Genomic DNA, 55,008 nt, shown 5'->3' with positions numbered 1-55,008 from the left:
ATGACCTTCCGGTGCGGAAAGTGCGCGGGCGACCAGCGAAAGCGGGCGATGGATGAACCCCGCGATCACGGATCGTCGCGCCCCGTCGTCGACGATGGAACCGCCGGCGCCGGTTGCGCGCAGCGACGAACACGTCGATGCCACGCCAGCCAGGCGATACGCAGCCGGCGCAACCGGTTGGCCGGAGCGATTGCTGCAAATGGCCTCACGCATGCGGCGAACCTGCCCGGAAGAAACCGATATCCTCTTGTGGGCGAACGAACTGGAGTCGCTGGCCGGGCATGCCGAAGACGAGGCCCGCAAGATCCATCGGCTGGAAAACGAGCTCACGTCAGCCCGCCTCGATCTGCGACTTGCCGAGCACCATCTGTTGGCCAGCGAAGCCCGCGGACAGGACGCGCGCCACACGGCGCTGCACGATCCGCTGACCGGACTTCCCAATCGCCATTCGTTCGAGGAGATCTCGGCCGAGGTGCTGGCAGGGCATGCAACCCGCACCCGTGAGTTCGGCCTCCTGTACATCGACCTGGACGGGTTCAAGGCGATAAACGACACCCATGGTCATTCGATCGGCGACGAGTTGCTCAAGGTGGTCGGTTCGCGGCTGTCGCACGGCGTCCGTTCGCAGGACTCGGTCTGCCGCCACGGTGGCGACGAGTTCGTGTGTCTCCTGCTCGACATACAGGACACTGAGCAAGTCGCGGCCATCGCCGACAAGCTGTTCGCAGCCGTATCCGCACCCTGCCAGATCGGGCCGCTCGCAGTGAGCGTTGCGCCCAGCATCGGGATCGCCCTTTATCCCGGCGACGGAGCCACCCTCGTCGATTTGCTCAGGAACGCCGACTGCGCGATGTTCAGAGCGAAGCTTCTGCGCCTGCGCCACGTCTTTTTCGGCGATTCTTCCGTGTAACACCATGGTCTCCCGCTCCGGCGGCGGTGACCGGTTGCGCAGCGAAGCCCATGATCATGTGGACCCGCGCATCTCCGCCCGCGGTGGCGACACGCGCATCCGATCGATCAATGCAACGACGCCGCCCCGCGCAAGTTCGATTACCCGCTCGAAGTCCGCCGCCGTGCCGTAGTAGGGATCCGGCAGTTCCCTGTCTCCGAGGAACAGCGCAGGCTCGACTCCGGTGCCGGGACGGCGGAACCGCTGCAACGCACGCAGGTTGACACGATCCATCGCCAGCACGAGATCGAAATGCTCGAAGTCCGCCGGCACGACCTGACGTGCGCGCAGCGCTCGCAGGTCGTAGCCATGCGCCGCGCCGGCGCGGATCGAGCGCGGGTCGGGCGGCTCGCCGACGTGGTAGTCCTCGGTGCCGGCGGAATCGAAATGGGCATCGAGGCCCGCTCGCGCGAACTCCGCGCGCGCGACCGCCTCGACGGTCGGCGATCGACAGATGTTTCCCATGCAGACAAACAGGATGCGCGGTATCGACTGGATCACGGGTTTTACGCCTGCAACTGCATGAGCGCGCGTTCGACGCGGGCCAGGTCTTCTGCGGTGTCGACGCCGGCCGGGAATGGCTCCGGCGCGATGCGCACCGCGATCGCGTGGCCGTGTTCGAGCGCGCGCAACTGCTCGAGCGATTCGAGTTTCTCCAGCGGCGTCGGCGCAAGCGCGGCGAAGCGGCGCAGGAAACCGGCGCGGTAGGCGTAGATGCCGATGTGGCGCAGGAAGGGCGAGTCGGGTGGCAACGCATTGCGATTGCGTGCAAACGCATCACGCGGCCACGGCAGCGGCGCGCGGCTGAAGTACAGCGCGCGGCCATCCGCCCGGCGCACGACCTTCACGCAATTCGGATCGAACAGTTCATCGACACCGGCCAGCGCCGTCGCCAGTGTCGACATCGGCGCATCGTCCGCGGCCAGCGCCGCGGCGACCGCCTGGATGCCGCTCGGTGGGGCGAGCGGTTCGTCTCCCTGGAGGTTGACGACGATCGCATCGTCGGCCCAACCAAGCGTGGTCGCGACCTCCGCGAGCCGGTCGCTGCCCGACGCGTGATCGGAGCGAGTCATCACCACCCGCACGTCGCTACCCGCAAGGGCGGCCTCGATGCGCGCATCGTCTGTCGCGACCACGACATCGCGGGCACCGGCGGCGCGCGCCCGGCGCGCGACGTGCACGATCATCGGCGTGCCGGCGATCGGCAGCAACGGTTTGCCGGGCAGGCGCGTCGAGCCGTGGCGCGCGGGAATCGCGACGACGAATGGCGTGGTCGAGTCGGTCATCGGCTTTCGCGCGGCGGAGAGTCGCCGGAAGCCTACCGGAGCCATCGGTGCCGCGTCGACAGGGCCGTCGCGTGGAAGTGGCCCCATGCGAAGCGTCGATCCGCTGCTAGACTGCAGGCGCCGCCCCTCGCAATCTGCATCCTTGAGCATTCCTGCCGTGGCCCGCGCGGCCGAACCGACCTCGCTGCCGCTGCGCGCCGTCGCGCTGATGATCGGCAGCGCCTGCAGCTTCGGCGTGATGGCGATCCTGATCCGCCACGCGTCGCATTCGCTGCACGCGTTCGAGATCGCGTTCTTCCGCAGCCTGTTTGGCGCGCTCGCGACCGCGCCGCTGCTGCTGCGCAGCGGCCTGCGCAGTCTCCACACGGATCGCCTGTGGTTCTACGTGATGCGTTGCGCGATCGGCACCGTCGGCATGCTCGCGGGCTTCTGGGCGATCGCCCACCTGCCGCTCGCGCAGGCAATCGCATTGTCGTACTCGTCGCCGTTGTTCGTCACGATCGGCGCGGTGATCTTCCTCGGGGAAGTCGTGCGGGCGCGACGCTGGAGCGCAGTGGTCGCCGGGTTCGTCGGCGTGCTCGTGATCGTGCGCCCGGGCACAGACGGTTTCACCGCGGCCAGCCTGGTTGCGCTGCTCGCTGCGGCGTCGACGGGCACGGTCACGATCAGCATCAAGTTCCTGTCGCGCAGCGATCCGCCCGACACGATCGTGCTGCTGACGACCTGGCTGTGGGTGCCGCTGTCGCTGCCGTTCGCACTGGCGGTGTGGCAGATGCCCGCGTCCACGCAATGGCCGGTGCTGGTGGTGATCGGCGTGCTCGGCACCCTCGGCCAGTATTTCTGGACGCACGCGCTGCGCCTCGCGGACGCATCGACGCTGGCGCCGTTCAGCTACCTGCAACTGGTCATCGTGTCGGTCCTCGCCTGGCTGGTGTTCGACGAGACGCTGGACCGCTACACCGTGCTCGGCGCAACGATCGTGATCGGCGCGAGCCTGTACATCGCGCGGCGCGAGGCACGCGTCGCGCGCGAACGCCGCATCGAAGCCCTGTCGGCGAAGGCCGAGCCACAGATCTGAGGAGCGTGCCCGCAACCGCGCGCTCGCAGCGCTTGCGCACTCAACCCTGCACTTTCCCCGGCCGGGAGAGTGCGTTCAAGCAAGGTCGCACCCCGCCGCGGAACACCAGCGCATAGATCGCGTACGCCCATGCGATCGCCGCCGCCCAGCCGGCAAGGATATCCGACGGATAGTGCACGCCAAGGTAGATCCGCGACAGGCCGACCAGCACGACGAATACGCTCATCGCGATCGCGACCGGCCAGCGCAGGCGCGTGTGCCAGCACAATAGCACCAGCACGCAGGCCAGCGTCATCGAGCCCATCGCATGCCCGCTCGGGAAGCTGTAGTTGCCTTCCGGCGCGATCGATTCCCACAGGCTCGGTCGGTCGCGCGCGAACAGCGGCTTGGCGCCGAGGTTGAGCAGCGCGGAACCGATGATCGCGAATCCGGCGAAGAGTCCTTCGCGCAGACGACGTTTCCAGCCGAGGACCACGACCAGCAGGATATCGAGCGGCACCACGCCGTACTGGTATCCCAGCGCGGCGACGACGACGAACAAGCGGTCGAAACCGGCGCGCTGCATGCCATGCGCGAACTCGAGCAGGGGAACGTCGAAGAAGAATCCCTCGCCCTCGCGCAGCTCATGCGCGAGCGCGCCGAAACCGGCCAGCGGCAGCAGGATGCCGACGAACACCAACAGGACCAGCAGGCCGTGCCGGCGCAGGAACGCGGCGCCGAAGCGCGCTTCGGCACGGACGACATGCCCGACCTCAGTCGGCATGCGCGCGTGCAGGGTAGCGACGCGCGACATAGTCCTCGACGATGCCGACGAACTCATGCGCGATGTTGTCGCCGCGCAGGGTCATCGCCTTGGCGCCATCGATGAACACCGGCGCCGCCGGCGCCTCGCCCGTACCCGGCAGCGAAATGCCGATGTCGGCATGCTTGGATTCGCCCGGTCCGTTGACCACGCAACCCATCACGGCGAGGGTCAGGTTCTCTACGCCGTCATACTTGATGCGCCACTCCGGCATTTTCGCGCGCACGTGCTCCTGCACGGTCTTGGCCAACTCCTGGAACAGCGTGCTCGTGGTGCGCCCGCAGCCGGGACACGCGGTGACCAGCGGCGTGAACGCGCGCAGGCCCATCGTCTGCAGCAGCTCCTGCGCGACGATCACCTCGCGCGTACGCGATTCGCCCGGCTCCGGCGTCAGCGAGATGCGGATCGTGTCGCCGATGCCTTCCTGCAGCAGCACGCCGAGCGCGGCGGTCGACGCGACGATGCCTTTCGAGCCCATGCCGGCTTCGGTCAGGCCGAGATGCAGCGCGTAGTCGCAGCGCGCGGCGAGATCGCGGTAGACCGCGATCAGTTCCTGCACGCCGGACACCTTGCACGACAGGATGATGCGATCGCGCGCGAGCCCGAGTTCCTCGGCGCGCGCAGCGGAGTCGAGCGCGGAGCGGATCAGCGCCTCGCGACCGACACGGGCAGCCTCCCAAGGCTCGGCCCGCGCATGGTTCTCGTCCATCAGCGCGGCGACCATCGACTGGTCGAGCGAACCCCAGTTCGCGCCGATGCGCACCGGCTTTTCGTACCTGAGCGCCGCCTCGATGATCGAGGCGAACTGGATGTCCTTCTTGCGGCCGAAACCGACATTGCCCGGATTGATGCGGTACTTGGCCAAGGCTTCGGCGCAGGCGGGTTCGCGATCGAGCAACTGGTGGCCGTTGTAGTGGAAGTCGCCGATCAGCGGCACGCCGACGCCCATCATGTCGAGTCGTTCGCGGATGCGCGGCACCGCGGCGGCAGCCTCCGGCTTGTCGACCGTGATGCGCACCAGCTCCGAGCCTGCGCGGGCGAGTTCGGCGACCTGCTTCGTGGTTGCCGCGACGTCGGCCGTGTCGGTGTTCGTCATCGACTGCACCACCACGGCGGCGGCGCCGCCGACGGTCACCCCACGGACCATGACGGGAACGCTGGCGCGGCGCGCGGCGGCGTGCGGACTGGCGGAAGAACTCATCGGAACGGCTGACTCCACTCGGCGCGCGGGCCCTGCCCTGCGCGCCGGACTGCGCGATCAGTGCTGGGTCAACGCAAAATGCTGGTAAATGCCGGTCATATCAAGCGCGCGCAGGTTTTCCAGCCGCTCGCTGCGCGCGGGCTTCGGCGGGCCGTACAGGTCCGCGGGAGCCGTCAGCTCAACCTCGCGCACGCTGCGGTCGATCTCCGTCGATGCCAGCAGCGCATCGTAGTCGATTCCGGGGTCAAGGTTCATCGATGCGAGCAGCAGGCCGCGAACGGGCGCACGGCGGTCGTCGTCGAGTACGCGCACCCCGACCGGAAGCGCGTGTCGCGCCAGCAGCTCGATGCCGGCGTCGACGCGCCCGTCCTCGTCGATGCGGATCCAGCGGATCACCCCAACCATCCATTCAGGCCGCCCGCCGTCTCCCGCGAGCGCGAGTCCGACCACCTCGGCAACGCGCGCGCGCACGGCCTCGCCCGCATTGCCACGTTCCCACAGCACCCGGTAGCCACCGAGGCCCTGGTCGATCACGCGCGCCTGGTATTTCATCGTGCGAGGGCGGTCGGCAGATCCGTTGCGCCACGACGCGCCGCAATCGACCTCGCTGAGGTTGATGACCTGGCCATGAACGTGACGCATGAACGTATCGAAGTCGTCGCCACCGGCCAGTGCGGCATGCAGATCATGCAGGCCGATCACGGTATCGAGCACATGCCCACCGCCGAGGCGTGTGTGGCTGCGCTCGCCATGGGCGCTCCAGTCGGACTGGAAGCGGCGCGCAAGCGCAACATCGAGCGTCTGCGCCTGTGCGCCGCGTGCGCGGATGGTGACGCTGCGCGCATCGTCGCGCACTGCGGCCATCTGTTCGTCGAATGCGGCCAGCAGGCGTTCCAGATGCAGGGACAGCGCATCGCGTCGACCGTTCTTGCTTTCCTCGGGTATGTAGCCGGGCCCGCGGTCCAGGTCGGTGTGGACGATCAGGTCGTCGCGGGTGCCGTTGCGTTCGCGCAGTTCCGCCAGCGGCGCCAGCACGCGCGCGAGGCCAACCAGGTCCAGTTGCTCGCGCTGTGTGTGCCGATACGGATTGGCGAGCGCGACCAGCAACGCCTGCACGTAGGCAGTCGTCGCCTTCAGCGGTTGCCCGCGCAGCGGGTCGTCGACATCGCGGTCGGCGAGGCGCAGCGAAGCGATGAAGCGATAGGTGTCGTGCAGCGCCTGCCACGCGCCGGGCGGCGGCGCACGATACAGCAGGCTGGCCTTGTCGAGATGCTCGCTGCCGTGCTGCAACGCGCGCACCGCTGCGAGCGCAACCTGCTTGCCGCGCAGGAACGGCACCGCACCCGCAGGGCCGCACAGTTCGGCCAGTGCCATGCGATAGCCGAGCGCAAGTTCGGCCTGGAAACCGAGCGCGAGCTGTCCGAGTTCCGCCTTCTGCGCAGGCAACGGAAAACTCGATCCGACGATCTGCTTGTCGGTGACGATCGCCAGTTGTGCGACCGAGCCACGCAACATCTCGAGCGCATCGAGCCGGCGCGCGCCGTCGCTGCGCGACCGGTTCAGCGCCTGCAGGCCTTCGAGCAGCCGCCGCGTGGCGACCTGGAAATTCGCCATCGGCAATTGCTCGATCCACGCACGCAACGTGCGCGCGTCGTGCACGAACGGCGCGCCGGGCGGTGCGTCACGCCACGGCAGGTTGCCGGTCAGTCTCCGGTAGGCCTCGTTCATCGCCAGGCATCCGTTCAGGGGGTCGTTAACAACAACGATGCAAGGAGCGGGCCGCCCGCCTACACTGCGCTGCATGGAACCCTCCGGCACCACGCCCTCGACCACCCTTCGCCTGCTCGCGGAGCAGGCGTTCAGCCGCGCAGCAGGCGCGCCGCTGCTGGCGGGCAATCGGGTCGACCTGCTGATCGACGCCGAGGCCGCGTTCGACGCGTGGCTGGCCGCGATCGCCGGCGCAACCGACACGATCCTGTTCGAGAATTACATTTTCCGCAGCGACGCGCTCGGCCGGCGCTTCCTCGACGCGCTGATCGAGCGCGCCCGCGCCGGCGTGCAGGTGTGCGTCGTGCGCGACTGGCTCGGCTGCCTCGGCCAATCGTCGGCCGGGTTCTGGGCGCCGCTGGTCGCGGCCGGAGGCGAGGTGCGCGCCTACAATCCGCCACGCTTCGCCAGTCCGTTCGGCTGGATGTCGCGCGACCACCGCAAGCTGCTCGTCGTCGACGCGACCGTCGGTTTCGTCGGCGGCATCTGCGTCAGCGGCACCTGGCTCGGCGATCCGGCGAAGCGGATCGAGCCGTGGCGCGACACCGCGATCGCGGTGCGCGGCCCGGCGCTCGGCGAACTGGTGCAAGCGTTCGCCGATGTGTGGGGCCAGCTCGGCGAGCCCCTCGCGCCCGATGTCGGCGAGCGCGCGGCACGCGCCCTGCCGTGCGGCAACACCGACCTGCGCGTGGTCGCGACCGTGCCGAACACGGCAGGCCTGTACCGGCTGGACCAGCTCATCGCCGGCATGGCGCGCACCAACCTGTGGTTGACCGATGCCTACTTCGTCGGAGTCGCACCGTACGTGCAGGCGTTGATCGCAGCATCGCGCGATGGCGTCGACGTGCGCCTGCTCGTGCCGGGCAGCAGCGACATCCCGGCCGTCGGCTCGCTCTCGCGCGCCGGCTATCGGCCGCTGCTCGAAGCCGGCATCCGGGTGTTCGAGTGGAACGGCTCGATGCTGCATGCGAAGACCGCGGTCGCCGACGGCCGCTGGGCGCGCGTCGGATCGAGCAACCTCAACCTCGCGAGCTGGATGGGCAACTGCGAGATCGACATCGCGATCGAGGACCAGGCGTTCGCGCATCGAATGGAGGCTCAGTATGAACAGGACATCGCGCGCGCGACCGAAATCGTATTGAAGATGCCGCGCAGGCGGCGCAGCACCCGCACCTCGATCCCGCGCGGCGCACAGGGCGGCAGCTCCGGACGCGCTGCGGCCGGCGCGCTGCGCCTTGCGAATTCGATCGGCGCCGCGATCACCAATCGGCGCGTGCTCGGTCCGGCCGAAGGCGCTCCGTTACTGGTCGCCGGCGTGATCCTGTCCATTGCGGCCGTGCTCGCCGCGCTGTGGCCCCGCCTCGTCGCGTGGCCGCTCGCCGCGCTTGCGCTGTGGATCGGCGCAACCCTGATCGCGCGCTACGCCGAATTGCGGCGCAAGGCCCCGCCAGCGCGCGACCCCGACATCGGGTAACCTGAGCGGCCGCACGCGCTCCCCGTCATGCCCGATCCGCTTGCCAGCTCCGCCGCTCCGCGCGAGGTCTACACGCCGTCCTCGCTGACACGCTTCGTGCGCGACCTGCTCGAGGACACCTTGCCGCTGATCTGGGTCGAGGGCGAAATCTCGAACTTCTCGCGACCCGCGTCCGGGCACCTCTACTTCACCCTCAAGGACGGCGGCGCGCAGGTGCGCTGCGCGATGTTCAAGCCGCGCAGCACGTGGCTGCGCTTCAAGCCGGCCGACGGCATGCACGTGCTCGCCCGCGTGCGCGTGAGCCTGTACGAGGCGCGCGGCGAGTTCCAGCTCATCGTCGATTCACTCGAGCAGGCCGGCGAAGGCGCGTTGCAGCGCGCATTCGAGCAACTCAAGGCAAGGCTCGCCGCGGAAGGATTGTTCGACGCGGGACTCAAGCGCGCCCTGCCACGATTCCCACGCCGCATCGGCGTGATCACCTCGCCGACCGGCGCCGCGATCCGCGACGTGCTGAGCGTGTTGCAACGCCGCTATCCACTCGCCGAGATCGAGATCCTTCCGGTACCCGTGCAAGGCCGCGAGGCACCGCCCGCGATCGTTGCGGCCTTGCAGGATGCTTCCAACGCGCATCGACACGACGTGATTCTGCTGACGCGCGGCGGTGGCTCGCTGGAAGACCTGTGGGCGTTCAACGACGAAGCCGTAGCGCGCGCGATCCGCGCCAGCACGATCCCGGTCGTGTCCGCGATCGGCCACGAGATCGATTTCACCATCGCGGATTTCGTTGCCGACCTGCGCGCGCCGACGCCGTCGGCAGCGGCCGAGCTGCTGGTGCCGGACGCGCTCGATCTCGCTCGCACGCTCGCACGCCAGCGCCAGCGCCTTGCGCAGCGCCTGCAGCGCGGTCTCGAATCACGTGCGCAGCACCTCGACCACCTGCTGGCGCGACTGAACGCGCAACGCCCGCAGGCGCGCCTCGCGCGAGCGGACGAACGCCTGCAGATGCTGCGGCAACGCCTGCAGCGCCGCCTCGACGAATCACGCGAACGCGGAACCGCCCGACTCGGCCACGCCCGCACGCGCCTGCTCGCGCAGCATCCGCTCGCCCTGCTCGCGCGCGCCGGCGAGCGCGCCGACGCGGCCCGCGAGCGACTTCGCCGCGGCGTGCAGGTCGGCGTCGAGCGCCGCAATGCACGCCTCGGCGAACTTGCCCGAACCCTGCACGCGGTGAGTCCACTGGCGACGCTCGACCGCGGCTATGCGATCCTGCTCGAGCGCGAATCCGCTACCGTCGTGCGCTCGATTGCACAGGCGCCCGCCGGCACCGCACTGCGCGCGCGCCTCGCGGATGGCGAACTCGCGCTCACTGTCAAGGACAATTAACCTTATGCTGCAGCGCTTGCCGATACTAACGCATCTCGTTAGTATCGGCACATGATCCGGAATTTCGCTGACAAGGAAAGTCGGGCCCTGTTCGAGGGCAAGCGCGTCCGGCGCTGGCAAGCGATCGAAGCCAGCGCAATGCGAAAGCTCGCCATGCTGAACCGCGCAGCGAAGCTCGAAGATCTGAAGATTCCGCCAGCGAACCGACTGGAAGCATTGCGAGGCAATCGCACTGGCAAATACAGCATCCGCATCAACGACCAGTACCGCATCTGTTTCGTGTGGAAACAGGGCGATGCATTCGATGTGGAGATCGTCGACTATCACTGAACCCGTGGACCCCATGCGCACCGTTCCCTACCCCACTCCCGGCGAAATCCTGCTCGAGGAATTCCTCAAGCCGATGGCGATCACGCAGTACCGTCTCGCCAAGGAAATCGGCGTCCCGCAGCGGCGCATCGGCGAAATCGTCGCCGGCAAGCGCGCCGTGACGGCGGATACCGGCCTGCGCCTGTCGCGCTTTTTCGGAACCTCCGAAGGATTCTGGACAGGCCTGCAGGATGATCACGATCGTGCGATCGCGAAGGATGTTCTCGCCGGCACGCTCGCCGGAATTCAGCCGCTGAAGGGCAGACGTGCCGCCTGAGAGGCCGGAGGAACGCAGTGCAACAATCACGCCTCGAAGTGTGGAATGAGATTCAAAGTGCCCAACGAGGCGCGCGCGTCGGCCTCATCTCAGAAGACGAGTTCACGGAGTTTCACGATTTCGTACGTCGACTCGAACAAACAATCATTGATACGAGGTCGGAAGCGAAACTGCATCTTGCCCAGATCATTGGCAGTCGGAAGCCGGGGAGTGCTTTTACCATCGCACGCCTTTCACGATCTGGCAGATGGGAAGTTCGACATTACGCCAGCCAGCGAGAGGCTGATAAGCCCGGCACCTGGCTGCTCGTAGCTGCCGAGCACGAATCCGGAGCTCGGATATCCATCGTGCCGCACACGGTTACGGCGCGTGATTTGGACGATTTGTTGGAGAAGTCCCTTGTTCAGCCTCAGCACCTGGTGGAGGCAACGGGGCCTGGCTATCACCGCCAGATTCAGCCATCAGGCAAGAAGTCGCGCTTGATTGACGTCATGTGTACACACCCACCAACTGAACACGCTTCAGCAACCCCGACCGCGACTCTTGCCAAGCGATTTGCGCTCTATGTAGCTGGTGAAGCTTTGCAGCCGAACGAAGCGCTTGACGTCGTCGACAAGTATTCCGGTGACGTCGCGGCACGCGTAGCGCTGGCCGACGCAGCGATGATCGAACGCGCGATCGCGGCAGCGATCGATGCCGAAGCGCCGATGCGCGCGTTCCCGCCTTATTCGCGCCAAGCCGTGCTTGAACACTGCGTCGCGCGTTTCCGCGAACGCTTCGACGAACTTGCGCTCGCGCTGTGCATCGAGGCGGGCAAGCCGATCAAGGATTCCGAGGGCGAGGTCGCGCGCCTGATCGACACGTTCCGCGTCGCCGCCGAGGAAGCGGTACGCATCGACGGCGAGGTGCTGAACCTCGAGATCTCGAAACGCGCGCACGGTTATCGCGGCTTCGTGCAGCGCGTGCCGATCGGCGCCTGCTCGTTCATCACGCCATTCAACTTCCCGCTGAACCTGGTCGCGCACAAGGTGGCGCCGGCGATCGCCGCGGGTTGTCCGTTCGTGCTGAAGCCGTCGGAGAAAACACCGATCGGCGCGCTGATCATCGGCGAGGTGCTGGCCGAAACCGACCTGCCGAAGGGCGCATTTTCGATCCTGCCCTGCCGCATCGAGGACGCCGCGCCGTTCGTCGGCGACGAGCGCCTGAAGCTGCTCTCGTTCACTGGCGGCCAGGTCGGCTGGGACCTGAAGGCGAAGGCCGGGCGCAAGAAGGTCGTGCTCGAACTCGGCGGCAATGCCGCCTGCATCGTCGACGCCGACCAGCGCGGAAAGCTCGACCACGTGCTCGAGCGGCTGATCTTCGGTGCGTACTACCAGTCGGGCCAGAGCTGCATCAAGGTCCAGCGCGTGTACGTGCATGCGTCGCTGTACGCCGGATTGCGCGACCGCTTCGTCGCGGCGACGAAGGCACTGAAGGCGGGCGACCCGCGCGAGCGCGACACCTTCCTCGGCCCGCTCATCGACGAGTCCTCGGCGAAGCGCCTCGAAGCCTGGATCGCCGAGGCGGTCGCCGGCGGCGCACGCGTGCTCTGCGGCGGCGGGCGCGAACGCAACCGGCTCGAGGCCACCGTGCTCGAGAACGTGCCGCGCGAGGCGAAGATCAACCGCCTCGAAGCGTTCGGACCGGTCACCCTGCTCGCGCCGTTCGACGACTTCGAGAACGCCCTGGCCAATGTCAACGATTCCGACTACGGCCTGCAGGCCGGCGTGTTCACGGATTCGCTGGTCCACGCGACGCGCGCGTGGGACGCGCTCGAAGTCGGCGGTGTCGTCGTCAACGACATCCCGAGTTTCCGCGTCGACAACATGCCGTACGGCGGCGTGAAACGCTCCGGACTCGGTCGCGAAGGCATCCGCTACGCGATCGAGGACATGACCGAACGCCGCCTGCTCGTGTTGCACGACGGCTGATCATCGCGGCGTCAGGTCGCGTCCATGCAGACGGCCTCGACATTGTTGCCGTCGGGATCGATCAGGAACGCGGCGTAGTAGGTCGGCGCGTAGTCGAGGCGCAGGCCGGGCGCACCGTTGTCGCGACCTCCGTTCGCGAGTCCCTCGGCATGGAAGCGATCGACCGCAGCGCGATTCCCCGCGCGGAATGCGACGTGGGTGCCGCCGACGACGCCTGCGTGTTCGTACAGCCACAGCGACGGGGCATCCGCAGGACCGAAGCCACTGCCGGATGCGTCCGGCTGGTGTCCAAGCGGCGCGAGTACTGCGCGGTAGAAACGCGAACTCGTGGCGAGGTTGCGGGTCTTCAAGCCGATATGGTCGTACATGCGCGGTCTCCGATGAGGGAGCGCGCAGGTTACGTAGCCGCGGCGAGACGTTCTTGGAAAATCTTGCGGTCCCCGCGTGCGGCGCGCCGGAACGCGCGCGGCGACATGCCGGCAGCGCGTCCGAACGTGCGCACGAAGTTCGATACATCGCCGAAGCCGACGTCGAATGCGACCTCGGTGATCGGGCGCTCCGCATCGGCGAGCAGGCGCGCGGCGCGGCGCAGGCGCACCCGAACGAGATACTGGTGCGGTGTCACGCCAAGCACAGCGCCGAACACGCGCAGGAAATGGTACGGGCTGAGCGCCGCCTCGCGCGCGGCGGCGTCGAGGTCGATCGCCTGGTGCGCATGCGCATCGAGCCAAAGCGCAGTCGCGACGGCGCGGCGGCGGTCACGCGCGGACAGCGCAAGCGAGCGACGCGGACCGCCTTCACGCAGGGCGAGAAACCGCCGCGCCAGCAGCACGCCGACTTCGTCGAGGCCAAGTTCGCTGTCACCCCGCGCCACAGCCTGTGCCAGTTCGCCGAGCACCACGAGCTCGGCCGCCGGTGGCACGGCACCGGCGCGCCAGCCGCGCCGCGAGTCGCCGATGGCGTCGACGAGCGACGCGTCATAGTGGAACGACAGGCAGGTGTCGCCCCCCGCATGATGGTCGTGCGTGCATACGTATTCGTCGCCGGGATGACCGATCAGGAACGCGCCGGCGACGAGTTCGTGCGCATGACCAAGTGCGTGGCAACCGAAGCTGCCTTCGCGCACGTACGAGATCGAATGTTCGCTGAAGCACTCGACCACCGAGCGGTCAGCCGGACCGGCCTCGCAGTGGTAGTCGCGCACCGCAAGCGTGGCTCCCTCGAACAGGCTGACGATCCGCATGCACGCGCCTCACCGCATTCCGACCACTGCTGCCGCGCGCGAGCCGTCGCGGATCGCGCGGAACGCGCTGTCCGCATGCCAGTTCGGCCACTCGTGGCCGTTGGCGAGCTTCCAGCCGACGGCACAGGATACCTCGATGTCCTGCACGATGCCGCGCAGGTCCCAGTGCGGATCGAACTCGTCCGCGGGCGTGTGGTAGCGCTTGCCATACGCGTTCCACAGCGCGGGCGGATCGGCGGCGCCGCGCGTCCGCGTACCGCCGCGCATGAACAGCACCGGCGCGCCGGCGCGCGCGAAGCTCAAGTGGTCGGAGCGGAAGAACGAATCCTTCTCGCTGCGCGATTCCGCCTCGAGCGTCCGATGCCGGCCCAGCACGAACGGCTTCACGACATCGTCGAGATCGGACATGCCGAGGCCGACCACGACGAAGTCGCTGGCGGGGCCGACCGGAACGAGCGCGTCGAAGTTGATGTCGACGACGGTCTTGGCGATCGGCACCGCCGGATGCAGGGTGTAGTACTTCGATCCGAGCAGGCCCGACTCCTCCAGCGTCGGCAACACGAACACGACGCTGCGCTCCGGTTTCGTCGCCGCACCGGCGAATTGCGCCGCGACTTCGAGCAGCGCGGCGACGCCGGTCGCATTGTCGATCGCGCCGTTGTAGATGTTGTCGCCGCTCTCGCCCGGGTGGGTACCGAGGTGGTCCCAGTGCGCGGAGTAGACGATCGCCTCGTCCGGATGGCGCGTGCCGCGCAGTTTCGCCACGATATTGCGCGAGCGCCCGCCGACGACGGTGCTGTCGATCACCACGCTCATGCGCGCGTCGCCGACCGGAGTGGCATGGAAACCGCGCTTGCGCGCCGCGTCCTGCAGCCCGCGCAAGGACATGCCGGCCGCCGCGAACAGCGCATCGGCGGCCGGCGCGGAAATCCACGCGCGCACCGGCGTCGGCGGTTGTGGATCGGCGTCGATCGGCAGGTCGAACTGCGGCATGCTCGCGCGCGTGCTCACGTACTCCCACGAATAGCCGGCGTCGCCCTCGTCGTGCACGACCAGCGTCGCGGCCGCGCCCTGGCGCGCGGCTTCCTCGAGCTTGTAGCCGTAGCGGCTGTACCAGGTCGTGCCGCGGATCACATCCGGCACGCCGGCCAGCACCACGACGGTCTTGCCGACGACATCCACGCCCGCGTAGTCGTGCCAGTCCTGCTCCGGCGCATCGATGCCGTAGCCCGCGAACACCAGCGCGCTGTTGCTGAGGCGCAGCTCCTGCTGGCCGGTATTCGTCGCGAACACGGCGTCCTTGCCGAATTTCAACGAATGCGTTTTGCCCGCGACCGCGATCTGCATGTGACTGCGACCGGTATCGACGGTGCTGGCGATCACCGGCACGTCCTGGAACCAGCGGTCGCCGATACCGGGCTGCAGTCCCATGCGCTCGAACTGTTCGTGCAGGTAGGCGGTCGTGCGGTCCTCGCTGTCGGTATCCGGGGCGCGGCCAGCGAATACATCCGAGGCGAGCGTTCGCACATGCGCGGCGAAATCCTCTGCGCGGACCTCCGGCGAGAACGCGCTGGCATTCCCCTTTTCGATCGCTTGATCCGCCGCACGAGCCGGATGCGCGAGCACGATCGCGAGCGCGAACGGAAGCGTTATCAAGACCTTCAACGGCGCACCCTCCTGCAGACACCCTCATCTTAGCGACGACGGCGAAGCACTCGCGCGCGGGCGATTGGCTGGGGAGGGCGCTTGGTGTTGCCAGGATTGCGCATCGGCAATTCCGCACTCAGCCCGGCGTGGCGAGCTTCAGGCCGACGATGCCGGCGACGATCAGCGCCAGGCTGAACAGGCGCCCGGCATTCGCGGGCTCACCGAGCAGGACGATGCCGAGGATCGCCGTGCCGACCGCGCCGACGCCGACCCACACCGCGTACGCACTGCCGACCGGCAGCGTCTTCATCGCGATGCCGAGCAGGACGAGACTGATCGCCATCGCGGCAACCGTGGCGAGCGTCGGCCACGGGCGCGTGAAGCCATCCGTGTACTTGAGCCCTATCGCCCAGCCGATCTCGAACAACCCTGCGAGGACAAGGATCAGCCAACTCATATCCAGAACCGTTCGTGTTGAGCGTAGCGGAACGAAGTTCCGCGAAGTCGAAACACCTCGTCATCCCGGCGAAAGGCGGGATCCAGTTCTCGCTGGAAGGTTTGGAAACTTCCGGCTTACGCCGGAATGACGAGCCTTCAGTGGTTCGGACCTTCCCAAGGGTCTACTTGCGCTCGCCCGCACTCGCGTCACGCGTGCTGCGGAACTCGGAGCCCTTCGCCCAGTTCGGCCAGCGCGTCGAATTGGCGAGGTCGTTGCCGAGTTTGTACAGCAGCGGCAGGTCGTGCGCGAGGCCGTCGAAGTCCTTGATCGCGGCCCATTCGTCGGCGGGCTGGTGGTAACGGTTCTTCGTGTAGTCCTTGCCGGCCGCCTCGCCGGCGGCGACGCCACCGACGACGAGGTCGTTGCCCGAGCCATAGGACAGCGCCGGCACGCCGCGCTTGGCGAACGGGAAATGATCGGAGCGGAAGAAGTGGCCGGCTTCCGGGTGCGGATCGGGCGCATAGGCGAGTCCGAAGGCCTTGCCGTCCGCGATCAACGCGTCGAGCAACTCGGATTCCGCACTGCCCGAGGTCGTGAAGTTGCGCGCGATGCCTTCGCTGCCCAACGCATCGCTGTTGATGACGGCGACCGTCTTCGCCAGCGGGTACAGCGGCTTCGACGCGTAGTACTCCGAACCGAGCAGGCCCTTCTCCTCCGCAGTCACGTTGAGGAACACGACCGAACGCTGCGGCCGCGGCGCCTGCGCGAACGCGCGGCCCAGCTCGATCAGCGCCGCCGTGCCGGTCGCATTGTCGACCGCGCCGTTGTAGATGCGGTCGCCCTTCGCATCCGGCGCACCGATGCCGAGATGGTCCCAGTGCGCGCTGTAGATGACCGTTTCGTCCGGGCGCTCGCTGCCTTCGACCAGACCGGCGATGTTCTGCGAAGTGATCACCTGGCTGTCGACCGCATACTCCGCCGACAGCGTCGCACCCTTCAGCGCAACCGGCTTGAAGCCGCGCGTCTGCGCCTGCTTCTTCAGCGCGGCGAAGTCGAGGCCGCTGCGCTTGAACAGGTCGAGCGCGAACTCGTGGGTGATCCAGCCCTCGAGCGGAACGTGTTCCGTCTGCGGATGATCGCGCACGATGTCGAACATCGTGTTGGTGTTCGAGTTCTTCACGGTCGCCCAGCCGTAGGAGGCCGGCGCCGTCTCGTGCACGATCAGCAGGCCGGCGGCACCACGACGCGCGGCTTCCTCGTACTTGTAGGTCCAGCGGCCGTAGTAGGTCATTGCCTTGCCGCCGAAGTCGCCCTTGCCGGTCTCGAAGTCGGGGTCGTTGATCAACACGACCGCGATCTTGCCGTGCAGGTCGACTCCCTTGAAATCGTCCCACTTGCGTTCCGGCGCGCTCACGCCGTAGCCGGCGAACACCAGCGGCGCATCCTTGATCGACACCGCCTTCGAGCCATCGAGCGCGGCGCGCACGGCAATCTCGGTTCCCTGGGTCAACGCCTGCGTCCTGCCCGCCGAGGCGAGCGCGAACTTCGGCGTACCGACGATCTCCGCGCGCAGCAAGGGGACCGCCTGGGTCCAGCCACGCTGGCCGTCCTTGAGGTCACCGCCCGGCTTCAGCCCGGCCGCCTTCATCTGCTCGATCACGTAGGCGATCGTTTTCACTTCGCCCGGGGTGGCCGGTCCGCGCCCTTCGAACGCATCGGACGACAGCGTCTTTACTTCGTCGGAGAGGCGCTTGGCGTCGAACGTCGGCGCATCGGCCGCAGAGGCCAGCAGTGGCAGGGCCAGCGCGATCGCGCAGACGAGGGTGTGCTTGGACATGGACGGACTCCTGCAGGTCAATCGCCCGATCCTAGCAGGCCTGCGTCGACCACCTCCATGCCATTGGTCCGGGTCGGCGCATTCAGGCCTGCGCGGCGGGGTGCCGCACGAACCAGGCAGCGAGGTCGGTTTCGTAGCGTTCGAGCGCGACGTCGTACAAGTCGAAGACGCAGCGCACGCAGCCGCCGCCACAGCAATCGGCGGGGTCGGGCGCCATCGGCTTCTCGGGCTTCGGATCGGAATCGGACATCGAACGCTGCCCTGCGGCACGGTCGGGTCATGGTAACGTCGCACGCTTCATCCCATGGAGTCTTGCGATGCGGATCGAGTTCCACGGCGCGGCCGGCGGCGAAGTCACGGGCTCCTGCCACCTGGTCGAAGTCGCCGGCAAGCGCATCCTGCTCGACTGCGGGATGATCCAGGGCGGCCGCGAAGCCGAGGCGCGCAATCTCGAACCGTTCGGATTCGACCCGGCGATGATCGACGTGCTCGTGCTCAGCCACGCGCACATCGATCATGTCGGGCGCGTGCCGTTGCTGGTCAAGCGCGGCTTCCGCGGGCCGATCTTCGCGCACGCGGCAACCTGCGATCTGCTGCCGATCATGCTGCTCGACGCCGCCTCGCTCGCGGAGCAGGCCGCCGAGCGCAGCAACCGCGATCGCGCCGACCACGAGCCGGACGTCGAACCGCTCTACACGCGCGAGGATGTCGAGGCGACGCGCAAGCGCTTGCGCCCGCTGTCGTACAACGAGGCGCACACGCTCCTGCCCGGCGTCAGCGTGCGCCTGCATGATGCCGGGCACATCCTCGGCTCGTGCATGGTCGAACTGCGCGAAGACGGCGCGTCGCCACGCACGCTCCTGTTCTCCGGCGATATCGGCATGCGCGGCACGCCGATCCTGCGCGATCCGTCACCGCCACCGCGAGCCGACCTGATCCTGATGGAATCGACCTACGGCGACCGCAACCACAAGGAGCGCCAGGCAACGGTGGCCGAGCTCGGCTCGATCTTCGAGCAGGCGAAGGCCGACGGCGGCAACGTGATCATCCCCGCGTTCGCGGTTGGACGCAGCCAGGAATTGCTGTACTGGTGCGCCGCGCACTTCGATACCTGGCAGCTTGCGTCGTGGCGGATCTTCCTCGACAGCCCGATGGCAGCCAAGGTGATGGGTGTCTACGACCGCCACACGGAATTGTTCGACGCCGAAGCGGCGCGCGTCTGGCGCGGACGCGTCAAGCCATTCGAGCTGCCGAACCTGCACATCAGCGAAAGCGTGGAGGAAAGCAAGGCGATCAACCGCCTGCACGGCGGCGCGATCATCATCGCCGGCTCGGGCATGGCGAACGGCGGTCGCGTGCGCCACCACCTCGCCAACAACCTCGCCAACCAACGCTGCCATGTGGTCTTCGTCGGCTACCAGGCGCAGGGAACGCTCGGCCGACTGCTCGTGAATCGTGTGCCGCGCGTGCGCATGTTGGGCCAGGAGATTCCTGTCCGCGCGCAGATCCACACGGTCGGCGGGCTCTCCGCCCATGCGGACCAGCAGGGATTGCTCGACTGGTATGGCGCAGGTCCCGCGCATCCACCCGTCGTGCTCGTGCACGGGGAAGAACCTGCGCGCGCGACACTCGCCGACGAGTTGCGCCGACGCTACCGGTGCGAGGTGACGCTATCGCAGGCGGGCATGGTGCGAGAGGTTTGAGGGCTGTCGGCCGAGGGCTCCGCCTCAGGCGCCGACGCGCGCTCGCACCTTGGCGAAATCGCGCACCGGGCGCAGTTCGAGACAACCGTACTTCGCCCATGGAAACTCGGCCGCGATGCGTAGTGCCTCGTCCATGTCGGCCGCTTCGATCAGGTTGAAGCCGCCGAGCATTTCCTTGGTCTCGGCGAACGGACCGTCGACGACGCTTGCCCGACCGTTGCGGATGCGCAGCGACTTCGCGGTAGAGGCGGCTTCGAGTTGCTGCGACTCGATCAGCTTGCCCTCGTCCTTGAGCTCGTCGGCGTGGCTGATGCACCCGTGCATAAGGCGATCGAACTCGCCGTCGGGCAGTGCTTCGAGCAGGGCATCGTCGGTGTACACGAGCATCAGGAACTTCACGGCGCCGCCTCCTGCCCATCGAACAGGAACGGCACCACTTCGCCTTTCAGCTTGATCGTGATCGGATCGCCGCGGCGATCACGCGCACGCCCGGCCGGCACGCGGATCCAGCCTTCACTGACGCAGTATTCCTCGACGTCGGTGCGCTGCTTGCCGTTGAAGCGGATGCCGACGCCGCGCGTGAGCAGCGCTTCGTCGTAGTGGGGACTCTTCGGGTTGACGCAGAGGCGATCAGGCAGGGTATCGGTCATCGTCGGGGTCACAGGGGCGGCTGCACGAAGCGCAAGGATAGCGTTCCCGCCCGCGGGCAGCGACCCTTGACCATGGACTTGCCTACAATCGGGACAGACCCGCAGCGACCACACCATGCCGACGACTACCCTGCCCGCCAATCGCGACTTCCTGCTTGCGCACGCCGCGCCCGCGCGCATCGGGCTCGCGGGCGGCAGTCATCCGATCGACCGCTCGATCCGCAAGGCGCAACGCGCGCTCACCGCGGATGCCGCCGGCAGCGCATGGTCGCACGCGTTCCTGATCGGCGAGCAACGCAGTGACGGCCATTGGTGGGTGCTCGAGTCGGATCTCGACGTGCGCCACAAGCAGGTCCGCCTCGGCGCACAGGAAAATCGCCTCGCCAAGTATTTCGACGAGGCGGCTTGGCCGAACCTCGCGGTACTCGACTTCGGCCTCGATGCGAGCCAATCGGCGCGCGTGCTGGCGACGGCTCTCGACCTGCTGGCGGATGCAACGCGCTATTCCCTGCGCGAGATCGTCGGCACGCTGTTGGCGCTCGCGCGCCCGGACCTGCGCACGCGCGAGAACCTGCTCGCGCGCGAAGGGTCGTTGTACTGCTCGGCCTTCGTGCAACATTGCTATGCGAGCATCGGCATCGAGTTCGCGCCGGGCGTCAGCACCAAGAACACGACACCGCACGACATCGCGGCGACCGCGCGGCCGCACCGCGTCGAACGCCTGCTGCGCCAGGCTGGCGCGAGCGCCTAATGCGTTGTGCCACGAGCACCCTCAAGCCATTCCGGGGATTCAGGGCCGCTCGCGAAGCTGTTGGTGCCAAGCGCCGCGGAACGAAGTTCCGCGAAGTTGCAAGACCGCATGGCGTGCTGTCAGCCTAGATTTCGGCGCCGCAGGCGCGGTCGCGCCCCTGCGCTTTCGCGCGACGCGGCCAGGGGCGTCAGTCGCTTCCGGGGTGGGCCGCCTCGGCCGCTGGCGGACCGGCAGATCCCGACGGCGACGGCACCACGCGTGCAACGACGCGATTGCGTCCACGCGCCTTTGCCGCATACAGGGCGCGATCCGCGGTGTCGATCAACGACTCCGGGGTTTGCGCCGCCTGCGGGCGCAGCGCACTCGCGCCGACACTGACCGTGACGTGCGGGCCAACACTCGAAGCCGGATGCGCCATCGCCAGCGCCTCGACGCGCCGACGCAGGCGCTCGCCGAGGCGACGCGCCGCACGCAGATCGCCATCGACCAGCAGCAGGGCGATCTCTTCGCCGCCGTACCGCGCAACCAGTTCGCAATGGCCCTCCGCAACACGCGTGCACAGGCGCGCGAGTTCGCGCAGGCATTCGTCGCCGTGCAGGTGGCCGCGCGCATCGTTGAGCGCCTTGAAACAATCGACGTCCACCAGCAGCAGCGCGAGCGAACGGCCGTCGCGAACATGCCGCTGCCATTCCTCGACCATGCGCAGGTCGAAGCAGCGCCGGTTGGCGATGCCGGTGAGGCCGTCGCTCATCGACAACTGTTCGAGCTTGCGATTGGCGACTTCCAGTTCACGCACGACGCGCGCGAGGTGGATCGTGCCGGCGATCTGCAACGCGACCGCGTCAAACATCGCGCGCACTTCCGGCGTGAAGAAATCGGCGTGCGTGCTCTCCAGGTTCAGTACGCCATGCAGGCGCGTGCGATGGCGGATCGGCACGATGTACTCGGACTGCACGGTTTCATTGCCCGGCACGTAGTCCGGGTCGTGCGCGACATCGGCGATCAACTGCACCTCGCCGGTGCGCACGCAGCGCCCGGCGGCTCCGACTTCGATCGGCCACGGCATGCCGAACGGCAGTTGCAGGTCGAGCTTGCCGGACCAGACTTCCTGCACGAAGTGGGTGCCTTCCTCGTTCAGCAGGATGATGCTCGCGATCGCCACCGGCAAACGGCGCGCGACGCAATCGACGATGCGCTGCAGGACTTCTTCCAGCGTTTCCCCCTGCAACGCGTCGGCCGAGACCTGGGCGAGGATCTCGGTCAGCATCACGCGCCTGCCGGCAGGTGCTTGTTCGCACATGTCAGTCCCCGGTCGATGCCGCGAAGCGCTCGGCCAGGAAATCGAGCAGCGCCCGCACCGACGGCAACAGCCCGCGGCGCGAGGCGAACACGACATGCACGATTTCCGCCCGCGGCGTCCATTCCTCGATCACGCGCACGAGCGCGCCGCGCGCGAACTCCTCGCGCAGCAGCATGGATGGCAGCTGCACGACACCGACGCCGGCTTCCGCCGCCGTTCGCAACGCGCTCATGCTGCGCGTGACCAGGCGCGGGCGATGATGGATCGCCGCCTGCGCACCGTCGGGCCCCTGCAGGTTCCACACGTGCTCGCTCTGCGGAACGCCCAGATCCATGCTTGGCAGATGCAGCAGGTCAGCCGGCACGACCGGTTTGCCGTGGCGCGCAAGCAGGTCCGCGCTGGCGACCAGGCACTGGCTGCGCTCGCCGAGCACGCGCATGACGAGATCGGTGTCCTGCAGCGGCGGCGGTCGCACGCGCACCGCAAGGTCGATGCCTTCGCCGACGACATCGACGCGCCGGTTGGTCGACTCCAGATGCACCTCGACGCGCGGGTAGGCAATCATGAAGTCCGCGACCATGCGACCGACCTGCATGTCGAGCAAGGCAACCGGGCAGGTCATGCGCACGACGCCGCGCGGCTCCGAGCGGGTGAGTTCGATCGCTTCCTCGGCCGCTTCCGCCTCGACCAGCATCGCCTTGCAGTGCGCGTGGAATGTCTGGCCGATCTCGGTAACCGAGAAATAGCGCGTAGAGCGCTGGATCAGGCGGACGCCGAGTCGATCCTCGAGCGCGGCGATGCGCCGGCTGAGCTTGGACTTGGGAATGCCGAGCGCTCGCCCAGCCGGCGCGAAGCCGCCGCGATCGACCACCTGGGCGAAGTAGTAGAGGTCGTTCAGGTCCTGCATTTGCCGGCCATTGTCCTGCCAACAGGACACTGAGGATAGATTGCGCGGTCTAGCGGCGCCATCGTCCCGAAGATATCTTGATTGCCAGTCCGACGGGGCGATCCGCCCGGTCACGAGGGAAAGCACTCATGAAGAAGATTCTCGGCGTCCACAGCGCACCACGCCCGCACTGGGTCGGTGACGGTTTCCCGGTGCGCTCGCTGTTTTCCTACGACAGCCTCGGCAAGCATCTCAGCCCGTTCCTGCTGCTCGACTACGCCGCACCGGCCCGCTTCGAACCAGCCAGCCACAAGCGCGGCGTCGGCGTCCACCCGCATCGCGGATTCGAGACGGTCACGATCGTCTACCAGGGCGAAGTCGATCATCGCGACTCGACCGGCGCCGGTGGTCACATCGGTCCGGGCGACGTGCAATGGATGACCGCGGCCTCCGGAATCCTGCACGAGGAATTCCATTCCGAGGCGTTCACGCGCAACGGCGGCACGCTCGAGATGGTGCAGTTGTGGGTGAATCTGCCGGCGAAGGACAAGATGGCCGACGCGGCCTACCAGACCCTGCGCGATGCGCAGATCCCTTCGGTGCCACTCGAGGATGGCGCAGGGCGGTTGCGCGTCATCGCCGGCGAGTACGCCGGCCGGAGTGGTCCTGCCCGCACGTTTACCCCGATCGACGTGTGGGACCTGCGCCTGAACCAGGGTGGCAGCACGCGATTCGCGTTGCCCGAAGGACATACGGCCGCCCTCGTCGTGTTGCATGGCACGCTGCTGGTCAACGGCGAAACCGTTGCGCGCGAAGCGCAGCTGGTGCAGTTCGACCGCGACGGCAGCGACATCGCGATCGAGGCGAACACCGACGCGACCCTGCTCGTGCTGGCCGGCGAACCGATTGATGAGCCGATCGTCGGCTACGGCCCATTCGTAATGAACAGCGATGCGCAGATCCGCCAGGCCATCGCGGATTTCAACGATGGCCGGTTCGGCACCATGGCGGCGTGAAACACGCGGCGGCTTCGCCCCACGAGGAAGCCGCCGTGCAGGAGGGATGTCCGATCCACTCGACCCGCGGGAGGCAGCATGGTCACGTCGCATCCGATCACCGGCACCCACCACCACACGCTCATCGCCGATGCGGTGACGCGCGCAGTCGGACACGTATCAGGGCATGCGGAAGACGCGCTCGAATCGCAGGCGTTCGCCGCTGCGTTCGGCACGATCTTCGCCGACCATCAGGCGCTGATCGAGAATTACATGATGGGCGCGGATATCGCGCACAAGCATGAAGGGCCGGACTGAGCGTGCAAGGGCGGACAAGGCGGCAATGCGGACCTGATCCACCAACCGTTCGCGTCGAGCGCAGCCCGCATCGGCGAGCGAAGGCGAAACGCCCTCTCGACGAACACTTCGACTCCGGCCTGCGGCCTGCGCTCGGTGCGAACGGAACCGGGGTTGGTTGATGCGGCAGCGACGGATCCACCAACCATTCGCCTCCCGCGTCACTCGTCGCGCAAGGCCTCGACCTGGATGCGCAGCGCGACCGACATGTCGAAGCCGTAGTCCTTGCCCGCATCGAGTCCGAACTTCGCGCGGTCGAACGTGCCGACCGCATCGGCACCGCACAGCTCGCGCTTGTACAGCGGGTGCGGGATGCACTTGAAGCGGTCGATCGTCAGCGTCAGAGGCTGCGTCACGCCGTGCAGGTCCAACTCGCCGACGAGTTTTGCCGGCACGCCGTTCGCGAACTGCTCCAGACGCCCCTTGTAGGTCGCCTTCGGGTACTTCGTCGTGTCGAACAAATCCTTGCCGCGCGCCCATTCGTTGAGCTTGTCCTGACCGAAGTCGATGCTGGCGAGATTGATCGTCACCTCGACGCTCCCCTTGCCGGCAACCTTGTCGAGCACGACCTTGCCCTCGCTCGCATTGAGCTTGCCGCGCCAGTACGAGATGCCCATGTGATCCGCCTCGAAGCTCGGATAGGTGTGGGACGGATCGATCGTGTAGCTCACCGGCGCTGCACTGGCGGCGCCGGAAAGCAGCGCCATGCACAGCGCGGACGGTACGGAAATACGGGTCATGCTCGGCTCCTCGTTGGTGGCGGCGATGCGATCTTCGCATCGACAACGATGGCGACGAACGCGAACGAGTGAAATCGACCTCCGTTGCGTCAAGGGTCCTTTTCCATGCGCAACGTGTAGTCGCCGCTTTTCGCGGACGGAACCAGCGTCCATCCATGCGCGAGGTCCAGTTGCCAGCCGTCGCCCTGCGGGTGGGCCGATGCACCACCATGCGCCGGCGCCGGCACCTGCACACCTGACCAGTTGTCATCGATGAGCGCGCCATCCACGACGCTGAGCGTGCCCCAGCGGTCGCTGATGCGGAGCGTCGGGTAGACGGTGCCATGCGGCGGCAACGCGACGAGGTTGCGTGGATCGAAACCGATGTGCATGTCGGAAAACGGCAGCAGCAGCACCGGTCCATCGACCAGCTTGGCTTGCCATTGCGCACGCAGCGCGCGTTGCGCGCGGTCACGCGCCTGTTCCTGCGCCCGCAGATCGCCACCCGAATAGCGCGCCAACACCTTCTGCGCAGCGGCCTCCAGATCCGCTGGCATGACGATCGACTCCGCCTCGCCGAGCAATGTTCCGAGGTCGGTGGAGGCAGCGAGCCTGCTGCGCCAATGCGCATCGGCCTCATCCAGCAGCAACCCGAGCGCGGGTCCGGAGTGATACGCGAACGAGCGGACGAACGACGCTCCCTGCTCTGCCGCGCGCAGGTCGGCGCGCACGCGCGCGTACGCGTCGGCGCCGGCCAGCCGATAGCCGGTGTATTCGGCGAGCCCTTCATTGAGTTCGAGCGCGCGCTCATCGGCTGCAGCCGTGCCGCCCAACTGCCTTCGCCACGCGCGAATGGTCAGCGCATCGGCAATTGCCTGCTGCCGAAGCGCCTTGCCGCGAGGAGACAGCGCAGCCGCCAGTGCGCGCCATTCGAGTCGCATGCGGATGCGACCGTCGAGGCTGTCCAGATGCGCAGGTGTCGGACTCGCCTGCGGCAATCCGAGCGCGCCCTGGATGCGATGCCAGGACTCGTGCATCAGCAGTCGGGCGCGTGCCTCCGGCTCGCGCGGCAGTGGCCAGCTGAGGGCGACCCACTGCACGCCGTTCCAGTCGAGCGCGGTATTCGCGACCTGCACCGCGTCGGGCAATCGCCCGACGTACACGCCATGCTCGGCGCGCAGCTCACCGTGGGCATCCGCAGCGCTGGCGACCACGCGATGCGTCGCCGGATCGGCGAGCAGCAACGGACCGCACAGGCTTACGCCCCACAGGTGGCCATCATCGAGACGGCACAACCGCTCCGCCTGCGCGATCGCGGCGCGGGCTTCTTCGACATCGATGGAGGGCGCCTCGCCGCCAAATGCAGGGGCCACGGCGAGCAGGGACAGGCAGATGGGCGCGAGCAGGCGCAGGCGTGGTGGATGGTGCATGGGCGGGCATTCCCTATGTGGACTGCCCGTTCAGATGTCCCGACGATGCAAACAGTCGCACCGACGCGCCGCGATCCCGCTCAGCGCAACTGGCTGTCCTTGCTGCCGCGGCGGTTGTAGCCGGCGGCGGCGGACTGCTCGCGATCGTGCGCGTCCTGGCAGATGACGCACAGGCGCACCCCGGGCACGGCGTCGCGTCGCGCCTTGGGGATCGGCGCATCGCATTCCTCGCACTGACTCAGGCTCGGACCCTTGCGCATGCGGCTGCGCGCACGCTTGACCGCGTCCTCGACGGTCGCGTCGATCTGGTCCTGCACCGCGCCATCGCCGGCCCAGCCGGTGGCCATCGCCCTGCTCCAAAGCCTTGCCGATCCGCCGCCATTCTATCAGGCGCGGCGCAACGCGCGCTGCGCGAACAGCATGCAGATCGTGCCGAACAGCATGTGCGCGACCACGCTCAGCGCAATCGTGTCGAGATGCTTGAACGATGGCGAAGCGCCCACGCGCGACAGCGGCATCACCACGAAGTTCATGATGAGGTAGAGCAGGACGCCGTACGGCGGCCCGTACACGAACGGTTTGCGCAGCAGCGCCGGCGCGCGCCGCGCGACAAGCGTGCAGGCGACCACGAACATGGTCGCCATGAACAGATGCAGCGCCGCGCCGAGCACAGCGGTCGGCACGCCGCCCTCAAAGCTCGCCTTGCCGAGCACGCCGACCGCGATCGACTGGAACACGCGGGTGATTCCCGCTGCGTCCCACGTGAACCACACCGTAGTCGCGAAAGCGATGTCGCCGGCGGCGATCAGCAGGCCGCCAAGGAACACCTGGGACCAATCGATCGGACGCGGCGGTTGCGCAAGACTGGCAGACATGGGAGGTCCTTCCGGGATGGTCGGTGCGTTCATGCCGCACAGTGTGCAGCATGCGGCGTGACATCGGTTGCGCGATCGGGGTCTCTGCGCGGTCGATCCGGCGTCACGCCGGATGGCTGCGCAGGGTGCGCTCGAACAAGGCGAGCATGCGCCGCCAGGCTTCGGTCGCCGCTGGCTTGTCGTAGCGAGGTGTGGTGTCGTTGTTGAAGCCGTGCTCGGTTCCGGCCGGCTGGTACAGCGCGTAGTGCACTGCTGCCATCTTGAGTGCCGCCTCGTAGGCGGGCCAGGTGTCGTTTACGCGCTCGTCGTTCGCGGCGAGCACGACCAGCAGCTCGGCCTTGATGCCGGCAACGTCCGCACTTGGCGGTGCGGGACCGTAGAACGGGACCGCCGCGGCGAGCTGCGGCAACTTCGTCGCGAGGAAATTCACGATGGCGCCGCCGTAGCAGAAGCCGACGGCACCCATGCGTCCGTTGCCGCCGTCGACGCGGCCCAGCCAGTCAGCGGCAGCTAGAAAATCCGCGCGTATCCTGTCCTGGTCGAGTTGCTTGAAGCGCGCGCGCGCCGCATCCTCGTCGCCCGGATAGCCACCGAGGGGAAACAGCGCATCCGGCGCGAACGCGATGAAGTTCTCCAACGCAAGGCGTCGAGCGATGTCCTCGATGTGCGGGTTGAGGCCACGGTTCTCGTGTGCGACCAGCACCACCGGCAACGGTCCGCTCGCCTGCGCCGGCCGCGCGAGATAGCCGCTCGCCTTGCCGTAACCGGACGGCGAAGCGAACGACATGTGCTTCGCCGACACGCGCGGGTCATTCGGCTTCACCTGCTGCGCCTGCGCGAACCTCGGACTCAGCGCGGCAAGCAGGCCCGCGGCGCCGGCGGCGCCGGCAGCGAAACGTGCGGCGCTGGCGAGGAAGCCGCGACGATCGATCAACCCGTGCACGTATTGATCGAACAACCGCAGTACCTCGGGATCGAAATCGCCGGCATTCAGGTTCCGATCCGACATGACGCCCTCCAGTCCTGCGTGGCTGCCAGCTTAACGCGCCTCGATCGGCGCCGCACGATCGTGCGCGGGCGGATGTAAGATGGCCGCGCGGCACGTCGTGCTGCGCGTCCCGCCGACCGTATGCGGTCCCCGCTTCGCTCCCATCCACGCGTCATCACTCCGCGCCGCGAAGTGACGCAAGCCGGGAGCGCCCATGCAGGGCTACGCAACTCGCAATCTGACTCTCAGCATCGGCGGACACGACTACCAGGTCCGTTCGCTGAGCGATCGACAGCAGTTTGCCGATCCGCAAGGCGACGCGGAACGCGCGGGTATTTCAAGCGCGCAATGGGCGCTGTTCGGACAACCCTGGCCTTCAGGCCATGCACTGGCCGAAACGATGAGCGCGTTCGCGATCGACGGCAAGCGCATTCTGGAACTCGGTTGCGGCCTCGGCCTGTCGAGCCTGGTGTTGCAGCGGCGCGAAGCCGACATCACGGCAAGCGACCATCATCCTCTCGCCGAGTCGTTCCTCGAGCACAATGCCGCGTTGAACGACCTGACATCGATCCGCTACCGCGACCTGCCCTGGAACGAACCCGACGCGACCCTCGGCCGTTTCGACGTGATCATCGCCAGTGACGTGCTCTACGAACGAGGCCACGCCGCGCAGCTGGCGGGAATGATGCAGCGGCACGCGCAAGCGGATGCCGAAATCGTCCTTTCCGATCCGGGCCGCGGCAACAGCGCATCGTTCACGCGCGCGATGAAGGCACAGGGCTACGCGGTCGATGAACGGCGCCAGCGCTTCGAGGACACCGACATCGAACCGTTTCGCGGACGCGTGATCCACTATCGGCGCGACGACGCGTCGCGCGATGCGCAGCGCCGGTCATGAGCCATCGACGACCGCCCGCAGCGCACATCGACCGCAGCGTTTCCTGCTCGAACTGCGCGGCGGTCTGCTGTCGCCTCACCGTCGTGCTGATGCCGGACGACCATGTTCCTGCCGAATTGATCGAACGCGGCGTGCAGGGCGTGGATATGCTCAAGCGCGGCGAGGACGGTTGGTGCGTCGCGGTCGATCGCAAACACATGCGCTGCACCATCTACGAGCAGCGCCCCGCCGCGTGCCGACGCTTCGTCATGGGCGGCGATTATTGCTGCGCCGTGCGCGAGGCACATGACCGACGCGCGATTCCGTCCATCCTGGTCGACTGAAATCCGGGCGTTTCAATCCTGGCAGGGATCGCTCGCGATCGCGCCGATTTCCGATGCCGCGTCGTCGCCGTCACCAACGAGCAAAAGCCCGGTTGTTCAGGGGTCTTCTGGGATCCGATACGCTCCCGCAACGAAGCGCGGGCGGCGCGACGGACACGGAAACACCGATACCCCGCTACCATCGCCGCGATGAATGCCTTGCCACGCCTTGCCGCTCCTGCCGCTGCACACATCCGCCGCTGGGTCCTCGGCGCATTTCCGCGTGGACACGACGGCATCGACTACACCCAGCCGCCAGGCGATGCGGGCCTGTTCGGACCGGACAGCGCGACCTGGCGCGTGCATGCCGATTTTCCCGGCATGCTGTCCGGCGGACTGTGCGCACTGATGCTGCAGGTGCTGCATCCGCTCGCGCTCGCCGGCGTGTGGGACCATTCGAACTTCCGCGACGACCTCGTCGGTCGCCTGCGTCGCACCACCGCGTTTGTCGCCGGTACGACGTACGCCTCGCGAGGTGATGCCGAACAACTGCTCGCGCGCGTCGCGCGCATCCATGCGCAGGTACGCGGCAGCGCCGCGGACGGACGTGCCTACGCCGCCGACGATCCGCAGCTGCTGACCTGGGTGCACGTCACCGAAGCGTTCGGCTTCCTGCAGGGCTACCGCCGCTATGCGCGCATCGCGATGCCCGCCGATGCCGCCGATCGCTACTACGGCGAAGTGAAACGCATCGCCGAACGACTCGGCGCACGCGACGTGCCGGCGTCGGAACACGAGGTCCTCGCCTACTTCGCGCGCGTGCGCAACGACCTCGTGTTCGACCAGCGCTCGCGCGAAGTGCTCGCCGTGCTCGCACGCATCCGCCTGCCGGTGCCGGCGGCGGGACTGTCGCGCAACCTGTTCCTCGATGCCGGGGCCGCGTTGTTGCCGGACTGGGCGACGACGCTGCTCTCCCGCACGCCACTGCAGCGCGCCCGGGCGAAATTCGCCGCGAGCGTGCTGCACGCGCTGTCGCCGATGTTCCGCGCGGCCCTGCCGGACGGCGTCGCGCCTCGTGCCTGCGCGCGCGTCGGTGTGCCACCGCAGATCCTCACCCGCTGGTCCTGACAGGCCGGACTACGGCCGCGTGATGACCTCGCGGTGCATCGGCGCGAGCTTCGCGAGCAATTTGTTCTGCGCGCGGAACGGGATCTTGTGCTTGTCCATCGCACGCTGCAGGTCCTCGACCAGGGCGTTGAATGCCGCCTCGTCGATCGCGAGCTTGCGATGTGATTCCTTCATCGACTTGCCGGTGTACTGGCAAGGCCCGCCGAGGATCACGCAGAACTGGTCGACCAGTTCGGCCTTGATGTGCTTCTGGTCCGCATCGGCGAAGAACGGGCGCGTGCGCGGATCGTCGACCAGGTTGATCATGAGGTCGTTCATGAGGGCAACCAGGCCTTCCTTTCCGCCGAACTCCTTGTACACGGAGACCAGCGATGGATCGGCCGGCGCAGGATTTTCGTCGGCGAGGACGAAGGCGCAGGGCGCCGTGGCGATCAGCGCGCAGAGCAAGGCGGCAGGAATCGAAAAGGTACGGCAATTCATGGGTGTCTCCGCGTGGATTCAGAAGCCGAGCTGCAGCGACAGGTAGAGTCCGCGCTGATTGTCGTGGATGACGACGTTGCCGAGGTCCGCATAGGCGAGCGTCACCGACACGTTCTTCATCGGCGCCCAGGCGACGAACACGTCGTACCAGTCGTCCTCGTGGGCGATGCCGAGGTTGTCCGGCTTCATCCGGTACTCGGCACCGACCGCCAGCGTTCGGCTCAGCAGATACGCTGCCGACGCTTCCAGTTGCGGCCGATAACTGTCGCGACGATCGCCGCCGAAGCCGAGGATGCCGGCCTGGTTCGCCTTGGTCAGGCGCAACGTTCCGTTGAGCAACAGGCTCTGTGAAAGGTAGAGCTTGGTCGCACTGACGTAGAAATCGGTGCCGGAGTCGTGTCGCGCGCCGATCGCGTGCAGGACCGCGCCCTGGTCGTTGGTCTTGTATTGCAACCCGACCGCCACCTGCGGCACCCAGCTGTCCTGCTCGAGGACGGCGTCGCCGAGGACTTTCACCTTCAGGCCGAACACCTTCTGCCCGAACGTGAAGCCCCTGCCGAGGCCGAGCTCCGCACCGACCTGCTCGGTATCGAAACGCTGGCGCGCGAACGACAATTCGACCCGGTCGTACAATCCGATCAATACGCCGACATCGTCGAGATGGTAGTCCTGCACGTTCAGGCGCGTGTAGAACGCATTCGCGCCGATCTGGTCGCGCGTGCCGTAACCGCCGATCACCGCCCATGGCGTGAGGCCACCTCCGGCGGCGCCTTCGATCTGCGACACGCCGCCGGTCAGCAGCAGCTTGTCGCTGCCCATCACGTGGTATTCGCCGGAGACGGGTGCTGTCGCGACCGCCTGTTGCTCCGTTGCCGGCGCTTCTTCGGCGGCGAATGCACTGCCGTGGATGGCAGCGGCAACCCCGCAGAACAGCAGCGTGCCCTTCAACGCGAAATGGTTCATAGAGACGATCTCCCCCTGCATGGTGTTGCGTGATCGAGCCACGGCATCCGTCACTTCAGGTCCGTGGTGCGGCGTCGCGGCGCGCCCGGGGCCGGGCGGTGGCGTCCGAGTTGGGCCTGTGCGCGATTCAATGCATTGCCGATGTGCTGCACGGCTTCGGCGCCGCGCGGCGCGAACGCCACCGAGTAGTCACCGACCGCCGAGTGGTCTGCGACCCGAGCCAGCGCCAGCAAGGGACCAACCCAGTAGCTCCAGATCCACCACAGCGCCGCACCCAATGCGAGCAATACGCCCGACAGGGCGAACATCAACGGCAGCGTCACGGCGCACGCGAGCGCACCGACGTGTGCGGCCGGCGCGATGGTCAGCCATGAAACTCCGGCGTCGGCGAGGACGTGGAAGCGCACGCGCGGCGCGAATGCGCCGTCCAGCGCGGGTGGAGCGCCGACTGCGGCATGCGTGGCTTCCGTCATCCATTCCGGATGCGCGCGCAGCGCCTTCGCCAGGTTATCGGCCGCCTCCGGATCGAGACTCGTCGCAGCGGGCATCGGTCCCGCGTCGGCGGCCAGCAGCAGCGCATAGTCGGCGCGGCTGGTGCCGGCGATTTCTCTCGCGACGCGTGCGTCATGACGGCGACCGGTCAGCAGCACGGCCACTTCATTGCCCCCCTGGATCATGGGCGTGAAGGCCACCTGCCAGACCTGTCCATTCAGCGACCACATTCCCGACGTGACTGCAGCCGTTCGCATCGCCTCGATGAAGCGGTTGTCCCTGCCGAATTCGTAGGTCTCCGGCATGCCCTTGCCCGCGCTCGCGACGAGACGTCCGGACGGCAACAGGATCGCGATGATGTCCAGGCCGAGCAGGTCGCGACGTTGGTCGAGCTGGTCCTGGATGGAATGCAGATCGGCAACCGCCGCGCCCTCGGAACCACCCAGCGCTCGATTGACATAGGCGACGAAGCCGGCGTTGTCCGCGATCGCCTTCGAAACCTGTTGCAGGCCTTCGCTGCGCAAGCGAAGCAGTTCGCCCTGGACCGCCTGCGCAGCATCCAGCGCGCTGTCGTCGACGCTGCGCTCCACGCCGCGGACCTGGCAATAGCCGGTCACGACGACGATCGCGACGACCGCGAGCAGCAACGCGCCAGCCACGGCGAAGAACGTACGTTGCATGGTTCAGTCCTTCGGCTGCAGGCTTGCTCGATACTGCTTGCGTTCCTTGTTGAGGTGCGCGCTGACCGCAGGCCGTGTCAGTGCCAGTTGCAGCGTCAGCAGATCCAGCGAAGGCACGTTGATGGCTTGTGTCTGCGCCTGCGCGCGCGGGTGCCACAGCGTCAGCTTGCCGGGTCCGGCAGGCAGGTTGGCCAGGCGGAAGTCTCCGTTGGCATCGGCGTTGGCGAAATACGGTGTCGCCACCACCAGCACGTTCGCCTGCATGTCCTGGTGCACGTTGCAATTGATCGTGACGACACCGGCTTTCTTGAAGGTGTACGACGCGCGCTCGTCCTCTGCGTAGGTGCCGAGGTCGAACTCGGATCCCGGTGTCGCCGAGAACACGTTGTGCAGGATGTCGTCCTGGTTGGGGAAGATGATGCGGCTGCCCAGCGGGATGACCAGCGAAGGTGGATCGAACGCGCGCAGGTGGGTGTAGATGCGATAGTCGCCGGGCCTGGGTTTCGGCGCACCGGCATCAGGAACGAAGTAGACGACGGCCTGGCCGATGTCGCCCGCTCCGGCGCCGGCCGTGATGTCGACGTGGCCGCTCAGTGCAAATGAGGCGTTCGATGCGGATGCGGGTTGCGGTGCCGCGCCTTTCGTTGCCAAGTCCTTCTGCGCCGATGTGAGGTGTGCCGGCTTTTCGGCCGCAGCCTTCCGCACGGGCGCTTGAGGTTGCGGTGGCGGTGGCGGAACAGCAGGTGGCGGGGGCGGCGGCGACGATGGCAGGGGCGGCGGAGCTTCCACCGGTGCTGCTGTCGATGCCGATGACATGCCGGGCATGGCGTTGGCCGAAGTTCGCGAATCCGGGGCCGTCGGCGAATTCGCGCACGAAGCCAGAGCAGCCGATGCAAGCAGGACCAGCAGGTGTTTCGAACTCATGTTGCCCTCCATAACGCGATGCGATCGAGCGCGGAGAGCCTCTGGAGTCAATCTCCAGGCCTTGCTTCCGAGACGCGTTCGATTGCGTGCCCAGGCCGTATCACGGACCTGGCCCCTGTAATGCACTCCCGTCGGGCGAGCCGCGCCATGCGGCCCGTCCGGGTTCCAGGATCATTACGGGGAATCGGGCGATGCGGATGCAGCGGCATCCGGGCGGTACCTGGCGGGCCGGCCTCACCGCCCGGCACGCACCGGCGCACCGGGCTAGTACGCGCCCATGAAATCCTTCTTGCCGATTTCGATGCCGTTGTGGCGCAGCAGCGCGTACGCCGTCGTGACGTGGAAGAAGAACTGCGGCAGGCCGTAGGCGAGCAGGTAGGCCTTGCCACCGAGCCGCTTCTCTTTCGGCGTGCCCGGACGCAGCACGATCTCGCGCGCCTCGCTGCCGTCGAACTTCGCTGCGTCGAGCGTGCCGATGAAGGCGAGCGTCTTCGCGATGCGCGCACGCAGGTCGGCGAACGTCGCCTCGTTGTCGTCGTACGACGGCACATCCACACCGGCAAGGCGCGCGGGCACGCTCTTGGCGAAGTCGCAGGCGATCTGCACCTGGCGCACGAAGTCGAACATGTCCGGGAACAGCCGCGCGCGCAGCAGCGCATCCGGTTCGATCTTCTTCTCGGCCACGTGCACGGCGGCTTTGGCGAGATTGCCGTCCAGTGCAGTCAACAACTGGGTGAATACCGGCACGGATGCTTCGTACATCGACAGGCTCATGGTCTTCTCGTGGAGGATGGAACCGGCGATGGTACAGCCTCGCCTCATCCATCGTAGCCGTCGACGAAGATGAATCCGCTCTGGTAGATCACCTGCACGAGGCCGGCGCCGCTGCCGGTCGCGTCGCTTCCCGGCACGCCGATCGCGATGTCGTTGTCGCTGTCGCCGTTGAAGTCGCCGACCGCGAGCTGCGCACCGAACCCGTCCGCGTTCGCCGCCGGCCATGCGGCGTACTGGGGCGTGACGACAAGGCGTTCCGCGCGATCGGGCGCCAATGCCCCCGCGCTGGACGGGATCACCCACACGCTGCCGGCCGTCGCGATCGTGCCAACACTCGCCAGCGGCGCCGCGACCAGCAGGCTGTCGTGGGTGAGCACGCCTTCGTTGACGCGACCGGCAGCAAGGCGCGCGCCGAATGCACCGGCGCCGAGCGAGCCGCCGGGCAGGATTCCTTCATGCAGGAACAGGTCGCCGGTAGCGGTGATGCCGCTGCTGCTGCCGAACAGCACGTTGACCGCGCCAGCGAGCGCGACACCATCGATGGTTTCGCCGGGAACGCCGATCGCGAGATCGGCGGTGACCGGATCGCCGATCAACGTGGCGTCAAGGTTGCCGGCAACCAGCACGCTGCCGAAGCGGTCGTTCGCTTCGCAATCGTCGAGCACGCCGGCGTGCGTCTGGTTCCAGTAGCTGACGCCGGCCGCATCGAGGCCATCGAGATCGTCGCGACCGAGCAGCACCATGACCGAACCGGCGTTGACGTAGCCGGCACAGGTCGTGCCGGGAATGCCGACCGCGAGATCGTCGACGCTGTCGCCATTGAAGTCCCCCGCGGCGAGCGCGAACCCGATCTGCTCGTTCGCGTTCGGCGCACCGGTGAGGCCGTTGTAGCCGCGATAGAACGCCTCCACCGATGCCGGATAGAGGCCACCGACGCCCTGGTACACGATGTAGACAGTACCGGAGCTCGCCTGGCCGCTGGTGGTTTCGCCGGGAATGCCGATGGCGAGATCGGGCAGGTCGTTCTGGTCGAAGTTGCCGACCGCGAGCGCTGCACCGAAGTGGTCGCCTGCTTCGGAGATGCCGGGATAGCCGTCGTAGCCCTGGCGGATCGTGTCGATAAGCGACCAGCCGCCGCCGATCGCGCGATCGAACACGAACACGGCGCCGGCGTTGTCGGTGCTGAAACTGTCGCCGGGAACGCCGACCGCGAGATCGTCATCGTCGCTTGCATCGTGGCCGAAGTCGCCCGCGACCAGCGCCACCGGTGGGCCGAGCGTAGTGCCGGGCACGGTCGGCAGCGTGATCGTCTCCATCGCGAACGGCAAGCCGACCGGCTGTCCAACCACCCATGCCGTGCCGAAGAACACGCGCACGAGGTTTGGATGCTCGCGATCCGCGACTGCGAGATCGTCGATACCGTCATCGTTGAAATCGCCGACGGCGATCGAACTGCCGAAGGCGTCGCCAGCTGGCGCGATCGCATTCGGGTTTGGCAGCCCGACGTTGCCGACGGCCGACAGCGGAACCGCTGCGTGGAGACAGGGCGCGAGCAGCAGACTGAGCAGCGCCGCGTTGGCGCGGGACAACAACGCAGGTGTGGACATGACGCCTCCGCAAGGATGTGTCCCTGTCCACGCACGTAGGCGGTCGCGGGGGCCACGCCCTCACACCGGAATTCTTGCACTCCCTTCGCGCAGTTTCGGCAAATCGATCGCGATGCACGCGTTGGCATCAGCGCCGCAGGCAGCGTGTATCGTCGTCACCAACCGGCTGGCCGTCCCTCTTCGCTCTCCCCCGGCAAGCCGGTTCGCCTGCCTCGCCTCCCCCGCGGGAACCCTCCCTCGCCTGCGGGGAGAGGGCGAGGATCGTGGCAACGGGCGAAGGCTCATGCATCTCCCTGGCGGAGCCAGCGAACGACGGCCGCCGGCAGATGGTCGGCAAGCTCGACGCCTGTGCAGGCGTACGCATCCAGCGTGTCCCGCAGTGCGCGGGCGGCAACCGGCGGGCACGACGGGCCACCGTGCTCGCGTTCGTACTCGATCTGCTCCAGCAGGCGCATCGACCAGTCGAACAGCAGTTCGCGCCGTTCGAGCAGGTGCGCGCGCAGCCAATCGCTCGCAGGACGATGCAGCACCAGTCCGCGCGCGGACGCCAGAGCGATGGCTTGCGCCACGACGTCGTCGAGCACGCCTCGCAGCCACTCGCTCGAGCCGCCGGCTAACGCAGCGATGTCGAGCGGCGCCGGGGCCTCGAAGGTCCTGAACTCCGACAACAGCCGCTGCTCGATCGCACGCGCCTCGGCGACGCGCGTCGCCTCCACCAGCAACCCTCGCTGCAGATCGAAGTAGGCGTAGAAACGCGCGTGGAAACTGCGCCAGCGGTGTATCGGATCACGTGCGAAACCAACCTTGAAGCGCGTGTCGTCACGGCACGGAATCACGTAGACGAAGGCTCTGCCGTTTGACAATCGCCGTGGAAATCCGGGCGAATCGTGCACTTGCTCGGTCATCCGGCCATGCTATCCGGAAAGAGCGGTACGTATCCCGACCAGCGCTGTCCCGCACCGCGTTCTCACGCGCGCGACTACCGCAACACAGCATGAGCGCCCGACGCGAGCGTTCTAGCCCCGCTGCGCTCAGTGCGGGCCGGATGTGTGCCTGAATGCAGGTTCGCGCGAGCCTGATGCGACCACCTCGATCTGGCGATCCGTTTGCATGGACTTCCCGCGCGGCAGCTGGCAGCTGCGCGAGAGCGTCATCGTCACGTCCATCGACCGCGCACCGAACTCGCGCAGGTTCACCACCAGCGGGATGGTGTCGCCGAGCGGCTCGAGCGCATGGCAGATCGTCTCGATCATCGCGGGGTTGTATTGCCCCGAGCTTTCGACCGTGACGACGAGATTGGACGCGTCGAGCCATGCCGTATTGCGCACGCCGGCGATCGGGCGCAGCGCGATGCGCGCGGCTTCATGGTCGATCGGCTGAAACACCTCCGGCATGCGCGCGGTCGCAGGCTTCGTCGCACGTGGCGGCGCGAACCGGGCCTGCGCGGCGTCGGCGTCGCTCTTGCGCGAGGTTGGATGCGCCGCGCTCGGCAGCGCGCGCAGAATGCCGATCGCCACGATCAGGCAACCGGCGAAAACCATCGCAGGCACGAGGTAGGGGCGCGCGGCGCGCCGGCGGATTTCGCGTGTCGTGCGAAGCGCCGATGGTGGATTCGCGCTGGCACGTGCGTCGCTCGCATGAGCGGCCTGCAATACGGCAATCGGGTCGAGCAGTGCCCGGATCATCCGGCCATCGATGAGCTCGATCCGTTCGTTGCGTCCCGCTCGCAGCGCCGCCGCCGTGAATTCGCCGGTGGTGACGAGGATTGCTCCGGTCGCGCCTTCGTCGAGCGCGATGCCGAGCAGATCGTGCACGTCGTCGGGCGGCATCTGGCAGGCGCGCCAGTGCTTGCACTGCACGACGATATGCTCGTTGCCGCGGTGCAGGCGCAGGTCGACCTTGCCGTCAATGCCCTGCTCGCGCGACTCCGCCCCTGCGCGCTCGACGCGATAACCCTCGCGCAGGTAGTAGTCTCCGACCAGCTCGACGAACGCGATCGGCTCGACGCGTGTGAGCGCATCCTCCCACTGGATCGTGTTTCGCCTCAGGGCCATTGCTGCCACTCCGCGCGCAGGAGCGCACGCGCATTGGCGAAGTCATCGCCGTTCGCAAGGCAAGGTAACCGCACCCGCGGGCAGCGAGTCCCCTTCATCGGTATCCGTTCCGCGTCGCCGAATGGCGCCTGCACAGATGCAAGCAACAAAAGGGCCAAGTGCACGGTCCGACGGCGAACATGCATGCGGACAAATTTCCGCGGAACATCATATTGCGGCGCAGCAAAACGTGCGCTCCGTTCGCCGCCGGATGTGTAAAAAAGTGACCGCTTGCGTTCAGTCTGGCAACCAGGCCGGCTACCGGTTCTTTCAGCTCGCTTCCCCACTCATGGCACGTAATATGCTTCGTCTCCCTTGTCCTAGTCCTATCGCAAGGGTGAGGCAATGAATCGCAAGTTTGGTTTCCGCCTGGTGGCGGGTGCGGCAGTCCTGACTGTCGCGATGGCGTCCTCGATGGCCTCCGCGGCCGAAGGCGCAGCCTGCGTGCTGCGCGTTGCGGGTCCACAAGGCGCTTCCGGCGGCACGCCGGGGCACATGACTGCCGATGGCAAGTGCGTCTCGAAGAACACACCGACCGCCGCGAAGGAGAGCAGCGGCAATGGTCTCGAGGCGAGCGCCCAGTGCAAGGATTTGTCATTCAGTTACGCAAAGCGTCGCGAAAGTGCATGCCTCAAGCATGGCGGCGTGCTGGAATGGCTGGCCCAGGGCTGAGAAATGGCCGCCGTTCGACGGCGGCTGCGCCCACGGATGGATCGACGGGGTTCGCCGGGTAGTCCCCTTCCGCCGCCATCTCGGCACGCGGGCGTGCGCCCGATGTACGCCGCCGCAACACGCGCCTGATCCTGCCGGCGTCCGTCAGGACTCTGCCGTCGCGCGATCGACTCCGCCACGGGCACCCGCAGGTGGCCCCCGCCAACCGCGTTTCGCGTGGATCAGGGCACACATTGCCCGATCACGAGGTTCGCGATGCCCTTCCCCCGGATTCTCGGCGTCCTGCTCTGGTCGACGCTCGCCCTCGTCGGCCTCGCCATTCATGCCGATGCGGCAGACACCTACGCGCTGAGCCAGGCGCTGAGCGCGATTCCCTCGGGCGATGGTGCACCCGCTCGCGTATTCGGATTTTCCGTTTCGATCGACGGCGACATGGCGGTCGCCGCGGACATGGGCATTCCGACCCGGCAGGGACTCGTGCGTACCTACGTACGCAGCAACGGCAACTGGACGCACGAAGCCGGGCACGACATCGCGATCGAAGGCGACTCGAGCGCGCAGCTCGCATTGCGTGACGGCACGCTGGTCCTGACCAGCTACGACTCGACCACGAGCCGGTGCTTCCTGCAGATCTACGCACACACGGAGAGTGGCTGGGAATTGCAATACGGCATTTCGTCGACGAGCTTCTACTACGACAGCATCGCGACCCAGGGCTACATCGCGGTCGCCGGAGATTCCCGCTACGACGGCACGACCGGCCAGAACCAGGGTCGCATCCGCATCCTGCGCCGCAGCAACAACAACCAGTGGTCATCGGTGGACCTTAAGCCCACGACACCGCAAGCCGGTGCGCGCTTCGGCCAGGCGGTGGCGATCGTCTCCGGCGCCATCGTCGTCGGCGCACCCAGCGAAACCGTCGGCGGATTCGCCGACGCGGGCGCGGCCTACGTCTACGAACTCACGATCGACACCTGGAACGAGGTCGCACGGCTGGTGGAACCCGGCAGCGGTTTGACCGGCAACCGCTTCGGCAGCGCAGTCGCGATCAGCGGTGCGGACCTCGGTACGCCGGATCGGCTGCTGGTCAGTTCGCCGTCGAACACCGCCAACGCGCATCCGGGTCGCGTGCGCAGCTACACGCGCACGAACGGCACGTGGACGCCGCGCACGGTATTGCAGGCCAGTCCGTCGGTCGCCGACGACGCCTGGGGTTGTTCGCTCGCGCTCGACAACTACTGGGCAGCGATCGGCCAGTGCGGCAGCAATGCCGCCGCCACCGGTGGCGGCGCCGTCGAAGTCGTGCGCTTCTCCACCGGCTTCACCAGCGTCGACGCGCGTTCGACCGATACCGATCCGCAAGCGGGCGCGAGCGAATACCTCGGCTTTCGGATCGACATCGACCGCAGCGGGCCGACCCTCATCGTCGGCAACGCGGCGGCACCGATGTACGGCAATCCCGCCCAGGGTGTAGTGCTGTTCGGCGCCTGGCAGGGCAGCACGCTGACGCTCACGCGCGGACTGGATCTGGGCCAGGGCCTGACCGATGCACGCGCACACGCGATCGCCACTGACGGCGACACCTTGCTGGTCGGCGCCTACCAGGAAGACATCGGCGTGCAGCAGGACCGAGGTGCCGTGTACGTGTACCGGCGCGTGAATGGCAGCTACGTCTATGAGTCGCGCATCCTGGCGCCGGATGGTATGGCCGGCGACTACTTCGGCCTGCGCATCGCACTGAAGGGCAACGTTGCGCTGATCAGCTCGATCGGCCGCACGCAAGGCGCCGTCGACGCGGCGGGCGCGGTATACGCATTCCATCGCGAAGGCAGCGTGTGGTCGCTCGAGCAACAGTTCCTGCCGGTGGCACCCGTCTACGAAAACGAACTCGGCGAGAGCATCGCGTTCGACGGTACGACCGCGATGATCAGCAATCGGCACGACCACACCTACGTGTACGAGCGTTCATCGGCCGGGGCCTGGACGCCGGTGCAGACCATCGATCACGTCGGCTGGCCGGTGAAATTCGAGGGCGATACCGCGATGCTGACCGACTGGAGCGCGAATGGCGACACCGGCGAGATCGCGATCTACAAGCGCATCAGCGGCGTGTGGCAGCCGCAGGGCACGCTGGCCGGTTCGATTCCCGGTCAGAGCCTCGGCTTCGACGGCAGCCTGCGCGGCGACTACTACGCGGCAACCGGCAACACCGCGGCGACGCCGGTGCAGGTCTACCATCGCGGCGTGAACGGATGGTTGCCCGAGGCGAGCCTGCTGCCCGAGGACGCCACCCCCGACACGTATTGCTGGACCACCGCGATGGGTTCGTCTGCCCTCGCCATCGGCTGCAACGAGTCCGGCGGCCCGGGCGCCGTCTACGTCTTCGCGAAGGTGGCCGGCCTTTGGAGCCAGCAGCAGAAGATCATGCTGGACGACCCGCGCGACGGCGACGCATTCGGATTCACGCTGGCGTTCCACACCGACGGCACGCTGTATGCGGGTTCGCTCGGGCGCGACCTCGACTTCACGAACCAGGGCGCGGTCTACGTGTTCACCGGTGACTACCTGTTCGCGAACGGGTTCGATCAGTAGATGATGGCATCGGTTGAGCGCGACCGGCGCAATTCGACCAGGTCGTCGAGGATGTCCGATGCCGACGCCCCCATTCGATAGGTGCCGACGATCCCGCCATCGACCCCCACGGGCTCGTCATCGGCCTGCACGAACCAGATGACCCCTTCGGCGTCGGCCCATGCCGTGAGATCGCCGTCGACGAGGTCGAGATAGATCCGCTGCGCGGCGGCGGCGAGGTCACAATGCAGGGCGCCGGCGCGCATCGGCCCGCGCGCTTTCCGCGCGCCTAGGCGGCGCATGGTCCACCGTCGGGCGTGCCGTGGTCCGCGCCGGGCTCTGGGCGCCGCAACAAGTCGCTGCCGGTGACGATGCGGAAATGCCCGACCAGTCCGCGGTCGGCGAGGTGCAACAGCGAGAGCAGCACGTTGCGGATCGTGCGCATCGCTGCAAGCGCGTCCGTCATGTCGACGCAGACGTCGACCCAGTGGGACCCTGGCGGCGCATTTCGAGACGGCTCGAGGCGGAATTCTGCCGCGTACGATTCGGAGGCCAGCAACTGCTGCACATAGCTGATCCGCGAAGTCATCTCGACTACGGCCAGGGACAGCAATTGCGGCTCGTGCGGTTCGGTCATCTGCGGTTTCCTTCGGTTGTCGTCGGCGCGCAGCGATCGCGTATATTCGCTGCGCATCGGAGCAAGCTCGCGCTGCTCCGCTCCATTCAGGAAGTCTGTATGCGTGAACGAGCCGCGTCCCGTTGCGAATGCACCAGGCGGTCTGGTGCATTTGCCCCATACCCGAACCACGCTGATGTGGTCGTCTTGATGCATTCCGCGCGTCAGCGCGCAACGTGATCCATGCCATGAGACAGCGTCGCCTGCCCCCGTCAACCGATCGCGACCAATTGCGACAGATCGTGTCGGGCTCGACCGAAGGGGTCATCCTGATCGAGCGTGGACACAAGCTGATCTGGGCCAATGCGGCGGCGTGCGCGATGCATGGCGTCGATGCCGCGGGGCTCGGTCGCACGATCGGCGAGTACCGCAAGCGTTTCGAACTGCACTACCGCAATCACCACAAGGTCCCCCCGGCAAGCTATCCGCTCGCGCGCGCGATCGCCGGCGAGACGTTCGCGGATGTCATCGTGGAAGTGACGTCCGTCGCTCAACCTGACGTTCGCCGCGTGCATCGCGTGCGCAGCCTGGCGATTACCGATGCCGATGGCTCGCCTGACCTGTACGTGTTGTTCCTCGCCGACGTGACCGACTGGGCGAGTGCCGAGCAACGTTTCGAGAAGGCGTTCGGCGCGAATCCGGCACCGGCGTTGATCTGTCACCTCGGCGACCTGCGCTACATCAAGGTGAACCGCGGCTTCCTCGAGATGACCGGCTTCGCCAGTGACGCGGTGGTCGGCAAGTCGATCTACGAACTCGACGTACTCGACCGCGCCGAGAATCGCGCACGCGCGATCGAGCAGCTGGTTGCCGGCGAAACGATCCCGCAAACGCAGGCCGAACTCCGCATCGCCGACGGCAGCTCGAAATTGGTGGTCGTGGCGGGCCAGCCGATCGAGTTCGGCGACGACCCGTGCATGCTGTTCACGTTCATGGACCTCGAGCCCCGCCGTCGCATCGAGGATGCGCTGCGCCACAGCGAGGAGCGTTTCGCCAAGGCATTCCGCATGTCGCCGGTGCCGACCCTGGTATGCAAGGCCGAAACCTTCGAGATCATCGATGCGAACGAGGCGCTGGCGACCACGACCGGTTATCTGGCGGAGGACCTGGATGGAAAGTCGATCGACAGCCTCGGCTTCCTCGACACCGGCGCCGCGCGTTCGCAATCGCTCGCCCGCCTGCGCAAGACCGGTTCCTTGCGCAACGTCGAGTGCCAGGTGTCGCACAAGGACGGCCATGCGATCGATTGCCTGCTCTCGGCCGAATCGGTGCGCATCGATGGTGCCGACTGCCTGCTCGTGGCGATGCTCGACATCACCCATCGCCGCCGCAGCGAGATCGAACTCGTCGAGGCGATCGAAGCCGTGATGAAGGATGCCTCCTGGTTCAGCGCACCGCTGATCGAGCGCATCGCCAAGGTGCGCCGCGGCGACTCGCTGGTCGATGGCCCGGACCTCGCGGACCTGACCAACCGCGAACGCGAGGTGCTGGCGTTGATCGCCGAAGGCCTGTCCGACAAGGCGATCGCCGCGCGCCTGCAGCTTTCTCCGCGCACCATCCGCAACCACGCTGCGGCGGTCTATTCCAAGCTCGACGTGCATTCGCGCGCCGAAGCGATGGTTTGGGCGCGCGATCGCGGATTCCCGCTCGGCAATGGCGCCGCTGGCAAGCGCCTGCCGCGGACAACGGCCCGGCGCTGAGGTTCTGCGGTTCCGGATGGACGCGTGAAGCGACCGCAACCAGGGTCTGCGCATGTCCCGGTGCGGCGGCGTTTTGCGTTATTCCAGGCACACTCACCGGAGAAACCGCATGCAGGCTCCCCGACACCGCCCGCTCATGGCCCTCTCGTTCGTGCTGCTGGCAGCTTCCATCGTCACCGACGCGAGCGAACCGCAGTCGCTCCGCGCCCAGGTCAACGGCGTTGCGTTTGCCGGCGACGACGACACGATCCATTTCGTGCCGCTGCCCTCCGGTGCGTTCTCGCTCGGCGCCGCGACGGCCGGCGCGGCATCGTGGCCCCCGCCGAAGACACCGATCGAGCGCCTGTCGATCACCTGCCGCGGCTTCGAAGCGGGCAAGGCGCTCAAGCTCGGCAGCAAGGAGTTCGACAACTCGTCCTGCGACGCGACATTCAGCAAAGGCGCGAGCGAAGCCGGCAAGGACGCGGACGACTACGCGCTCGACAAGAGCAACACGGCGACGCTGTTCGAGATCACCGCCGCGCACGGCAAAGTGATCGAAGGCCGCTTCGAACTACACTTCAAGGACAAGGCCGGCAAGGCGCTGGCGATCACCGACGGACATTTCGTCGCGGAGGATCGCCAGTTGTGACGTCCACGGCGACCACGAGCGCGTTCGCCATCCCGGCATGACGGCTCCCGACGAATTGGCGCATCGACGCGCAGATTGACTCAGCGGCGATCGATCGCGCGGCGCGCCAATATCGGGCGAACAAGGTACGCTTTCCACCGGACACCTGCGCCGCGAGGGCTGCCGATGGACAACGTGGTCGTCGCCCGGACGGTCGGGGCACTGACTCTGCTCGCGGCGGCTGCCTTCCTCGGTGGCTGCGCCGCACCCAGCCAGTCGATGCGCGAGCGGACTCCTGCCGAAGTGCGCGCACAGATCGTGCGCCTGCTGCCGCCACAGACGGTCGACCGCGAAGGCTGGGCGGCCGACATCCAGATCGCACTCGCCACGCTGGACATCGAGCCGGCGACGCGCAACCTGTGCGCGACGCTGGCGGTGGCCGCACAGGAATCGAACTTCGCCAGCGATCCCGCGGTACCGGGACTCGGCCGCATCGCGCGCGAGGAGATCGACCGCCGCGCCGCCGCTCACCACGTTCCGCAATTCGTCGTGCGCACCGCACTCGCGCTGTCGTCCTCGAGCGGTCCTTCGTATGCGGATCGCATCGCTTCGGTGCGCACCGAACGCGAACTCAGCCTCGTCTACGAGGACATGATCGGCCGCGTCCCGCTCGGGCAGCGCCTGTTCGCCGATTCAAACCCCGTACATACCGGCGGGCCGATGCAGGTCAGCATCGAATTCGCCGAACAACACGCACGCGAGCATCCCTATCCGTATCCGATCGAAGGCTCGATCCGCCACGAAGTGTTCAGCCGGCGCGGCGGGTTGTATTTCGGCATCGCGCATCTGCTCGGCTATCCGGTCTCGTACGACCGCATGCTGTACCGCTTCGCGGATTTCAACGCCGGTTTCTACGCCAGTCGCAACGCGGCGTTCCAGAATGCGGTGAGCCTGGCCACGGGGATTCCGCTCGCGCTCGACGGCGACCTGATCGACCACGCCAGCGACCGACCCGGCGCGACCGAACGCGCGGTGCGCTCGCTCGCGCGACAGCTCGCCGCGAGCGATGCGCAGATCCACCGCACGCTCGAACTCGGCGAGAGCATCGAACTCGAGAGGACACCGCTGTACGAGCGCGTTTTCCAACTCGCCGAACGCGGGCAGCGCGCACCGCTGCCGCGGGCGATGCTGCCGCTCATCGCGCTCGAGAGTCCGAAGATCACGCGCAAGCTCACCACGAAATGGTTCGCCGAGCGGGTCGACCAGCGCTATCGAAACTGCCTCGCGCAGTAGCGCGCGGCCCCTCCGCCAGGGTGCCATGGCCCGCGTGCGCGCCCGCCGAATCGCCGCAGAAGCGCATTTTTTGCAAAGGAATGTGCCCGCCAACGTACGATACTGATCGTACACGGCGTTGCGGGACGTGACCCGTCCGCGCAGGCGAAGGAGATCGACATGCAAGACGAAACTCCGCTGGAAGGCCAGGACGTGCAGGTGAAGGTGGGCGACAACTGGCAGGCGGCGACCTATCGCCGCGGCCAGTTCGTCGACGTGTACGGACTCGCGCTCGAGCGCCAACGGATCTCGGAATGGCAGGCGGCGGAGCCTCGCGCGCAGACACCGCGCGACACGCTCGTCGAGTGGAACAATCTGCGGCGGTCGCACTGAGCAACGCCGGCGTCCCGACGCCGGACGCGGCAGGTCGCGGTCAGCGCTTGGGCCAGCCGACGGCGAGATCGAACCTGATGTCGCAGGTCATGTCCGTTTCGTTGAATGGCGCCTCGCGCGCCTCGGTGACCACCTTGCCCGTCACGCGCGCCGCGCCGTGCGCGTCAAGCTCGACGCGGCCGTTGCCGCCGTCGAGGCCGGTCAGCGTGCCGTCCGCGGCGAGATACATGAGGTTGACGATCGTCGTCATGTCCAGTTCGCCACCGACGTGCGCAATCTCCATCCAGCCTGCCGCCGTCGCATTGCGCTGCGCCTCGATCAGATCGCCGCGCGGGCTCACGAACGTGTTCTCGCCGAGCTTGCCCGCACACTCGGCGCATTTCGCCAGCGCGGCGCGATCGAGCGGTTTCGCCGTGAGGTAGATCGTCGTCGTAACGGCGCCCGACTCGTTGCGCGCGTCCTCGAACGCGATACCGTCGCTGAACTCGACGCGCTTGCCGCCGCGTTCACAATAACCATGCACGGAGTCGGCCTGGACCGGCGCTGCCAGGGCCAAGAGCACGAACAGGCTTGCGCTACGCATCGCGTCATCTCCACATTGGTCATCTGCAGGTTGCGGCAACCGTCCCTGCCTTCCACGCGAAGTCGCGCCGACGGGGGCCAACCCCTACCCACATTGCCTAGGCAGCGCGCCGCGCCAGCACCATCGCGCCGGCGACCGGCTGCCCGGACTCCATGCGCAGGACGATCCCTTCCTGCACGACCTCCACGAAACCCGCGCCGGCGAGATCCGCCATCACCTGATCGACCGCGTGCCGGTAACGCGCGGTGACCGCATGCAGCTCCGTGCGCCCGCTCGCACTCTGCTCGATGGTGAACGCGAAGCAGCCGCCCGGAACGAGGCGCGGCAATGTCGCCGCGAACAGCGCTTCCAGATCGTGCAGGTAGATGAGCACGTCGGCGGCCAGGATCAAATCCCATTGCGCGGTCGCGCCGAGCAGGAACTGCGTCACCTCGGCTTCGTGCAGCTCGCGATAGATCCGTTTTGCTCGCGCGCGCGCGAGCATGCGCGGCGACAGGTCGACGCCGTCGACGACACGCCCGGGACGAACCAGCTGCTGCGCCATCAGGCCGGTGCCGCAACCGAGATCGAGCACGCTGGCGGCGCTGTCCGCCGCGTGCCGTTGCAGGAATTCCTTCATGCGCAGCGGCGCATCGTAGCCAAGGTGGCCGACCAGGGTGTCCTCGAAGCGGTCGGCGAAATCGTCGAACAAGCCGCGGATGTACTCGCTCTCGACGTTCGCAGGCAGCACGCCGGTACTCGCCGCATGCAGGTGCGCGATCGTCGGGTCGCGCGGATTGAGCGCGTGGGCCTGCTCGAATGACGCACGCGCGCGTGCCAGATCACCCTTTTTAAGCTGCGCGCGACCGAGCCAGTCCCAACCGCGCGCATCGCCGGGGTCCGCCCGGGTCGCTTGCAACAGGCGCTGCATCGCCTCCTCCATGTGGCCGGCCTGCAGCAGCGCGGCCGCATGTTCCAGCGCGATCTCCTGATCCTGCGGCGCAAGTTGCAGCGCCCGCGCGCGGCTGCGCAACGCCGCATCGACTTGGCCGAGCGTGGTCTGCACCTGGGCGAGGCCACGCCAGCCTTCGACCAGCGCCGGACTGGCCGCCACCACCGCTTCGTACGCCGCTGCCGCTTCGGCGTGACGACCGAGGCGGCGCAGCGCATGCGCATGATGCAGGGTGAGCGCGACGTGCCCGGGAGCCAGCCGCAACCCGCGCTCGAACGCTGCGCGCGCTTCCTCGGCGCGATCGAGCTGGAGCGCGGCGAGGCCCAATGCGTTCCATCCCGACACTTGTCCCGGCGCCAGCGACGACGCGCGTCGGGCATGCTCGAACGCCTCCTCGATGCGGCCGCAGTTGCGCAATGCGACCGACAGGTTCACGGCCACATCGGTCCGTTCCGGCGACGAATGCACCAGCGGCTCCAGCAGCGCGGCAGCCTCTTGGTTGCGCCCGGATTGCAGCAACAACGTGGCCAGTGGCATCGCGGCTTCGTGCTCGCCTTCGCGCATGCATTCGCGATAGCCCGCCTCCGCCTCGTCGAAACGCGCAGCACGATGCAGGGCAATGCTCGACTGGAGACGAGGGCTTGGCATGGATTCGGACACGCGGTGATCCGTCATGGTACCAGCCGCCACACCGATCACCGATTGAACGCGCGGCGCTGCAGCCCGCTCGACCATGAGGCACGATGTCGAATTCGAACGCGCCGGTTCGTCGCCTGCTTGTTCACCCACATGGATCATGAACCGATGCCGATGACCCTGCCGAAGCTGTACGCCCACCCCTTCTCTTCGTACTCGCAGAAGGTGCTGGTCGCCCTGTACGAGAATGCGACGCCATTCGACTACCGCTCGCTCGAGGATGCGGCCGCGAACGCCGAGCTCGCCGCCTTGTGGCCGATGGAGCGCTTCCCGGTGCTGGTCGACGGCGAGCATGTCGTGCGTGAGGCGACCTGCATCATCGAGCACCTGGCGATCCACCATCCGGGACCGGTGCGCCTGCTGCCGGAAGACGCGCGCGCCGCGCTCGAAGTGCGCTGGATGGACCGATTCTTCGACAACTACGTGTCGAGCCCGCAGCAGAAATTCGTGTTCGACCGCCTGCGCCCGGAAAGCGTCCGCGACGCACACGGCGTAGCCGAAGCGCGTGCGATGCTGGACACCGCCTACGCTTGGCTCGATCCGGTGATGGCGACGCGCGAATGGGCCGCCGGCGACACGTTCAGCCTTGCCGACTGCGCCGCCGCACCGTTCCTGTTCTACGCCGACTGGACGCATCCGATCGATGCACGCTTCGCCAACGTGCGCGCGTACCGCGCGCGCCTGCTCGAGCGACCGTCGTTCGCGCGCGCGGTCGACGAGGCGCGTCCGTACCGGTCGTACTTTCCGCTCGGCGCGCCGGATCGGGACTAGCGGCGTCGTACGTCCGCAATCGCGGCTCGGACGGCTGCGCGTAAGATGTCGATGCCGCGATCGAAGGAGACCGCCATGCCGGAAGCGACCCCGTCGCCAGACACGCAGACGCCTTTGCCCGAAGGCACCGCCATCGCGCATTCGGACAACACGGGATTCCGCACGACACTGAAGGTTGCCGCACATGCGCTCGTGGCCGACGAACCGCTCGCGGTCGGCGGCACCGACCAGGGTCCGTCGCCGTACGGTTTGCTGTCGGCCTCTCTGGCAGCCTGCACGACGATGACCCTGCATCTGTACGCGAAGATGAAGCACCTCGCGATCCGCGGCATTCAGGTCGAGGTGCGCCATCGGAAAGTGCATGAGCCCGATTGCGAAAACTGTGAGCGGGACGACAGCGCGAAGGTGGACCGGCTCGAACGCACGATCCACATCGACGGCGACCTGACCGATGAGGTACGCGCCCGGATGATGCAGATTGCCGACCGCTGCCCCGTCCATCGCACGCTCGCCGCGGGTGTGAGGATCGTGACGCGCGCATCCTGATCCCGGCGACGGACCCGCGCAGGGGTTCACGGTGCGCTGCAGCGCGCCACTGGCGCCGCTTTGCCTATACTCCGTGAACTTGGGCGTAGGGGAACCACCATGTCGAGACTCTCGATGCTTGCCGTCGGCCTCCTGCTCGCGCTTGGCGCGCAGGCACAGGACCATCCCGCGAATGCTGCGGGGGCCACCGTGCTCAAAGCCGCGCACCTGTTCGACGGCCGCAGCGGCGCGCTGACGTCGCCGGGAATCGTCGTGGTGAAGGACCAGCGCATCGTCGCGGTCGGCAAGGACGCGGCGATACCCGCGGACGCGAGCGTGGTCGACCTCGGCGATGCGACCCTCGTGCCGGGCTACATCGATGCGCACACGCATATCACCTTCGACCACGACGACAACTGGGAGAAGGCGTTCTACGAAAACACGCTGCGCTCCGTGCCCGAACAGGCGTTCCATGCCGAGGCGAACGCGCGCAGGGCGTTGCGCGCCGGCGTGACCACCGCACGCGACGTCGGCAGCAGCGACTTCATCGACGTCGCACTGCGCAACGCGATCAACGACGGCCTCGCCGAAGGGCCGCGCCTGCTCGTCGCCGGCCACGCCATCGGCTCGACCGGCGGCCATTGCGACAGCGCGCCGGTGCCGCCCGACCGCATGAAGCCGGCAGGCACGCTCGAAGGCGTCTGCAACGGTCCCGAGTCGTGCCGCCTCGCGGTACGCGAGCAGATGAAGTACGGCGCCGACGTGATCAAGATCTGCGCATCCGGCGGCGTGCTGAGCGAATCCGACCCGGTCGACGTGCCGCAACTGACGCCGGCCGAACTCTCGGCGATCATGAGCGAAGCGCATGCGTGGCGGCGCAAGGTCGCCGCGCATTCGCACGGCGACCTCGCCGCGAAACAGGCGATCGAGGCGGGCATCGATTCGATCGAGCACGGCAGCTTCCTGAGCGCGGCGACGCTGCAGTTGATGAAGCAGAAGGGCGTCTACCTGGTGCCGACGCGCATGACCCAGCTGTGGGTCGACAAGAAAGCCGACAGCTACCCGCCGAAGATCGCCGGCAAGGCGCGCGCCGCGTATGCCGCACACACCGGCATGATGAAGAACGCGCTGAAGATCGGCGTGCCGATCGCGTTCGGCACCGACGCCGCGGTCTACCCGCATGGCATGAACGCGGAGGAATTCGGCGACTACGTCGACGTCGGCATGACGCCTGCCGCCGCGCTGATGACCAGCAGCCAGGGCTCGGCGAAACTGCTAGGCATCGACGCAGACACCGGCACGCTCGAAGCCGGCAAGTTTGCCGACATCGTGGCCGTGCCCGGCGACGTGCTCCAGAACATCCGCGCGACCGAGCATCCGCTGATGGTCATGAAGCATGGCATGCTCGTACGCATGGACTGAACGACTTCGTCGCATGCGCCATTTGCACAGTGCTCCAAGCGGTCTCCTTCAACCACTCGGGAATGTCGCATGAACGCTCCGCACCGCCGCCTTGCCCAGCTTGCCCTCGCGATCGCCATCATCATCCCGGGCGCCGCGTTCGCCGCGACCGTCGACACCGCCGCGATCCAGCGCGAAGTCTTGAGGCACCACGACGAGGCGGTAAAGCGCCTGCAGGAGTGGATCGCCCTGCCCTCGATCGCCGCCGAGAACCGCAATTCGCGCGAAGGCGTCGAGTACATGGCCAAGCTCGCACGTGATGCGGGTTTCCAGAAAGTCGACATCCTCGACACCGACGGCAAGCCTGGCGTATTCGCCACGCTGGATGCCGGCGCGGCGAAGACGGTCGGCCTGTACTTCATGTACGACGTGAAGCAATACGACCCGGCCGAATGGTCGTCGCCCCCGCTGGAGGCGCGCCTCGTCGACAAGCCCGGCCTCGGCAAGGCGATCGTCGGGCGCGGCGCGGTCAACCAGAAGGGACCCGAATCCGCGTTTCTCGCCGCGCTGCATGCGATCCGCGCCGCCGGCAAAAAGATGCCGGTCAACCTCGTGATGGTCGCCGAAGGCGAGGAGGAAATCGGGTCGCCGCACATCGGCCAGCTCGTGTTGCGGCCGGAAGTGCAGGCGGCGTTCGCGAAAACGGTCGGCGTGTTCATGCCGTCGGCGTCGCAGGATCCCGATGGCGGCGTCACCGTGTCGCTCGGCGCCAAGGGCGTGGTCGAACTCGAGCTCGTCGCGAGCGGCGAGAAGTGGGGTCGCGGCCCGGCCAAGGACATCCACTCGTCGCTGAAGGCGATGGTCGACAGCCCGGCATGGCGACTGGTCAAGGCACTCGACACGCTCGTCTCCGACGACGGCAACACGATCACCATCGACAACTATCCGGTCGCGCCGCCGATCAGCGCCGAGGAGCGCGCGATGGTCGCCACCGCAATCGCGAAACGCGACGAAGCCAGGACCAAGGCGCAGTTCGGCGTGCAGCACTGGATCGACGATCTCGACTGGCAGGCCGCGAACGAACGGCTCGTGTCGCAACCGACCGTCAACATCGAAGGCCTCGTCGGCGGCTACACCGGCCCCGGTGGCAAGACCGTGTTGCCGCATCGCGCCGTTGCCAAGATCGACATGCGCCTGGTGCCCGGCATGAAGAAGGACGACGCGGTCGCCGCGCTGAAGGCGCACCTCGCCAAGCGCGGCTACGGCGACATCGAAGTCAACGTCGGCGGCGGCTACGACCCGACCAGCACGAAAGCCGATGCGCACCTGATCCAGGCGCAGCTCGCCGTGCTCACGCGCGACCGCCTCAAGCCGAGCCTGTGGCCGCGCAACGCGGGGTCGTACCCCGGATTCGTCTTCACCGGCGCCCCGCTCCAGCTCGCCTCGGGCCACTTCGGCCTCGGCCACGGCAGCGGCGCGCATGCACCCGACGAGTACTATCTGATCGAGTCGTCGAATCCGAGCGTACGCGGCTACGACGGTGCGGTGATGTCGTTCGTCGAGTACCTGTACGAACTGGCGAAGTAGCGCGGCCCTTCGCTTCGCCGAACTTCGTTCCGCTGCGCGCAAACGGACGGTGTACCCGGGATTCGGTTCCAGCAGGCTCGCGTCGACCCTCGACGCGGATCAGGTCTGCTGGACCGCCAACACGAAATCGATCGCCGCACATACCGCCGCGACCTGCGCGGCATTGCACTGCTCCGGTGTCGCGCGCGGGCTGTCGGGGTAGACCTCGGTGGTGGTCGTGTACGGTGCGTTGGTGACGCCGGCGCACAACCCGAGTTTCTTCAGCGGATAGCGGATCACGCCGGGAGCCACCACGGTCGAGCCGATGATCTCGCCGTTGCGATCTGCTGGCGCGATGTGGGTGACCTTCGCGACCGCGGCGATGATCGCGTCCTGGAACGCAGGTTGCGGTTTTTCGCTGTCGTCGACGAGGTAGAAACCATCGGGGATCTCGCCCGGCTCGAACGACTGGCCGTCGCGCGCGGCAAGCGCCGGTCGGAACTCGGACTCGTCGCTGTCGGTGGTTTCGTGCAGGTCGACGTGCAGGATGAAGCGATCGCGCAGCGGTGCGACCAGGCGCATGAACGCGGCCGACTCCGCCGCGGGACTGTCGTCGCGGAACGAACGGTTCGGATCGATCGCCTGCGGGTTCCAGCGATGAATTCGCTCGTATGCCCACGGACTGATGCACGGCACGACGAGCAGGTTGACGCGCCCCGCGTAGCGTTCCGCATGCTGCTCGACGAACTGCAGCGCGCCATGCACGCCGCTGGTCTCGTAGCCATGCACCCCGCCCGTGACCAGCACGCACGGAAGATCGTCGCGCCACTTGCGGCTGCGGATCGCGTACAGCGGATAGCTGTCCGGCGGGTAGTCGAGGCGACCGTACTCGCTCGCGTCGAAGCGCGCGCGCAGGCGCTCGACCGCGCCGAGCACATCGGCGGCGTAGCTGCGCCGGCGGGTCTGGCGCGCCAGCCATAGCGCGCGTTCGGCATCGCCCCACGCGAAGCCGGGCGTACCGATCGGATAGGCTGCAGGGATCATCGTTGCGCTCGCTGTCATTGGGTTCGGGAAGGCGCGCACTTTAGCAGGGCGCGCCGACCTCGCCCGAAAGGCGTTTCCAGTGGCGACGCCGTGCGAAGATGCGATCCCGCGCCACGGCGGCGCGGAGTGCCCACGCCCCTTCACGCGACTCCATCGACGCCCCATGACCGAACGCACCCCACCCGCGCAACCCACCGCCTTCGTCCGGCGCGTCGCGCAGTTGTGTGCGTGCTCCTACGCCGATGCCGAACAGACCATCCTCGACGGCGGCGTGCGCATCGGCGGCGCGGTCGTGAACGATCCCGCGCGCGACGTCGGCGATGCGCGCATCGACATCGCGCCGGCTGCGCGTCCCGATGCGCTCGAACCCGTCACCGTGCTGCTCAACAAGCCAGCCGGCTTCATCCCTGCACGGGCACGCGCGCTGTTCGTGCCACAGACGCGCTCGGCGACGGATACATCCGGCCTCGACCTGCAACCGCGCCACTATCGCGACTTCACCGCGCCGCTGCCACTCGACGACGCCGCCAGCGGCCTGCTCGTGCTTACCCAGGGCGCACGCGTTAAGCGCCATCTCGTCGAAGATGCGCTCGAACAGGAATTCGTGGTCGAAGTCGACGGCCCGCACACCGCCTATGTCCCCGGCCAGATCCAGCGCGCCCCTCCTTACCTCGGCAAGACGCGCGCACCGCTCAAGGTGAGCTGGCAGAGCGAGACGCGCCTGCGTTTCGCGATCAAGGATCCGCAACCCGGCGAGTTGCAGTATCTGTGCCTGCAGGCATCGCTGCGCACGATCGGCGTGCGCCGGCTGCACATAGGTCGCATCGCGCTGGCGAAGCTGCCGCTCGGCGAATGGCGCGCGCTCGGCGGCGGCGAGAAA

The 55,008-nt window shown here is 67.4% G+C and carries 58 protein-coding genes (1 of these 58 cut by a window edge); 25 read left to right on the top strand and 33 right to left on the bottom strand.

Features of this window, described 5'->3' with window-relative positions; translation table 11 throughout:
• Positions 1–52 precede the first annotated feature (52 nt).
• Entirely contained in the window at positions 53–910 is an 858-nt protein-coding gene (locus ACILRJ_RS13315; RefSeq protein WP_395683686.1) for a diguanylate cyclase domain-containing protein, read from the top strand.
• A 54-nt stretch (positions 911–964) separates the two neighbouring features.
• Here the strand turns inward: ACILRJ_RS13315 and ACILRJ_RS13310 are convergent, their stop codons facing one another.
• On the bottom strand, positions 965–1,450 hold the full coding sequence (locus ACILRJ_RS13310) for a low molecular weight protein-tyrosine-phosphatase (protein WP_395683685.1): 486 nt from the start codon (positions 1,448–1,450) through the stop codon (positions 965–967).
• A gap of 5 nt (positions 1,451–1,455) precedes the next feature.
• Positions 1,456–2,235, bottom strand: a complete 780-nt coding sequence (gene kdsB, locus ACILRJ_RS13305; protein WP_395683684.1) for a 3-deoxy-manno-octulosonate cytidylyltransferase — start codon at positions 2,233–2,235, stop codon at positions 1,456–1,458.
• Positions 2,236–2,425: 190 nt separating this feature from the next.
• Here kdsB and ACILRJ_RS13300 point away from each other — a divergent pair, with 190 nt between their 5' ends.
• A complete protein-coding gene (locus tag ACILRJ_RS13300; RefSeq protein WP_395683859.1) occupies positions 2,426–3,313 on the top strand; it encodes a DMT family transporter in 888 nt (295 codons plus the stop codon).
• A 40-nt stretch (positions 3,314–3,353) separates the two neighbouring features.
• On the opposite strand, the gene ACILRJ_RS13295 is transcribed toward ACILRJ_RS13300, so the two are convergent.
• From ACILRJ_RS13295 to ACILRJ_RS13285, 3 genes are read right to left on the bottom strand one after another with little or no spacing between them, the layout of a single operon-like run.
• Positions 3,354–4,076 (bottom strand): phosphatase PAP2 family protein, encoded by a 723-nt coding sequence (locus ACILRJ_RS13295; protein WP_395683683.1) that lies wholly within the window; start codon positions 4,074–4,076, stop codon positions 3,354–3,356.
• Positions 4,066–5,316 carry a flavodoxin-dependent (E)-4-hydroxy-3-methylbut-2-enyl-diphosphate synthase gene (gene ispG / locus ACILRJ_RS13290; protein ID WP_395683682.1) on the bottom strand — a complete coding sequence of 417 codons (1,251 nt, stop codon included), beginning with the start codon at positions 5,314–5,316 and terminating at the stop codon, positions 4,066–4,068. The genes ACILRJ_RS13295 and ispG overlap by 11 nt, the downstream gene beginning before the upstream one ends.
• A gap of 57 nt (positions 5,317–5,373) precedes the next feature.
• The gene (locus ACILRJ_RS13285; RefSeq protein ID WP_395683681.1) at positions 5,374–7,044 is read right to left on the bottom strand and encodes a hypothetical protein; all 1,671 of its coding nucleotides are present in this window, start codon (positions 7,042–7,044) and stop codon (positions 5,374–5,376) included.
• Between the two features lie 73 nt (positions 7,045–7,117).
• Between ACILRJ_RS13285 and ACILRJ_RS13280 the strand changes: the two genes are divergently transcribed.
• From ACILRJ_RS13280 to ACILRJ_RS13260, 5 genes are all read left to right on the top strand, one after another.
• A complete protein-coding gene (locus ACILRJ_RS13280; protein WP_395683680.1) occupies positions 7,118–8,557 on the top strand; it encodes a phosphatidylserine/phosphatidylglycerophosphate/cardiolipin synthase family protein in 1,440 nt (479 codons plus the stop codon).
• 27 nt (positions 8,558–8,584) lie between these two features.
• Positions 8,585–9,940, top strand: coding sequence for an exodeoxyribonuclease VII large subunit (gene xseA, locus ACILRJ_RS13275; RefSeq protein WP_395683679.1), 1,356 nt, complete (start codon positions 8,585–8,587; stop codon positions 9,938–9,940).
• 51 nt (positions 9,941–9,991) lie between these two features.
• A complete protein-coding gene (locus ACILRJ_RS13270) occupies positions 9,992–10,270 on the top strand; it encodes a type II toxin-antitoxin system RelE/ParE family toxin (protein ID WP_395683678.1) in 279 nt (92 codons plus the stop codon).
• Positions 10,236–10,586, top strand: a complete 351-nt coding sequence (locus ACILRJ_RS13265; protein ID WP_395683677.1) for a HigA family addiction module antitoxin — start codon at positions 10,236–10,238, stop codon at positions 10,584–10,586. Before ACILRJ_RS13270 ends, ACILRJ_RS13265 begins: the two co-directional genes overlap by 35 nt.
• Before the next feature lie 491 nt (positions 10,587–11,077).
• Positions 11,078–12,556, top strand: a complete 1,479-nt coding sequence (locus tag ACILRJ_RS13260; RefSeq protein WP_395683676.1) for an aldehyde dehydrogenase family protein — start codon at positions 11,078–11,080, stop codon at positions 12,554–12,556.
• A gap of 11 nt (positions 12,557–12,567) precedes the next feature.
• On the opposite strand, the gene ACILRJ_RS13255 is transcribed toward ACILRJ_RS13260, so the two are convergent.
• The 6 genes from ACILRJ_RS13255 to ACILRJ_RS13230 all read right to left on the bottom strand — a co-directional run bounded on the left by ACILRJ_RS13255 (position 12,568) and on the right by ACILRJ_RS13230 (position 17,972).
• Positions 12,568–12,924, bottom strand: coding sequence for a VOC family protein (locus ACILRJ_RS13255; RefSeq protein ID WP_395683675.1), 357 nt, complete (start codon positions 12,922–12,924; stop codon positions 12,568–12,570).
• 29 nt (positions 12,925–12,953) lie between these two features.
• Positions 12,954–13,799, bottom strand: coding sequence for a helix-turn-helix domain-containing protein (locus ACILRJ_RS13250; protein ID WP_395683674.1), 846 nt, complete (start codon positions 13,797–13,799; stop codon positions 12,954–12,956).
• A 9-nt stretch (positions 13,800–13,808) separates the two neighbouring features.
• Positions 13,809–15,464: a M28 family peptidase gene (locus ACILRJ_RS13245; protein ID WP_395683673.1), complete on the bottom strand. Its 1,656-nt coding sequence runs from the start codon at positions 15,462–15,464 to the stop codon at positions 13,809–13,811.
• Between the two features lie 118 nt (positions 15,465–15,582).
• The gene (sugE, locus tag ACILRJ_RS13240; RefSeq protein WP_395683672.1) at positions 15,583–15,903 is read right to left on the bottom strand and encodes a quaternary ammonium compound efflux SMR transporter SugE; all 321 of its coding nucleotides are present in this window, start codon (positions 15,901–15,903) and stop codon (positions 15,583–15,585) included.
• A 163-nt stretch (positions 15,904–16,066) separates the two neighbouring features.
• Complete coding sequence (locus tag ACILRJ_RS13235) at positions 16,067–17,722, bottom strand: M28 family metallopeptidase (RefSeq protein WP_395683671.1); 1,656 nt, start codon at positions 17,720–17,722, stop codon at positions 16,067–16,069.
• Between the two features lie 82 nt (positions 17,723–17,804).
• Entirely contained in the window at positions 17,805–17,972 is a 168-nt protein-coding gene (locus ACILRJ_RS13230; RefSeq protein WP_395683670.1) for an oxidoreductase-like domain-containing protein, read from the bottom strand.
• A 67-nt stretch (positions 17,973–18,039) separates the two neighbouring features.
• On the opposite strand from ACILRJ_RS13230, the gene ACILRJ_RS13225 reads away from it, so the two are divergent.
• Complete coding sequence (locus ACILRJ_RS13225; RefSeq protein WP_395683669.1) at positions 18,040–19,425, top strand: MBL fold metallo-hydrolase RNA specificity domain-containing protein; 1,386 nt, start codon at positions 18,040–18,042, stop codon at positions 19,423–19,425.
• 24 nt (positions 19,426–19,449) lie between these two features.
• Here the strand turns inward: ACILRJ_RS13225 and ACILRJ_RS13220 are convergent, their stop codons facing one another.
• Together ACILRJ_RS13220 and ACILRJ_RS13215 are read right to left on the bottom strand one after the other, a co-directional pair.
• Positions 19,450–19,824 (bottom strand): YciI family protein, encoded by a 375-nt coding sequence (locus tag ACILRJ_RS13220; RefSeq protein WP_395683668.1) that lies wholly within the window; start codon positions 19,822–19,824, stop codon positions 19,450–19,452.
• Complete coding sequence (locus ACILRJ_RS13215) at positions 19,821–20,075, bottom strand: DUF3297 family protein (RefSeq protein WP_395683667.1); 255 nt, start codon at positions 20,073–20,075, stop codon at positions 19,821–19,823. The genes ACILRJ_RS13220 and ACILRJ_RS13215 overlap by 4 nt, the downstream gene beginning before the upstream one ends.
• 115 nt (positions 20,076–20,190) lie before the next feature.
• Here ACILRJ_RS13215 and ACILRJ_RS13210 point away from each other — a divergent pair, with 115 nt between their 5' ends.
• Positions 20,191–20,826 (top strand): hypothetical protein, encoded by a 636-nt coding sequence (locus ACILRJ_RS13210; RefSeq protein WP_395683666.1) that lies wholly within the window; start codon positions 20,191–20,193, stop codon positions 20,824–20,826.
• A 187-nt stretch (positions 20,827–21,013) separates the two neighbouring features.
• Here ACILRJ_RS13210 and ACILRJ_RS13205 read toward each other — a convergent pair whose 3' ends face one another.
• Positions 21,014–22,126 (bottom strand): diguanylate cyclase domain-containing protein, encoded by a 1,113-nt coding sequence (locus ACILRJ_RS13205; RefSeq protein WP_395683665.1) that lies wholly within the window; start codon positions 22,124–22,126, stop codon positions 21,014–21,016.
• Between the two features lies 1 nt (position 22,127).
• Complete coding sequence (locus tag ACILRJ_RS13200) at positions 22,128–23,033, bottom strand: LysR family transcriptional regulator (RefSeq protein ID WP_395683664.1); 906 nt, start codon at positions 23,031–23,033, stop codon at positions 22,128–22,130.
• 128 nt (positions 23,034–23,161) lie between these two features.
• On the opposite strand from ACILRJ_RS13200, the gene ACILRJ_RS13195 reads away from it, so the two are divergent.
• Together ACILRJ_RS13195 and ACILRJ_RS13190 are read left to right on the top strand one after the other, a co-directional pair.
• Positions 23,162–24,028: a pirin family protein gene (locus ACILRJ_RS13195; protein ID WP_395683663.1), complete on the top strand. Its 867-nt coding sequence runs from the start codon at positions 23,162–23,164 to the stop codon at positions 24,026–24,028.
• A gap of 78 nt (positions 24,029–24,106) precedes the next feature.
• Positions 24,107–24,325: a hypothetical protein gene (locus tag ACILRJ_RS13190; protein WP_395683662.1), complete on the top strand. Its 219-nt coding sequence runs from the start codon at positions 24,107–24,109 to the stop codon at positions 24,323–24,325.
• 200 nt (positions 24,326–24,525) lie between these two features.
• On the opposite strand, the gene ACILRJ_RS13185 is transcribed toward ACILRJ_RS13190, so the two are convergent.
• From ACILRJ_RS13185 to ACILRJ_RS13165, 5 genes are all read right to left on the bottom strand, one after another.
• Positions 24,526–25,104, bottom strand: a complete 579-nt coding sequence (locus ACILRJ_RS13185; RefSeq protein ID WP_395683661.1) for a YceI family protein — start codon at positions 25,102–25,104, stop codon at positions 24,526–24,528.
• Positions 25,105–25,193: 89 nt separating this feature from the next.
• Entirely contained in the window at positions 25,194–26,513 is a 1,320-nt protein-coding gene (locus ACILRJ_RS13180) for a hypothetical protein (protein ID WP_395683660.1), read from the bottom strand.
• 80 nt (positions 26,514–26,593) lie between these two features.
• Positions 26,594–26,860, bottom strand: a complete 267-nt coding sequence (locus ACILRJ_RS13175; RefSeq protein ID WP_395683659.1) for a DksA/TraR family C4-type zinc finger protein — start codon at positions 26,858–26,860, stop codon at positions 26,594–26,596.
• Positions 26,861–26,899: 39 nt separating this feature from the next.
• The gene (locus ACILRJ_RS13170; RefSeq protein ID WP_395683658.1) at positions 26,900–27,388 is read right to left on the bottom strand and encodes a hypothetical protein; all 489 of its coding nucleotides are present in this window, start codon (positions 27,386–27,388) and stop codon (positions 26,900–26,902) included.
• A 103-nt stretch (positions 27,389–27,491) separates the two neighbouring features.
• Positions 27,492–28,397 (bottom strand): dienelactone hydrolase family protein, encoded by a 906-nt coding sequence (locus ACILRJ_RS13165; RefSeq protein ID WP_395683657.1) that lies wholly within the window; start codon positions 28,395–28,397, stop codon positions 27,492–27,494.
• Positions 28,398–28,590: 193 nt separating this feature from the next.
• On the opposite strand from ACILRJ_RS13165, the gene ACILRJ_RS13160 reads away from it, so the two are divergent.
• The 3 genes from ACILRJ_RS13160 (at position 28,591) to ACILRJ_RS13150 (ending at position 30,704) form a co-directional block, all read left to right on the top strand.
• Positions 28,591–29,274: a class I SAM-dependent methyltransferase gene (locus ACILRJ_RS13160; protein ID WP_395683656.1), complete on the top strand. Its 684-nt coding sequence runs from the start codon at positions 28,591–28,593 to the stop codon at positions 29,272–29,274.
• Positions 29,271–29,597, top strand: a complete 327-nt coding sequence (locus ACILRJ_RS13155) for a YkgJ family cysteine cluster protein (protein WP_395683655.1) — start codon at positions 29,271–29,273, stop codon at positions 29,595–29,597. Before ACILRJ_RS13160 ends, ACILRJ_RS13155 begins: the two co-directional genes overlap by 4 nt.
• 189 nt (positions 29,598–29,786) lie before the next feature.
• A complete protein-coding gene (locus ACILRJ_RS13150) occupies positions 29,787–30,704 on the top strand; it encodes an oxygenase MpaB family protein (protein ID WP_395683654.1) in 918 nt (305 codons plus the stop codon).
• Between the two features lie 9 nt (positions 30,705–30,713).
• Here ACILRJ_RS13150 and ACILRJ_RS13145 read toward each other — a convergent pair whose 3' ends face one another.
• From ACILRJ_RS13145 to ACILRJ_RS13110, 8 genes are all read right to left on the bottom strand, one after another.
• Positions 30,714–31,184 (bottom strand): group 1 truncated hemoglobin, encoded by a 471-nt coding sequence (locus ACILRJ_RS13145; RefSeq protein WP_395683653.1) that lies wholly within the window; start codon positions 31,182–31,184, stop codon positions 30,714–30,716.
• Between the two features lie 18 nt (positions 31,185–31,202).
• Positions 31,203–32,189 (bottom strand): DUF3034 family protein, encoded by a 987-nt coding sequence (locus tag ACILRJ_RS13140; RefSeq protein ID WP_395683652.1) that lies wholly within the window; start codon positions 32,187–32,189, stop codon positions 31,203–31,205.
• 8 nt (positions 32,190–32,197) lie between these two features.
• Entirely contained in the window at positions 32,198–33,319 is a 1,122-nt protein-coding gene (locus ACILRJ_RS13135) for a hypothetical protein (RefSeq protein ID WP_395683651.1), read from the bottom strand.
• A 3-nt stretch (positions 33,320–33,322) separates the two neighbouring features.
• Positions 33,323–33,970, bottom strand: a complete 648-nt coding sequence (locus ACILRJ_RS13130; protein ID WP_395683650.1) for a hypothetical protein — start codon at positions 33,968–33,970, stop codon at positions 33,323–33,325.
• Between the two features lie 537 nt (positions 33,971–34,507).
• On the bottom strand, positions 34,508–35,017 hold the full coding sequence (locus tag ACILRJ_RS13125; RefSeq protein WP_395683649.1) for a DUF1993 family protein: 510 nt from the start codon (positions 35,015–35,017) through the stop codon (positions 34,508–34,510).
• Positions 35,018–35,061: 44 nt separating this feature from the next.
• On the bottom strand, positions 35,062–36,624 hold the full coding sequence (locus ACILRJ_RS13120; RefSeq protein ID WP_395683648.1) for an FG-GAP repeat protein: 1,563 nt from the start codon (positions 36,622–36,624) through the stop codon (positions 35,062–35,064).
• A 281-nt stretch (positions 36,625–36,905) separates the two neighbouring features.
• On the bottom strand, positions 36,906–37,487 hold the full coding sequence (locus ACILRJ_RS13115; protein ID WP_395683647.1) for a GIY-YIG nuclease family protein: 582 nt from the start codon (positions 37,485–37,487) through the stop codon (positions 36,906–36,908).
• A 168-nt stretch (positions 37,488–37,655) separates the two neighbouring features.
• Complete coding sequence (locus ACILRJ_RS13110) at positions 37,656–38,678, bottom strand: restriction endonuclease (protein WP_395683646.1); 1,023 nt, start codon at positions 38,676–38,678, stop codon at positions 37,656–37,658.
• 384 nt (positions 38,679–39,062) lie between these two features.
• Here ACILRJ_RS13110 and ACILRJ_RS13105 point away from each other — a divergent pair, with 384 nt between their 5' ends.
• Both ACILRJ_RS13105 and ACILRJ_RS13100 read left to right on the top strand, forming a co-directional pair.
• Positions 39,063–39,389: a DUF3761 domain-containing protein gene (locus tag ACILRJ_RS13105; RefSeq protein ID WP_395683645.1), complete on the top strand. Its 327-nt coding sequence runs from the start codon at positions 39,063–39,065 to the stop codon at positions 39,387–39,389.
• A 255-nt stretch (positions 39,390–39,644) separates the two neighbouring features.
• A complete protein-coding gene (locus ACILRJ_RS13100) occupies positions 39,645–41,981 on the top strand; it encodes an FG-GAP repeat protein (protein WP_395683644.1) in 2,337 nt (778 codons plus the stop codon).
• Here ACILRJ_RS13100 and ACILRJ_RS13095 read toward each other — a convergent pair.
• Both ACILRJ_RS13095 and ACILRJ_RS13090 read right to left on the bottom strand, forming a co-directional pair.
• Positions 41,975–42,226, bottom strand: coding sequence for a hypothetical protein (locus tag ACILRJ_RS13095; protein ID WP_395683643.1), 252 nt, complete (start codon positions 42,224–42,226; stop codon positions 41,975–41,977). The genes ACILRJ_RS13100 and ACILRJ_RS13095 overlap by 7 nt on opposite strands.
• Positions 42,227–42,249: 23 nt before the next feature.
• The gene (locus tag ACILRJ_RS13090; protein ID WP_395683642.1) at positions 42,250–42,597 is read right to left on the bottom strand and encodes a hypothetical protein; all 348 of its coding nucleotides are present in this window, start codon (positions 42,595–42,597) and stop codon (positions 42,250–42,252) included.
• A 227-nt stretch (positions 42,598–42,824) separates the two neighbouring features.
• Between ACILRJ_RS13090 and ACILRJ_RS13085 the strand changes: the two genes are divergently transcribed.
• The 4 genes from ACILRJ_RS13085 to ACILRJ_RS13070 all read left to right on the top strand — a co-directional run bounded on the left by ACILRJ_RS13085 (position 42,825) and on the right by ACILRJ_RS13070 (position 46,611).
• Positions 42,825–44,336: a PAS domain S-box protein gene (locus ACILRJ_RS13085; RefSeq protein WP_395683641.1), complete on the top strand. Its 1,512-nt coding sequence runs from the start codon at positions 42,825–42,827 to the stop codon at positions 44,334–44,336.
• A 109-nt stretch (positions 44,337–44,445) separates the two neighbouring features.
• Positions 44,446–44,967: a hypothetical protein gene (locus tag ACILRJ_RS13080; RefSeq protein WP_395683640.1), complete on the top strand. Its 522-nt coding sequence runs from the start codon at positions 44,446–44,448 to the stop codon at positions 44,965–44,967.
• A 165-nt stretch (positions 44,968–45,132) separates the two neighbouring features.
• On the top strand, positions 45,133–46,239 hold the full coding sequence (locus tag ACILRJ_RS13075) for a DUF1615 domain-containing protein (protein ID WP_395683639.1): 1,107 nt from the start codon (positions 45,133–45,135) through the stop codon (positions 46,237–46,239).
• Between the two features lie 159 nt (positions 46,240–46,398).
• Positions 46,399–46,611 (top strand): hypothetical protein, encoded by a 213-nt coding sequence (locus ACILRJ_RS13070; RefSeq protein WP_395683638.1) that lies wholly within the window; start codon positions 46,399–46,401, stop codon positions 46,609–46,611.
• Between the two features lie 40 nt (positions 46,612–46,651).
• Here the strand turns inward: ACILRJ_RS13070 and ACILRJ_RS13065 are convergent, their stop codons facing one another.
• Both ACILRJ_RS13065 and ACILRJ_RS13060 read right to left on the bottom strand, forming a co-directional pair.
• On the bottom strand, positions 46,652–47,194 hold the full coding sequence (locus tag ACILRJ_RS13065; RefSeq protein WP_395683637.1) for a hypothetical protein: 543 nt from the start codon (positions 47,192–47,194) through the stop codon (positions 46,652–46,654).
• A 97-nt stretch (positions 47,195–47,291) separates the two neighbouring features.
• Positions 47,292–48,785 (bottom strand): tetratricopeptide repeat protein, encoded by a 1,494-nt coding sequence (locus ACILRJ_RS13060; protein ID WP_395683636.1) that lies wholly within the window; start codon positions 48,783–48,785, stop codon positions 47,292–47,294.
• Between the two features lie 144 nt (positions 48,786–48,929).
• Between ACILRJ_RS13060 and ACILRJ_RS13055 the strand changes: the two genes are divergently transcribed.
• The 4 genes from ACILRJ_RS13055 to ACILRJ_RS13040 all read left to right on the top strand — a co-directional run bounded on the left by ACILRJ_RS13055 (position 48,930) and on the right by ACILRJ_RS13040 (position 53,105).
• Positions 48,930–49,592: a glutathione S-transferase family protein gene (locus ACILRJ_RS13055; protein ID WP_395683635.1), complete on the top strand. Its 663-nt coding sequence runs from the start codon at positions 48,930–48,932 to the stop codon at positions 49,590–49,592.
• 192 nt (positions 49,593–49,784) lie between these two features.
• A complete protein-coding gene (locus ACILRJ_RS13050; protein WP_395683634.1) occupies positions 49,785–50,138 on the top strand; it encodes an OsmC family protein in 354 nt (117 codons plus the stop codon).
• A 99-nt stretch (positions 50,139–50,237) separates the two neighbouring features.
• On the top strand, positions 50,238–51,539 hold the full coding sequence (locus ACILRJ_RS13045; protein WP_395683633.1) for an amidohydrolase family protein: 1,302 nt from the start codon (positions 50,238–50,240) through the stop codon (positions 51,537–51,539).
• Positions 51,540–51,608: 69 nt separating this feature from the next.
• Positions 51,609–53,105 (top strand): M20/M25/M40 family metallo-hydrolase, encoded by a 1,497-nt coding sequence (locus ACILRJ_RS13040; protein ID WP_395683632.1) that lies wholly within the window; start codon positions 51,609–51,611, stop codon positions 53,103–53,105.
• 99 nt (positions 53,106–53,204) lie between these two features.
• Here the strand turns inward: ACILRJ_RS13040 and ACILRJ_RS13035 are convergent, their stop codons facing one another.
• Positions 53,205–54,128, bottom strand: coding sequence for a M14 family metallocarboxypeptidase (locus ACILRJ_RS13035; protein ID WP_395683631.1), 924 nt, complete (start codon positions 54,126–54,128; stop codon positions 53,205–53,207).
• Positions 54,129–54,291: 163 nt separating this feature from the next.
• Between ACILRJ_RS13035 and ACILRJ_RS13030 the strand changes: the two genes are divergently transcribed.
• Positions 54,292–55,008, top strand: the 5' portion of a protein-coding gene (locus ACILRJ_RS13030; protein ID WP_395683630.1) for an RNA-binding protein. The gene runs 6 nt beyond the window's last position; the window shows 717 of its 723 coding nt (coding positions 1–717); its start codon is at positions 54,292–54,294; its stop codon lies beyond the right edge, outside the window.

This window comes from Dokdonella sp. (genome assembly GCF_044227025.1).
Taxonomy (GTDB): domain Bacteria; phylum Pseudomonadota; class Gammaproteobacteria; order Xanthomonadales; family Rhodanobacteraceae; genus Dokdonella_A.
The sequence above is the reverse complement of the archived record's forward strand: the minus strand, read 5'-3'. Positions and strand labels throughout refer to the sequence as shown.

Bases quoted from the DNA above. Each gene is read 5' to 3' on its own strand.
- ACILRJ_RS13315 (WP_395683686.1), top strand. From the start codon at position 53: ATGAACCCCGCGATCACGGATCGTCGCGCCCCGTCGTCGACGATGGAA.
- kdsB (WP_395683684.1), bottom strand. From the start codon at position 2,235: ATGACCGACTCGACCACGCCATTCGTCGTCGCGATTCCCGCGCGCCAC.
- ACILRJ_RS13295 (WP_395683683.1), bottom strand. From the start codon at position 4,076: ATGCCGACTGAGGTCGGGCATGTCGTCCGTGCCGAAGCGCGCTTCGGC.
- ispG (WP_395683682.1), bottom strand. From the start codon at position 5,316: ATGAGTTCTTCCGCCAGTCCGCACGCCGCCGCGCGCCGCGCCAGCGTT.
- ACILRJ_RS13285 (WP_395683681.1), bottom strand. From the start codon at position 7,044: ATGAACGAGGCCTACCGGAGACTGACCGGCAACCTGCCGTGGCGTGAC.
- ACILRJ_RS13280 (WP_395683680.1), top strand. From the start codon at position 7,118: ATGGAACCCTCCGGCACCACGCCCTCGACCACCCTTCGCCTGCTCGCG.
- xseA (WP_395683679.1), top strand. From the start codon at position 8,585: ATGCCCGATCCGCTTGCCAGCTCCGCCGCTCCGCGCGAGGTCTACACG.
- ACILRJ_RS13270 (WP_395683678.1), top strand. From the start codon at position 9,992: ATGATCCGGAATTTCGCTGACAAGGAAAGTCGGGCCCTGTTCGAGGGC.
- ACILRJ_RS13265 (WP_395683677.1), top strand. From the start codon at position 10,236: ATGCATTCGATGTGGAGATCGTCGACTATCACTGAACCCGTGGACCCC.
- ACILRJ_RS13260 (WP_395683676.1), top strand. From the start codon at position 11,078: ATGTGTACACACCCACCAACTGAACACGCTTCAGCAACCCCGACCGCG.
- ACILRJ_RS13255 (WP_395683675.1), bottom strand. From the start codon at position 12,924: ATGTACGACCATATCGGCTTGAAGACCCGCAACCTCGCCACGAGTTCG.
- ACILRJ_RS13250 (WP_395683674.1), bottom strand. From the start codon at position 13,799: ATGCGGATCGTCAGCCTGTTCGAGGGAGCCACGCTTGCGGTGCGCGAC.
- sugE (WP_395683672.1), bottom strand. From the start codon at position 15,903: ATGAGTTGGCTGATCCTTGTCCTCGCAGGGTTGTTCGAGATCGGCTGG.
- ACILRJ_RS13235 (WP_395683671.1), bottom strand. From the start codon at position 17,722: ATGTCCAAGCACACCCTCGTCTGCGCGATCGCGCTGGCCCTGCCACTG.
- ACILRJ_RS13230 (WP_395683670.1), bottom strand. From the start codon at position 17,972: ATGTCCGATTCCGATCCGAAGCCCGAGAAGCCGATGGCGCCCGACCCC.
- ACILRJ_RS13225 (WP_395683669.1), top strand. From the start codon at position 18,040: ATGCGGATCGAGTTCCACGGCGCGGCCGGCGGCGAAGTCACGGGCTCC.
- ACILRJ_RS13215 (WP_395683667.1), bottom strand. From the start codon at position 20,075: ATGACCGATACCCTGCCTGATCGCCTCTGCGTCAACCCGAAGAGTCCC.
- ACILRJ_RS13210 (WP_395683666.1), top strand. From the start codon at position 20,191: ATGCCGACGACTACCCTGCCCGCCAATCGCGACTTCCTGCTTGCGCAC.
- ACILRJ_RS13205 (WP_395683665.1), bottom strand. From the start codon at position 22,126: ATGTGCGAACAAGCACCTGCCGGCAGGCGCGTGATGCTGACCGAGATC.
- ACILRJ_RS13200 (WP_395683664.1), bottom strand. From the start codon at position 23,033: ATGCAGGACCTGAACGACCTCTACTACTTCGCCCAGGTGGTCGATCGC.
- ACILRJ_RS13195 (WP_395683663.1), top strand. From the start codon at position 23,162: ATGAAGAAGATTCTCGGCGTCCACAGCGCACCACGCCCGCACTGGGTC.
- ACILRJ_RS13190 (WP_395683662.1), top strand. From the start codon at position 24,107: ATGGTCACGTCGCATCCGATCACCGGCACCCACCACCACACGCTCATC.
- ACILRJ_RS13185 (WP_395683661.1), bottom strand. From the start codon at position 25,104: ATGACCCGTATTTCCGTACCGTCCGCGCTGTGCATGGCGCTGCTTTCC.
- ACILRJ_RS13180 (WP_395683660.1), bottom strand. From the start codon at position 26,513: ATGCACCATCCACCACGCCTGCGCCTGCTCGCGCCCATCTGCCTGTCC.
- ACILRJ_RS13175 (WP_395683659.1), bottom strand. From the start codon at position 26,860: ATGGCCACCGGCTGGGCCGGCGATGGCGCGGTGCAGGACCAGATCGAC.
- ACILRJ_RS13170 (WP_395683658.1), bottom strand. From the start codon at position 27,388: ATGTCTGCCAGTCTTGCGCAACCGCCGCGTCCGATCGATTGGTCCCAG.
- ACILRJ_RS13165 (WP_395683657.1), bottom strand. From the start codon at position 28,397: ATGTCGGATCGGAACCTGAATGCCGGCGATTTCGATCCCGAGGTACTG.
- ACILRJ_RS13160 (WP_395683656.1), top strand. From the start codon at position 28,591: ATGCAGGGCTACGCAACTCGCAATCTGACTCTCAGCATCGGCGGACAC.
- ACILRJ_RS13155 (WP_395683655.1), top strand. From the start codon at position 29,271: ATGAGCCATCGACGACCGCCCGCAGCGCACATCGACCGCAGCGTTTCC.
- ACILRJ_RS13150 (WP_395683654.1), top strand. From the start codon at position 29,787: ATGAATGCCTTGCCACGCCTTGCCGCTCCTGCCGCTGCACACATCCGC.
- ACILRJ_RS13145 (WP_395683653.1), bottom strand. From the start codon at position 31,184: ATGAATTGCCGTACCTTTTCGATTCCTGCCGCCTTGCTCTGCGCGCTG.
- ACILRJ_RS13135 (WP_395683651.1), bottom strand. From the start codon at position 33,319: ATGCAACGTACGTTCTTCGCCGTGGCTGGCGCGTTGCTGCTCGCGGTC.
- ACILRJ_RS13125 (WP_395683649.1), bottom strand. From the start codon at position 35,017: ATGAGCCTGTCGATGTACGAAGCATCCGTGCCGGTATTCACCCAGTTG.
- ACILRJ_RS13120 (WP_395683648.1), bottom strand. From the start codon at position 36,624: ATGTCCACACCTGCGTTGTTGTCCCGCGCCAACGCGGCGCTGCTCAGT.
- ACILRJ_RS13110 (WP_395683646.1), bottom strand. From the start codon at position 38,678: ATGGCCCTGAGGCGAAACACGATCCAGTGGGAGGATGCGCTCACACGC.
- ACILRJ_RS13105 (WP_395683645.1), top strand. From the start codon at position 39,063: ATGAATCGCAAGTTTGGTTTCCGCCTGGTGGCGGGTGCGGCAGTCCTG.
- ACILRJ_RS13100 (WP_395683644.1), top strand. From the start codon at position 39,645: ATGCCCTTCCCCCGGATTCTCGGCGTCCTGCTCTGGTCGACGCTCGCC.
- ACILRJ_RS13095 (WP_395683643.1), bottom strand. From the start codon at position 42,226: ATGCGCGCCGGCGCCCTGCATTGTGACCTCGCCGCCGCCGCGCAGCGG.
- ACILRJ_RS13090 (WP_395683642.1), bottom strand. From the start codon at position 42,597: ATGACCGAACCGCACGAGCCGCAATTGCTGTCCCTGGCCGTAGTCGAG.
- ACILRJ_RS13085 (WP_395683641.1), top strand. From the start codon at position 42,825: ATGAGACAGCGTCGCCTGCCCCCGTCAACCGATCGCGACCAATTGCGA.
- ACILRJ_RS13080 (WP_395683640.1), top strand. From the start codon at position 44,446: ATGCAGGCTCCCCGACACCGCCCGCTCATGGCCCTCTCGTTCGTGCTG.
- ACILRJ_RS13075 (WP_395683639.1), top strand. From the start codon at position 45,133: ATGGACAACGTGGTCGTCGCCCGGACGGTCGGGGCACTGACTCTGCTC.
- ACILRJ_RS13070 (WP_395683638.1), top strand. From the start codon at position 46,399: ATGCAAGACGAAACTCCGCTGGAAGGCCAGGACGTGCAGGTGAAGGTG.
- ACILRJ_RS13065 (WP_395683637.1), bottom strand. From the start codon at position 47,194: ATGCGTAGCGCAAGCCTGTTCGTGCTCTTGGCCCTGGCAGCGCCGGTC.
- ACILRJ_RS13055 (WP_395683635.1), top strand. From the start codon at position 48,930: ATGCCGATGACCCTGCCGAAGCTGTACGCCCACCCCTTCTCTTCGTAC.
- ACILRJ_RS13045 (WP_395683633.1), top strand. From the start codon at position 50,238: ATGTCGAGACTCTCGATGCTTGCCGTCGGCCTCCTGCTCGCGCTTGGC.
- ACILRJ_RS13040 (WP_395683632.1), top strand. From the start codon at position 51,609: ATGAACGCTCCGCACCGCCGCCTTGCCCAGCTTGCCCTCGCGATCGCC.
- ACILRJ_RS13035 (WP_395683631.1), bottom strand. From the start codon at position 54,128: ATGATCCCTGCAGCCTATCCGATCGGTACGCCCGGCTTCGCGTGGGGC.